This is a genomic window from Roseiflexus sp. (assembly GCF_057785375.1).
Window position 1 is genome coordinate 1 of sequence record NZ_JBYNRX010000104.1, and the last position, 56,573, is coordinate 56,573.

A 56,573-nucleotide genomic window follows, 5' to 3' on the forward strand; every position below is an offset into this window, starting at 1 on the left:
CGCTGATCAGCCCTGCCAAGGTATTCAGGTGGCGGGCAAGGTTGCCTTGCGGTTCGTGGGGGTAGAGCCGGTTCAAGGCTTGGCGGATGGCACGGTATCGGCGTACGTTGTCGCTCATGATTCCTCCTAGGGCTGGGACTCACCATGGAGTATACCATAAGTCAACCCCCAGAAAAAAAGTGTACGGTAGTGAACCAAAAATACGGGCTGACCGCTGAAGAAATCGCCTTCATTGAAAAGATGGTGCGCCCTATGCCCGCCGATGACAACGACGCAGCTGCCAAGACTGCCGCCGAAGACGAACCCAACGGAGAAAATGGCAATGAGTGAGTTCTTCCCACCGCGCCTAAACCATGCCTGGCATTTCGGCCGCCCGTCATTTCGAGCCTGCGGAGCAGGCGAGAAATCCTGTCCCCCAAGGCGCAAGATTTCTCGCGGCTGCGCCGCTCGAAATGACAACAGTCGCGGCTGCGCCGCTCGAAATGACAACAGTCGCGGCTTTGTCGCTCGAAATGACAGTGGCGGCTGCGCCGCTCGAAACGACGTTCGACCGCCTGTCATTTCGAGCCTGCGGAGCAGGCGAGAAATCCTGTCCCCCAAGGCGCAAGATTTCTCGCGGCTGCGCCGCTCGAAATGACAGTCGCGGCTGCGCCGCTCGAAATGACAGTGGCGCTGCGCCGCTCGAAATGACAGTGGCGCTGCGCCGCTCGAAATGACAGTGGCGGCTGCGCCGCTCGAAATGACAGTGGCGGCTGCGCCGCTCGAAATGACAACAGTCGCGGCTGCGCCGCTCGAAATGATGCGGTCAAGCCGCTTTGCGGCGAAGGAGAAACCTTATGAAAGACCGCAACTTCTACGTGTACATTCTTACTAATTGGAACAACAAGGTCATGTATGTTGGTATGACCAACAATCTTGAACGCAGGTTGTACGAACACAAGAACAAGTTGGTGGATGGCTTCACCAAAAAGTACAACGTAAACAAGCTGGTGTATTACGAGCACGTGACGGATGTCCGCGCTGCCATTGCCAGAGAAAAGGAAATCAAAAAGTGGCGTCGGGAAAAGAAAAACAGATTGGTCATGACCATGAATCCGGAATGGAAAGATTTGAGTTTGGAGTGGCATGTCATTTCGACGAGCGCCAGCGAGGAGAAATCTTAATCCTTGTTGGTGAGATTTCTCGCTTCGCTCGAAATGACAACAGGGGCCTGATGTGACAACAGGCATGAGGAATGATAAAGCCTTTTTAATGCCACAAGCATAGGAAAGAAAGGCACATGACAAACGACTTCTTCCCCCGCCGGCCCAAGGTCGCGCCTAAAATCTACGCCTACGAAGACACCAATCCGCAGTACGCGGGCTTGCTCAAGGTAGGCTACACCACCAAAAGCGTGCAGGAGCGGGTGGCGGCGCAGTATCCGACCCTGCGCCCCGGGCCGCTGCCCTACCGCATTGTGCTGGAAGAAGACGCTATTCGCAACGACGGCACAACCTTCACCGACCGCGATGTGCACCGCATGCTGCGCATCAACGGTATCAAGCAGGAAGGCGGCGAGTGGTTCCGCTGCACGGTGGAGCAGGTCAAGGCGGCGATCAACGCCTTGCGGCAAGGGCAGTTGCTGGAAGAGCAGCGCAGCCAGGACTTCGGCCTGCGTCCCGAGCAGGAAGCCGCCATCCAGAAGACCATGGCCTACTTCCAGAGCTACCGCCGCGAAAACGGCAAGCCGCCGCACTTCCTCTGGAACTGCAAGATGCGCTTCGGCAAGACCTTTGCCGCCTATCAACTGACCAAGCACATGGATTGGAAAAAGGTGCTCGTGCTGACCTTCAAGCCCGCCGTGCAGAGCGCCTGGGAAGAGGACCTGCGTACGCATGTGGATTTTGAGGGCTGGCAGTTCATCAAGCCTGGGGGTTTGACCTACGAAAAGGCCGATAAATCCAAGCCCATTGTCTGTTTCGGCTCGTTTCAAGATTACCTGGGCCGCAATCCCTCCACCGGCGGCATCAAGACCAAGAACGAATGGGTGCACACCACCCACTGGGACTGCGTCATCTTCGACGAATACCACTACGGCGCCTGGCGCGAGAAAGCCAAAGACCTGTTCGAGGCCGAGGACGAGCGCGAGCGCCAAGCCGCCGAAGGCGAAGCCATTGACTACTTCGAGGAAGACATCCTTCCCATCACGTCGAATCACTACCTGTATCTCTCCGGCACGCCCTTCCGCGCCATCGCCAGCGGCGAGTTCATTGAAGAGCAGATTTACAACTGGACTTACTCCGACGAGCAGCGCGCCAAGGCTGAGTGGGATGAGACGAAAGGCCCTAACCCCTACGCCGCCCTGCCGCGCATGGTGCTGATGACCTACCAGTTGCCGGAGGACATTCGGCAGGTGGCCCTGCAGGGCGAGTTCAACGAGTTCGACCTGAATGTGTTCTTCTCCGCCGAGGGCGTCGGCGACAAGGCGAAATTCAAATACGAGGCCGAGGTGCAAAAGTGGTTGGATTTGATTCGCGGCGTGTATCTTCCGGCCAGCATTGACGACCTAAAGTTGGGGCGCGATCGGCGTCCGCCTTTGCCGTTTTCGGACGTGCGTTTGCTTTCGGCGCTGACCCATACGCTGTGGTTCTTGCCCAGCGTGGCCGCCTGCTACGCCATGCGCGACCTGCTCGCGCAGCGGCAAAACCGTTTCTATCACGACTACAAGGTGATTGTCGCCGCCGGCGCGTCAGCCGGCATTGGCGCCGCTGCCCTGCCGCCCGTGCTGGAGGCGATGGGCAATCCGCTGGAGACGAAGACCATCACCCTCACCTGCGGCAAACTGACCACCGGCGTTACCGTGCGCCCCTGGACAGGCATCTTCATGCTGCGCAATTCCTCCAGCCCGGAGACCTACTTCCAAGCCGCCTTCCGCGTGCAAAGCCCCTGGACGCTCACCAACCCCGACGGGCTGTCGCCAAACGAGGAACTGATTCTCAAGTCGGAGTGCTACGTCTTCGACTTCGCGCCCGACCGCGCCCTGCGTCAGATTGCCGATTACAGCACCCGCCTCAACGTCAACGAAGACGACCCGGAGCAGAAGGTTGAAGAATTCATCCGTTTCTTGCCGGTGCTGGCCTATGACGGCACTTCGATGCGCCAGATTGATGCCGCCGGCGTGCTGGAGATGGCGATGAGCGGCACCACGGCCACCCTGTTAGCGCGGCGCTGGGAGAGCGCCCTGCTGGTCAACGTGGATAACGACACCCTGCGGCAACTGATGGCCAACGAGCAAGCCATGCGGGCGCTGATGAGTATCGAGGGCTTCCGCAACCTGAATCAGGACATCGAGACCATCATCAACAAATCTGAGGCGGTCAAAAAGGCCAAGCGCGAAACCAACGAACGCAAACTCTCCCGCGAGGAGAAGCGGCAACTCACGGAAGAGGAGAAAGAATTCAAGAGCAAGCGCAAGGAAATCCAAGAGAAGCTCATCAAGTTTGCCACGCGCATTCCCATCTTTCTCTATCTCACCGATTACCGCGAGCGCACGCTGCGTGATGTGATTACCCAACTGGAACCAGAGTTGTTCAAGCGTGTAACCGGCATTACCAAGCAAGACTTTGAGTTGTTGGTGAGTTTGGGTGTTTTTAACAGCGCTTTGATGAACGATGCAGTGTACAAGTTTAAGCGCTACGAAGACCCCAGCCTGGTCTATGTGGGCGTCAATCGGCACGAGGGAGAAGATATCGGTCTGTACGACACGGTGCTGCGGCGGCAGGAATACGGAGCGACATTCGTCAATGAGGCCGTTGAAAGTGAAAGTTACCAAAAACGGCCATGAAATGAAGATGAGAAGGGGCTAACAATGGGTTGCAGCCCACACGCTCCGCGTGCGGCTGAACCCGACCGTTAGCCAGCGCAAGGCAACGCAATGCACGACGAGAACTCAGGAAGGTGAATAAAATGCTCAAAGTCAATTTAGAAGAAGCGAAAGGTCGTTTGCTCGAATTGATTAACGCCGTGTTAAGAGGGGAAACGGTACTGATAATCAAAGACCTTCAAGAAGCCGTACAACTGGCGCCTGTGACCTCTGTCGTACACCGCCAATTCGGGAGTGCAAAAGGATTGATTGTTATGGCGGACAATTTTGATGCACCTCTCCCTGACCTTAACGCGTATATGCCATGAGACTACTCCTCGATACGCACGCTTTCCTTTGGTTTATCGGCGGGGATGAGCGCCTCAGCCCAAGTGCACGGGCATTGATTGAAGACATAAGCAACGATGTTTATCTCAGTGTTGCCAGTCTGTGGGAGATGGCGATCAAGATCAGTCTTGGCAGATTGCAATTGGCACAACCTTTTGAGACGTTCATTCCGCACCAATTGAGCGTGAATCGAATCGGGCTGCTTGGTATCACGCTTAGCCATACGGCAAAGGTCGTGACCTTGCCTTTTCATCATCGCGATCCATTTGATCGTTTACCGGTAGCACAAGCTCAAGTCGAGCAGATGTCCCTGGTGAGTAGTGATGCGGCATTTGATTCCTATGGCATTATGCGCTTGTGGTGAGCGAAAGACAAATGCGCTGGCTAACCAGCGTATGCACCCGACAGGCTTCGCCTCGCTGCGCTCGGTCGCAGCGGCTGATCTCGGTGCCGTTTGCCTGCCTCGTCTCTGTGTATGGCTCAGAAACCTGAATTTTGCGGTATGATAGCGGCGATAATGGCTTTCTGACGAGGAGAAAGACCTTATTACGGTCAATCGTAGCCAATGACCATTATCCGACGTATCGTTCAGTTCTTCGCCCTCCTCTGCACTATTCCCCTCCTGCTCATCCAGCTTCGGCTCTATCTGCCGCCGGCGGACGTGGCGGGACCGGGGCGGATTCCGCCGGATGTCGTGGCGCAACTGCGGTTTTTGCGCGGCGCGCTGGATCGCGGCGCTGGCGAGGAGATGCAGCAGCTCTTCCCTGAAGGGTTCTTCTTCAGCCACGTGTTGTATGGTCTCGCCTGGGTCGATGCCGGCGCTGCGGTCGCCGCCGACGACCCGCTGCGCGCGCAGGCGATCGCGGAGGCGTGGCGGGCTGCCGGCCAACTGGATTCGCCGGCGGCGCTCGCGCCGTTCACTCCTGCTCTCGATCCGCCATTCGGGGTGTTCGTCGTTGGCTGGGGGACGTGGCTGCGCACGGGAATCCTGGCGCTTGAGGCGCCCGATCAACGTGCGCCGGAACGGGTGGCGCGGGTTGCTGCCGATTGTGAGGCGTTGAGCGCCGCCTTTGCCCGCAGCGCCACGCCGTTTCTCACCTCCTACCCCAATCAGGCATGGCCCGTCGATAGCGTGGTTGGCATTGCTGCGCTGCGGCGCTGCAATGACCTGTTCGAGGCGCGTTACAGCGATGTGATTGCGCGCTGGATTGCAATGGCGCGGGAGCGGATCGACCCGGCGACCGGGCTGCTCTCGCACCGCGCCGATCCGCAGAGCGGGCAACCGATCAATGGCGCACGCGGTTCGTCGCAGAGCATCATCGCGCGTTTTCTTCCGGCAGTCGATCCAGAATGGGGATTGGATCAATACCGGCGTTTCCGGGCGCAGTTCGTCACGACCGTTGCAGGGTTGCCGGGGGTGCGCGAGTATCCGCACGGGCAGGAGGGCGCTGGTGATGTGGACTCCGGTCCACTGCTGGCGGGGGTCAGTCTGTCGGCAACGACCGTGACGCTGGGCGCGGCGCGCGCGTGGGGCGATGTCCGCCTGGCGGAACCGCTGCGGTTTGGCGGCGAGTTCCTGGGCATGGGGATCGAGATTGGCGGCGAGAAACGCTACGCGCTGGGGGTGTTGCCGGTCGGCGACGCATTTCTGGCATGGTCGAAAGCCGCGCCGCTCCGACCCGAAGTGCAACCGGTCGATGCGTTCGACGAAGTCGCCCCCTGGTGGTGGCGATTGCCGCTCCATGCCGTCAGCCTGGCGCTGATCGCCCTGATCTGGCTGCCATTGCGCCGGTCGTCCTCCCGTCCGCCCGGCGGCTGATGGACTTTGAATAATTATTCCGCTATCCGCCTTCCCGCCCGGCGACTGAAGTCGCGGGCTATGGAAAGCGAAGCCCGCCGGCGCGGGCTTGACCGCGCGATGCCAGCTTGCTTTCTCAAACCCCATAAGGTCGTCCGTCTCAACGAGGGCTTGATCCCTGGTACAATACGTGGTAGTCGTCCCCTTTTCTCCGCAACTGCGAAGGAGGCGCTATGAAACTGCGCGGCTTCAACCCCGCTACGTGGGTCAGCCTTGTTCCGAATGGGCTGGGCCACGTGAAGCCGAACCATTACTGGGAAATTGTGCGCACCTTCTGGGAGAACCGCGATAACCTCGGCGCTGCGTGGCGCATCCTGCGCGACGGCGTGTGTGATGGGTGCGCCCTCGGCACTGCCGGTCTGCGCGATTTTACGATGGATGGCATTCATCTCTGTACGGTGCGATTGAACCTGCTGCGGCTCAATACCATGCCGCCGCTCGACATCCGCCAGCTTGATGATGTCGCCGGGCTGCGCGCCCTGAATGGCAGGCAACTGCGCACCCTCGGTCGCCTCCCGTACCCGATGATCCGCCAGCGCGGCGATGCTGGCTTCCGGCGCATCACGTGGGATCAGGCGCTCGACCTGATCGCTGACCGCATACGCGCAACCGATCCGCGGCGCGTGGCGTTCTACCTGACCTCGCGCGGCATTACGAACGAAACGTACTATGTGGCGCAGAAGGCGGCGCGCTTTCTCGGCACGAACAATGTGGATAACGCCGCGCGGTTGTGCCACGCCCCCAGCACGACCGCCATGAAGCAGACGCTTGGCGTGGCGGCGTCGACGTGCAGTTACCGCGATTGGATCGGAACCGATGCCCTGGTCTTCATCGGCAGCGACGCGCCGAACAATCAACCGGTCACGACCAAGTATCTCTACTATGCGAAGCAGCAGGGTACGCGCATTTTTGTGGTGAACCCGTGCCGCGAGCCAGGGCTGGAACGCTATTGGGTGCCGAGCGTCTTCGAGAGCGCGCTGTTTGGCACCCGTCTCGCCGACCGTTTCTTCCAGATCCATACCGGCGGCGATATTGCATTCCTGAATGGAACGCTCAGGCATCTGATCGAAAACGACTGGATCGACCGCGCTTTCATTGAGGAGCATGCCAGCGGTTTTGCGCAGGTGAAAGCGCATCTTGAAACGCAATCGTGGGAACTGCTGGAGCGCGCCAGCGGCGCGAGCCGCGAGGAGATGCGCGCCTTTGCTGAGATACTGGCGCAGGCGAAGAGCGCTGTTTTCGTCTGGAGCATGGGCGTTACTCAGCATGAACACGGCGTCGAGAATGTCAAAGCAATCCTGAACCTGGCGCTGGCGCGCGGCTTTATCGGGCGCGAGTTCTGCGGCGTCATGCCGATCCGCGGGCACAGCGGCGTTCAGGGAGGCGGCGAAATGGGGTGCACCGCCGCCACCTTCCCCGGCGGACGACCGGTGAATGACGAGCAGGCGCGCTGGTTGAGCGCCCAGTGGGGGTTCGATGTGCCGGCATGGAAGGGGCTGACCTGCGGCGACATGCTCGATGCGGCGCACGCCGGCGCGATCGACGTGTTCTATGCGGCAGGTGGTAATTTTCTCGACACGCTACCCGACCCGGAGTACATTCGCGCGGCGCTGACACGCCCGACGCTGCGGGTGCATCAGGACATCATTCTAACCTCGCAGATGCTGGTCGATCCGGCGGACACGGTTATTCTGCTGCCCGCCGCCACGCGCTATGAGCAGTGCGACGGCGGTACCGAAACTAGCACCGAGCGTGAGGTCATCTTTTCACCGCAGATCGTGTCGCCGCCGGCAGAAGCGCGCAGTGAGTGGGAAATCTTCATGCAAGTGGCGGAACGGGTAACGCCGGAGCGCGCCCATCTCGTTCACTTTGACAGCGGGCAGCAGATTCGCGACGAGATTGCGCGCATCGTGCCGGAGTACGACGGCATTCAGCGGTTGCGGCGCACCGGCGACCATGTGCAATGGGGCGGGCGCATCCTGTGCCGTGATGGAGTCTTCGCCACTTCCGACGGTCGCGCAGTGATGACGCCGCTGACGCCGCCAGACACGTCGCTGCCCCATGGCGCCTTTCTGCTCCGAACCCGCCGTGGCAAGCAGTTTAACTCGCTCATCCACGGCGAGCGCGACCCGCTCAACGGCGCGCGGCGCGACGATATGCTCATCAACCCGGACGATGCCGCCGCACTGGGCGTGCGCGAAGGCGACATGGTGCTCATCCGGTCGGAAGCGGGCGAAATGCGGGCGCGGGTGAAGTACGCGCCGATGAAACCGCGCAACGTGCAGGTCCACTGGCCCGAAGGGAACGTCCTGATCGCATCCCATCGCCGCGATCCCGACTCCGGCGTGCCCGCGTACAAAGCGATTGTGACCGTGCAGCGGCTGGATCATGCGTGAGGGAGATCGCCATGCTCACCCAACCCAACGTGCAACGGCGCACCGTCATCCGGGTGCGCGACGGACGACCGACACGCGACCGGGATACGCTGGTCGTCGAAGAGCCGCTGGAGATCCGCCTGGCGCTTCACAGCGCTGACGGAACGCACATCATCCCACTGACGACAATCATGCGCACGCCGGGTGAAGATTTCGAGCTGGCTGCCGGATTCCTGTTCAGCGAAGGGATCGTGCGCGCGCGTGACGACATCGCAACCATTCGTTACTGCGCCGATCCAGACAGTGATGCAGAGTCGCGCTTCAATACCCTCACGGTTGACCTGCGCCCGGGGGTGCAACCCGATCTGACCCATGCCCGGCGTCTGTTCTATATCTCATCATCGTGCGGCGTCTGCGGCAAAGCGTCGCTCGAGGCGTTGCGTACTCGCGGTTGTGCGCCGCTGCCCGACGATGATGGACTGCGCGTCTCGCTTCCGGTCGTGGCCGGCATGGATGCTGCACTCCGCCGCGCGCAGGCGCTCTTCCAGAAAACCGGCGGGCTGCACGCCGCCGCGCTCTTTGACGCTGACGGCGATCTCCTTGCGCTTCACGAGGACATTGGACGGCACAATGCAGTGGATAAACTGATCGGCGTGCATCTGCTCCAGGGGCGTCTTGCCGCATTGAACCGGGCGATCCTGCTGGTCAGCGGGCGGGCGGGCTTCGAGATTCTGCAGAAAGCGCTGATGGCGCGCATCCCGGTGGTCGCAGCGGTCGGCGCGCCATCGACGCTGGCGGCGACCCTGGCGCAGCGGTTCAATATGACTCTGATCGGATTCCTGCGCGGCGCGGCGTTCAATGTGTACGCCGGCGCACAGCGAATCCCAATAGAGTGATTGAATTTCCTTATTGGACCGCCCTTTTTCCCCTCTTTTCGCCTGATCGTTCTCATAACGCAGTGCAACATAGGGTATACTGAAAGCACCGTCGCGCAGAGCACCGGTGTATTATGAAACATTACATTCGGTCTACCGAACGGCGTAGGCTGGTCTCCCTTCGCGCGACGCAAGATTGTAACCGGCGTCACTAATATAGAGAGTGCGCCTGGTTGTTTCAAGGAGGAAAACAGTGGACACACCGCAGCGTGTCGAAATCCTCGGTCCGACCAGACCAGAGTGGTCGGAGATCCTCTCGGTTGAAGCGCTCGATTTTGTGGCCGCCCTGGCGCGTCAGTTCGAGCATCGCCGGCGTGCTTTGCTTGCGGTGCGCGAACAGCGCTGGGCGAACATCAGAGCGGGCGCAATGCCTGATTTTTTGACCCAGACGGCAGAGATTCGCGGCGGCGACTGGAAGGTGGCGTCGATCCCCGCCGATTTTTCGAACCGGCGGGTGGAGATTACCGGTCCAACCGACCGGCGTATGGTGATCAACGCCCTCAACTCCGGCGCGCAGGTGTTCATGGCGGATTTTGAGGACGCGAATGCGCCAACGTGGGAGAATATGGTCGAGGGGCAGCGCAACCTGCGCGATGCCGTGCGCCGGACGATCACGTTCGTCAGTCCAGAGGGGCGTGAGTATCGTCTGAACGACGTCACCGCCACGCTGGCAGTGCGTCCGCGTGGCTGGCATCTCGTCGAGAAGCATCTGCACGTCGACGGCGAGCCGGTGGCCGGCGCGTTTTTCGATTTCGGCCTCTACTTCTTCCACAACGCACACGAGTTGATCCGGCGCGGCAGCGGTCCGTACTTCTATCTGCCGAAGATGCAGAGCCATCTGGAAGCCCGACTGTGGAACGATGTGTTCCATTTTGCGCAAGAGCGGCTTGGCATTCCGCACGGCACGATCCGCGCCACCGTGCTGATTGAACATATCCTGGCGGCGTTCGAGACGGAAGAAATCCTGTACGAATTGCGCGAACACAGCAGCGGGTTGAACCTGGGACGCTGGGACTATATCTACAGTTTCATCAAGACGTTCAATCATCGCAACGATTGGATCTTCCCGGATCGCGCGCAGGTGACCATGACGACGCATTTCCTGCGTTCGGCGGCGGAACTCGTGGTCTATTCCTGCCATAAGCACGGCGCCCACGCGCTGGGCGGCATGTCGGCATTCATTCCGAACCGGCGTGAGCCGGAGATTACCGGGCGTGCGCTGGCGCAGGTGCGCGCCGACAAAGAACGCGAGGCAAAGCAGGGGTTCGACGGCGCCTGGGTGGCGCATCCCGATCTGGTGCCAACCGTGCTCGAAGTCTTCGACACTGCGTATCAGGGCGACCATCAGATCCATTATGTGCCGGAGGTGCACGTGACCGCTGCCGATCTGCTGACGATCCCGCAGGGGACGATCACGGAAGCAGGGTTGCGCAACAATATCAACGTCGCCTTGCAGTATATCGAGGCATGGTTGGGTGGCCGCGGCGCAGTGGCAATTTTCAACCTGATGGAAGATGTGGCGACGGCTGAGATCGCACGCTCGCAGATCTGGCAGTGGGTGCGGTACAACGCCAGACTGGACGATGGGCGCGCCATCGATGCGGCTATGTACAAGACCCTGCGTGACGAAGAATTGCATTCGCTCGTCTCAGCGCGCACCGGCGATCACCACTTTGCGCTGGCGGCTGAGTTGCTCGACGAACTGACGCTGTCGCGCGAGTTCGTCGAGTTCCTGACCATCCCCGGCTACCGTCGTCTGGATTAGGGTGCACAAAGGAGTGTTGCTATGGCTACGTTCCATCGAGACCAGGAAATCGCCGATCTGGAGCGCAGGTGGGCGACCGATCCGCGCTGGCAGGGCATCCGCCGTGACTACAGCGCCGCCAATGTGGTGCGTTTGCGCGGTACGTTGAAGGTTGAGCATACTCTGGCGAGTGTGGGAGCGCGCCGGCTGTGGGACCTGTTGCAGACCGAGCCGTATGTCGCCACATTTGGCGCGCTCACCGGCGCGCAGGCGACGCAGATGGTGCGCGCCGGTCTCAAGGCGATCTACATGAGCGGCTGGCAGGTCGCCGCCGATGCAAACCTGGCGGGACAGACCTATCCCGACCAGAGTCTCTACCCGTCGAACAGTGTCCCGGCGCTGGTGCGCCGCATCAACAATGCGCTGATGCGCGCCGACCAGATCCATGCGATGGAAGGGAAAAATGACATCTACTGGTATGCGCCGATTGTTGCTGATGCTGAGGCGGGCTTTGGCGGTCCGCTGCACGCCTTTGAATTGACGAAGGCGCTGATCGAAGCGGGTGCGGCGGGGGTCCACTTTGAGGATCAACTGGCGTCGGAAAAGAAGTGCGGGCATCTGGGCGGCAAAGTGCTCGTGCCGACGGCGCAGTTCATCCGCACGCTGACGGCGGCGCGCCTGGCAGCCGATGTGCTCGACGTGCCGACAGTGCTCGTCGCGCGCACCGATGCGCAGGCGGCGACGCTGCTCCTCTCTGATGCCGATGAGTACGATCGGCCCTTCATCACCGGCGAACGCACGCCGGAAGGGTTCTATCGCGTGAAGAGCGGTCTGGACGCGGCGATTGCGCGCGGTCTGGCGTATGCGCCGTATGCCGACCTGATCTGGTGTGAGACGGCGCATCCCGATCTCGACGAAGCGCGCCGGTTCGCCGAAGGCATCCATGCAAAGTTCCCCGGCAAGATGCTGGCGTACAATTGCTCGCCATCGTTCAACTGGAAGCGGAACCTGGACGACGCGACGATTGCGAAGTTCCAGCGTGAATTGGCGGCGATGGGGTACAAGTTCCAGTTCATTACGCTGGCTGGCTGGCATATGATCAACTACCACGCCTTTGAGCTCGCCAAAGCCTATGTCGCCGAGGGAATGACCGCCTATGTGCGATTGCAGCAGGCGGAGTTTGCCGCCGAGCAGGAAGGGTATACGGCAACCCGGCATCAGCACGAGGTGGGAACAAGCTACTTCGATGAGGTCTCCACCATTATCTCTGGCGGTCTGTCCTCAACGACTGCGCTCGCCGGTTCGACGGAGGAAGAGCAGTTCCATTGATGGCGCCGTTGGGTCGGTTGGGTCCGGTCACGTCGGGGTTGGTCATGTCGGGGTCGGTTATGTCGGGGCAGGTCTGAGACCTGCCCCTACTGCGTGTTGTGTTGAAAAACGCCATGCAATACGGCACACCCGTGATTCGCTCCTTCACCGCTGGTGACCTCGATCCACTCTTGCCGCTGGTCGAGGCGCTCCACACCGGCGACGGCGATCCCTTCGATCCGCAATGCACCCGCGATGCCTTTCGTGCGTTGCTGGATCACCCGGAGTATGGCGTCGTTCACATCGCCGTCGTTGATGGCGACATCGCCGGGTATATTGTCGGGTCGCTGGGCCTGTCGATCGAAGCGGGCGGACGTTTCCTGCTGATCGATGAGTTATATGTGACGCCTGCGTGTCGCGGGCGCGGCCTGGCGCGTGCGCTGCTGGCGAGCCTGCTGCCCTATGCGCGCGCGCATGGCTGCCGCACAGTGGAACTCGAGGTCGGCTGGGAGAACGACCGCGCCCGCGCCTGGTACGAACGGCTCGGTTTTGAGCGGCATCGTCGCTTCTTCTGCTCCACTACAGTTGAAACGCTGAGCCTGCGCTTGCACGGCGGCAGCGGCTACTCCTTGCTTCAGTAAACGTGATGGGTTCGACTTCACACCTTCGTATGCGCTAGTCCGCTTTCCTCAATTTCTACTTGACGAATAGTATTTATTAGACTATACTAATCTCCGGCGTTAGCAATTCACATTGAGCATTTTCTATCCTGTCGAACACCATGCGAGGCTTTGCCACGCCTGGATCTGGGGGATTGTGTGTCTGCTCCGATCATCGAAGCGTGCGCACTCAGCTATCACACTGACGGTCGCTGCCTGATCGATGGGGTGTCCCTGGCGGTCAACGCTGGCGAGGTAGTGGCAATTGTCGGCCCCAATGGTGCAGGGAAGAGTACGCTGCTCGGCCTGCTTGCCGGAGATCTGCAACCAACTGCGGGTCAGGTGATGTTGAATGGCGTTTCGCTGGCACGGCTGCCAGCGTCCGCTCAGGCGTTGCAACGTGCAGTGTTGCGCCAGCGCATCAGTGTAACGTTTCCCTTTACCACCTTCGAGGTGGTGATGATGGGGCGCGCACCGCATCTGCGCGGAAGGGCGGAAGGGCAGGCAGATATCGCTATTGTGCAGGAGGCCCTTGCCCACACCGAAATGTTGCCATTTGCGCGACGGTTGTTTCCGACCCTCTCCGGCGGCGAACAGACCCGTGCCAGTATCGCGCGGATACTGGCGCAGCAGGCGCCGCTGCTGCTGCTTGATGAACCAACCGCTGCGCTCGATCTGCGCCACCAACACGCGGCGCTGTGCCTGGCGCGCGCAACCGCTCACAAGGGCGGGGCTGCGATCATCGTGCTCCATGACCTCAACCTGGCAGCTGCATATGCTGACCGGATCGGTCTCCTGCACCAGGGACGGCTTGTCGCCATTGGCGTTCCTTGGGAGGTGCTGCGTGCCGAGGTGTTGAGTGATGTCTACGGTATTCCGGTGACGGTCTGTCCGCATCCGCATACGGGCGTTCCATTGCTGCTGACATTCCCTGATCATCAGTCTTTACTCGCGTAAGGAGGCGTATATGACGCCCTGGAAATCGGGTCGCCATTCATCCGCAACAAGACGCCGACCGCGTCGGATGTTCCTTGGTTTCAGCCTGGCGTGTGCGGCGCTGCTTACCGCCTGTGGGACACCGTCGTCCTCTAGTGGGGCGCCGCCCGCCGAAACGATGTTGCCCGCGCCGGTGTCGCTTCCCGCTCCATCCGTGGGTCTATCTGTTGGCAGAGAGACTGTGCCAGGAGAGGCGGAACCGCAGCTTCCGGCAACCGTTGTCGATTATCAGGGGGAACAGGTCACCATTACGTCGATCGAGCGAATCGTCAGTCTGAATGGCGACATTGCCGAGATTATTTTTGCGCTTGGCATGGGAGATTACATCGTCGGCGTCGATAGCAGCGCCACCTATCCACCCGAACGGACAAAGACGCTGCCTAACATCGGCTATCAACGGCGGTTGAGCGCTGAAGGCATCCTGGCGCTCAATCCGACGCTCATTATCGGCGATGAGGCTGCCGGTCCGCCGGAGGCGCTGGCGCAGATCCGCGCCGCAGGCGTGCCGGTGGCGATCACTGCCGACCCGCCAACCCTCGATGCCCCAATGCAGAAGATTCGGTTCGTCGCGCAGGCGCTCGGCATCCCGCAGCGTGGTGAACGCCTTGCAGCGCAGGTCGAAGCCGAGATCGCCCGCGCACGCGACCTGGCAAACCGGATTTCAAACCCGCCGCATGTTCTCTTCCTCTACCTGCGCGGTACGGATGTGCAGCAGGTGGCTGGCAGTAGGACGCCGGTCGATGTGATGATTACCGCTGCTGGCGGGCTTAACGCGGGCGCTGAGGCGGGGATTGCGGAGTTTAAGCCGCTCAGCCCCGAAGTGGTTGTTGCGGCGCAACCTGACGTTATTCTGGTGCTGGAGAAAGGGTTGGAGTCGGTCGGCGGCGTCGATGGCCTGCTGACCATCCCGGGTCTTGCCGATACGCCGGCCGGGAAACAGCGCCACATTATTGCACTCGATGACCTCTACCTGCTTGGTATGGGTCCGCGCACCGGGCAGGCGCTTGCCGATCTCGCAATCGCGTTTTATGAGATTGCCTCACAGGAGAACCGACCGTGAGCGCAGCATCGACGGTTCAGCCACACGCAGCGTTGCGCTATCGGTCTGGATGGCGACGTATCGGGTTGCTGCCAGCGCTGTTCCTGCTGCTGCTGACGACCTTGCTCCTTGGCGCAGGTGTCGGACCCGTCGCTGTGCCACCGGATGTGATCGGCGCGGTTTTGCTCAAAAAGCTCGGCATTCTGATCGATGTTTCCGTCAGCCCGCAACAAGAGGCGATCTTCTGGACGATTCGCCTGCCGCGGGTGTTGCTTGGCATGCTGGTCGGCTCAGGGATGGCGGTGAGCGGCGCCCTGCTTCAGGGAGTGTTTCGCAACCCGCTGGCTGACCCTGGCTTGATCGGCGTCAGCAGCGGCGCGGCGCTCGGCGCTGTGACGGTGATCGTACTCGGCATATCGTCGTTCGGGTTGATGACCCTGCCGCTGGCGGCATTCCTTGCCGGCGCGGCAACGACGTTTTTCGTTTATCGGCTGGCGCAGCGTCACGGACGCACCGATGTAGCGACTCTGCTCCTCGTCGGGCTGGCGCTTAACGCGCTGGCTGGCGCAACGACCGGGTTGCTGACTTACCTGGCGGATGATGCGCAACTCCGTTCGATTGTCTTCTGGACGATGGGTGGGTTAGGGGGCGCGCTCTGGGAGACCCTGATCGTTGCAGCGCCATGGATTGGGCTGGCGTTGTTGCTGGCGCCGCGTCTGGGATGGGCGCTTAATCTGTTTGCGCTTGGTGAAAGCGAGGCGCGCCATCTAGGTATCGACGTCGAACAAGTAAAGCGTGCGGTCATTCTGCTGGCGGCGCTCGCCACCGGCACTGCCGTGGCACTTGCCGGCCCGATTGGCTTTATCGGCTTGATCGTTCCACATATTGTGCGCCTGATTGCCGGACCGGATCATCGGTTTTTGTTGCCTGCCTGCGCGCTTGGGGGCGCCAGCCTGCTGATCCTGGCAGATCTGCTGGCGCGCATAATGGCGGCGCCTGCCGAAATTCCGGTTGGGCTGATCACTGCCTTTGCAGGAGGACCGTTCTTTCTGGCGCTGATCCTGCGCGCCAGACGACAGTACGGCTGGGGATGATTGCGTGACCGGAGTATGCTATGAATTTTCGTCTCGCCCCGTATCGTGTGCTAGCGCACAATGGGCGCAACTGGCATGTTCTGCTCCTGAGCGATGGACGATTGCAATTGGATTTCGGTCCGTTGGCGGTGGCTGTGCATCAGGATGATTTCAGTCTGATGCATGGTCTGGCGGAGGCGGCAGTGCAGAACGACACAGTGGCTGCGGGGTGTGTTGCGCACGCCGGCGTCGAGCGCAGCATCTGGATTGACCAGAAGTATGGAGCGCTGCTTCTGGCGTTTGATAACGTCGTTCTGCGTTTTATGCCTCAAGAATTGCTCGTATTTGTGCAACTCTGCCGCGAGGCAAGCCAGAAACTGGATCTGACGCCTATCCCGCTACCACTGGCATTTGACAATAACTGAGGCGTGTCTGGCATTGTGCCCTACGAAAGGAAAGCATGGGTATGGCTCAACGACTCGGATCCATAGGGAAACTGCTCGTTGGTGTGTGGCTGGCAGGGGTGATGATTGCAACATTCGTCGTTATCCCGCCGTACCAGGGTCTGGGTGATGCCGGACGGATCGTCATCGTCCATGTTCCGACCGCGTGGGTGGCAGTCATTGCGTTTACGATTTCGGCGGTCTACAGCGCCCTGTATCTCCGCCGGCGGCGTCCCGATGATGATGCGAAGGCGACTGCCGCTGCCGAAGGCGGGTTGATCTTCACTCTGCTGTCGACCCTGACCGGCATGGTTTTCTCGCAGATCGCCTGGGGTGTCTTCTGGAACTGGGACCCGCGCCAGGTGACGATCCTGATTCTGCTGCTGATTTACGCTGCGCTCTTTGCGCTGCGCAGCGCCATCGATGACCCGGAACGGCGGCGGCGTCTGGCGGCGGTCTACAGTCTGTTTGCGTTTGTGACGATGCCGTTCCTGATGTTCGTTGCACCGCGTATGGCGGATAGTACGCTGCATCCAAACTGCGCATTTATCAAAGGCAGCGACTGTGATGGCATTACGCTGAAGATCGGGCACGTCGGACAACTAGGCGATCAGAAAGTGCAACTGCTGGGGCTTGAGCGACAGGGAGACATTGTTGTGGCACAGGTGAAAGTCAGTACGCCGGGATTGGCGAGTGAGGCGATCTTGCGGCCTGGATACGACCTTGCATCACGTAGCTATACCGACCGACCGACGTTCCCCGGACAGCGTTTCACGCTGGCTATCGAGTCGGTTGATCTGGAGCGCGGCGAGGCGCGTATCAATATGGAAGCGCCGGGGAGCGGGCTGCTGGCGAATCAGCGTACACTGTGGGTCTTTCTGGCATCGAACCTTGGCTTCACAATGATGTTCATCTGGATGTTCCTGGTTCGTTCACAGGTCTTGAGTCTCGAAGTGCAGATTGCACAGCGAAAGGTGGCGCTGGCATGAGCGAGAGTACATCCGCAATCTACGTCTCGATGGCGACGGTGTTGTTGGTCTGGGTGACTATTGCCATCTACCTGGCGCAAGTTAGTGCGCAACTGCGTTCTCTGCAGCGTGATCTGAAGAGCGACCCGCCAGGATCGGCACAGCGACCGGAAGAAATGACTCCTCAACCGACTGCGGCGACGGAGTCGCCATCCGTCGCTGCCGATCAGTGGTCGTGGATGGCATGGTATGCAGCCCTGACATATGGATGCGTCGAGGCGCTCGGAGGGTTGCAATGGCTACGATCAGTCCCAAAAGCAGTTGGACGATGGGCGAAATGATCCCCAGAGGAGGAATGTACATGATTACCACTGCCAATCGAATTTTCGTCAACCCGGACTATGCCGATCTGTTCGAGGAGAACTTTCGCAATCGCGCCGGTCTGGTCGATAAAATGCCGGGATTTGTCAGCAATCAGTTGCTGCGTCCGGTCAATCCCGGCGATCCGTATATCGTTCTGACGGTCTGGGAGAGTCGGGAGCATTTTGAGAACTGGGTACGCTCGGATGCGTTTCGTCTGGGTCATGCGCGCTCGAACACGTTGCCCCCCGAAACCTTCAGCGCCCCCAGCAAACTGGAGTTGCACGAGGTCGTGCTTGATACCAGTCGTCCCGACCTGGTTCCCGAGCCGCGTGGCGAGCCATTCCGGGCGCATGGATGACTGTCGCCTGGTGGAGGTGTTTGATGGAACAAACGTTAGACTTACCGTCGAGCGCTTCAGGGAAAGGGTTTGTTCGACTCGGAGCGCTCAGCGGCGTGTTGCTCTGTATCCTGTTTGGAATGAGCCTGGCGCTTGGCGTCGTCATGCTCTCGCCGGAACGCCTGCTGACCGCAATCGTGGTACCGGCGTCCGACCCGATCGCAACGGCTATTTTGTTCAACATACGGCTTCCCAGAACGCTCCTGGCTTGCTGCGCCGGCGCTCTGGCGGCGTTTGCGACGCTGATCCTGAGCCGGATCGCCGGAGACGGAGAGGTTCACGATCCTGGGTGGAGTGGTGTGATGTCGCTGAGTGCGTTGGGTTCGATTGCTGCGTTCACAGTTACGGGAAATATGCAGTGGGCTATGCCGGGAGCGCTGATCGGCAGTGGAGTCGGTGTTGCGGCCTGTATCGTTGTGCTGCGCTGGTTGCCGCGCACACGGCAACGTCGAATCGTCGGAGTAAGCATTGCGATGCTTGCGCCAGCATTGGCATTTGCTCTGCTGATAAGCGATGTTCGGGTTGCCACCTGGGTGCGCTGGTCCCTCGGCAGCCTGGAGCAGCGCGACTGGCAGACGTGGAGTGGCGTTTGGGTTCTCTTTCTTATGACCGTACCGGTTGTGACAGGAAGTGTAGCCAAGCCGGGGCTGTCCTGGATGCGCTACGCAGGTGCGACACTGGCAGTCGCCGCTGTTGTTGTTGCCGTCGGCGCTATTGGGTGGATCGGGCAGACCGCAGTGCGGTTGGCGGGCCCTGTCGCCACGTCTGGCATTCAACAGATGATTGTCGTCGGGCTGTTGGGTGCGGTCCTGTTGCTCGGTGTCGATCTCGCGGCTCGAGGAGCGACAATGCTGTTGCCCTCGCCCGGCCTGGTGAGCGAGATGCCCGCAGGCGCGCTTCTGGCTGTGTTGAGCGTTGGGTCGTTCCTGATTGCGCGCATCAGAAAGTGACGTTTCCGTAAAGAGCCATGCTATAATCGATCCACCGCTGTATGAGCCAAAGCCTGAAAGAGGCCTGGAAACGGAAACCGCTATGGCAGTTGCAGATGCTGTTGATCGTGTGATGGCGCGGATGCTCTTTGTCACGCTGCCGCCGCCTGTCGAAGAAGAGGTGATGCCGGAAGAAGCGAAGGAAGGACGCACGATCGGGCTGGCGCTCGTCATCTCCGGGGTGCGCTGTACGTTGCAGTACCTGGTTCTGCCGGTTGTGCTGCCGCTCATCGGGCTGGCCGGCAGTTTTTCGCTGGTCGTCGCCATGGCGCTGGACCTGGTGGCGCTCTGGTTGCTCGTTTCGGGGTTGCGCTACCTCTGGCGCACGCGCCATCCGCACCGCTTCGACATGCTGCCGCTATCTGCCGCTATTCTGGCGATTATCGTCGGCTCGTTCGGCTATGATGTCTGGCGATTGATCTCATGATCGCACTCTTTCTCGCTTCCTTTGCCCTTCTGACAACGCTGTTGACGCTGCTGCGCCTGCATCTGGGGATTGCCAATGAGAACGGTTCACACGACCCCGCAACGCCGTTCGTCATTGATGATCCCACGCTCGCTCAGGCGATCTATGGTCGCCTCAGCGCAGCAGCGCCATCTGCGTACTACGCTTGGTCAGTCGCCGAAGCTGTTGGTGTCCGTGCGATGCTCCTCATTCCCGAAAACGAGTATCAATCCGGCTTCCGGGCGCATATCGTTCTCTTCGGTCCGGGTTTTCCTCCCGAAGGAGTGACGCCAGCAATGCACCTGGCGCCGCTGACCATCGCCGGGCGTACATATCGCCTGATTCAGACCCACGTGCCGCCACTGCCGGCTCCCGGCGCCTATCGGATTGAAGTTCGTTGCGATGCGGGGAGCGGTGTGTACTGTCTCTGTGTCGGCACGCGTGAAGCCGAGCATGCCGATGCCGCCATGCGCGCGCGGATCGCGCGTATGCTCGAGGGGACGTGATAGATCAGCAGCCTGATCGTCGCCGGCGACTGTGCATAGCGCAGAAACAGGACGTGCAATGACACTGAGGATCATGCATCTGAGCGGCTTCGATGGGACGAATATCAATCATAACGGAACGGACGGACTCGAACGCACCTGTCTGGAAGTCATTGCTGTGCTGAGTGAACGGCATGAGCCGGTTGCGATCCCGCAGATCGTTCACTGGATGCGTGCGCGAGCGCTGGCGCCGTCGGTAGTTCTTGCGCTGCAACGTCTCGAACAGAAACGCCTGATTCTATGCAGCGATGCGAACACCGTTCATTTGACGGATGAAGGCGAAGTTGCTGGCGCGCAGATCCTTCGCCGCCGCCGCTTGCTCGAACGTTTCCTCAACGATACGCTCAAAGTGCCCTGGCACGAAGTGTATCGTGAGGCGAAACACCTGGAACCGATCCTCTCGCCGGTTATGGAGGCGCGGATTGAAGCGCTTACCGCTCAGGCGACGACCTGCCCATATGGGAACCCCATTCCCGGACGCAGCGACGTGCATCCCGATGAACAATTGCTCATTACTGCGCCGGTCGACTCCTGGTTCGTCATTTCCCGCATTGACGAGGAAGCTGGAGAGGACAGTTGTGCGCTCCAGTTTCTCTGGACGCGCGGCTTGCGCTCTGGAACGCCGCTGATTCGGCGCCCCGACACGCACGACGGCATGGTGGTCCAGCGCGCCGACCGGCGGATTGTGCTTTCGCGCCGCATCGCGCGTTTTCTGTGGGGGCGAAGCAAACTGTAACAGCGTGTCTGAAAAAGTGAATTGGGTAGGCGAAGGCACTGCCTCCGCCTACCCAACTGCGCCTCAGAAAGCGAGTTTTCAGCCACACGCCAGATCACACGTGGATAGGCAGGCGCCTCAGCCCGCGCAGCCAGGTGACCGGTTTCCACTCCGGTTGATCGGTCGCAAGGCGGATCTGCGGCAGATGTTCCAGTATCTGCCTGAACGCAATCTGCGCCTCAATCCGCGCCAGCGGCGCGCCCAGGCAGTAGTGAATCCCTGATCCGAACCCCAGATGCGGGTTGGGATGGCGCGTGATGTCGAAGCGGTCCGGATCGGAAAAATGCGCCGGATCGCGGTTGGCGGCGCCAAACATCAGACTGATCTGCTGCCCCTGTTCGATCCGCTGCCCCGCGATCTCGAATGTCTCGGCGGCAAACCGCGGGGTCGAACGCTGCACCGGGCTTTCGTAGCGCAGCATCTCCTCGATGGCGGATGTCAGGTATTCCGGGTGTTGGCGCAGCAATGCCAGTTGTTCCGGGTGGCGCAGTAGGGTTAGCAACCCGTTGCCGATCAGGTTGACCGTCGTCTCGTGACCGGCGATCAGGAGCAGGACGCACATCCCCAGCAGTTCATCCTCACTCAGTTGGTCTCCGGCGTCGCGTGCGGCGATCAGGGCGCTGATCAGATCATCACGCGGCTGCCGGCGCCGCTGTGCAATCAGCGCCGTAAAGTAGGCGACCAGCGACGCCATCGCTTCCTGCGACCTGCGCGCCGCCTCCTCGCCGCCAAGCACCGAATCGCTCCCGATCATGACTTGATCCGACCATGCGCTGAATCGGTCGTGATCCTCGAACGGCACGCCAAGGAGTTCCGCAATGACCATAATCGGCAGGGGTCGGGCATAGTCTGCAATAAAATCCACCGTTCCGCGTTCACGAATACGCTTGAGCAGGTCCAGGCTCATCTGTTCGATACGCGGTTCGAGACTCTGGACGCGGCGCGGCGTAAAGGCATGACTCGCCAACCGCCGCAGCCGCGTGTGGTCGGGCGGGTCACGCTGCAACATCGCCCGGTCGAGCGGGGTCAGACTATCGGGTGGAGCAATGCGACTCGTATCTTTGAAGACCGGCGCATCGTGCAGCATGAACGTCACGTGGTCGTAGCGCGCAACGCACCACATGCCGCCGGGCGCATTGCTATGCGGCAGCCAGAAGACCGGCGTCTGCTCGATTAACCGCCGGTACATCGGGTAGGGATCGGCAAGAAACGTGGGGCTTGCCAGATCTGCGGCGATAGCATCGGTCATATCTCCGGGTTCTCCATCAGAAGGGCGTGAATACACTCACACAAGGGCGCAAAGGAATAGAGATGCTCCATCGTGACTTCGTGCCTTTGTATGATTACAACGTCCAATATTCAACGCTCTTTCCACAACGACGCCAGCAATGGCGGGTCGATATTGCCGCCGCACACGATAATTCCAACGCGCTGTGCCGCGTCCGGCAGGAGGCCGGCAAGTGCTGCGGCGATTCCAGCCGCGCCGCTCGGCTCGACGACCAGTTTCATGCGCAGCATCACAAAACGTATCGCCTCCCGGATCTCATCGTCGCTTACGGTGACAATCTGCGCAACGTGGCGCTGCACGATCGGAAACGTCAATACGCCGGGCGTCGTGACGCGCAGCCCATCGGCAATTGTGGCGGGCGGCGGGATGGTGATGCGCTCGCCTGCCTCCAGCGAGCGGCGCGTATCGTCGGCGTCGTCCGGTTCGACGCCAATGACCCGGAGGGCGGGGTTCACGCCGTGAGCGGCGATGGCGCAGCCGGAAATCAATCCGCCGCCGCCGATTGGCACAACCAGCGTGTCGATGCTATCGACCTGTTCGAGCAGTTCGAGCGCCGCTGTTCCCTGACCTGCCATGATGTGCGGGTGATCGTAGGGCGGCACGAGCGTTGCGCCACGCTCCTCGGCGATACGCTGCGCCAGCGCCGCGCGGTCGTCGCGCATGCGGTCGTAGAACACAATGTCAGCGCCATAGCTGCGGGTGGCGTCCACCTTGACCGCAGGCGCATCGGAGGGCATGCAGATGATGGCAGGCGTGTCGAGCAAGCGCGCAGCAAGGGCAACCCCCTGCGCATGGTTTCCCGACGAGTAGGCGACGACGCCACGCCGCCGCGCGTCGTCCGGCAGGCGGCTGATCATATTGTAGGCGCCGCGAAACTTGAATGCGCCGCCGCGTTGGAGATTTTCGCACTTGAGGAAGATGGCGCGCTTCGTCATCGCGTCGAGGGTGCGCGAGGTCGCCACCGGCGTCAGGTGAGCAATGCCGCGCAGACGATCGCGGGCGGCAAGAATGTCGGCAAACGAAATGGCATCTGGCATGGTTATGACTCCGCGCAGTCATCGTGTGTTGGCACAGCACTGACGACCGCCGCACTACATGGCGTCAGGAAGACGCAAACTCGACCCCGGACGACCACGACCAGTGTATCGGAGCAGATGAGCGGGACGACGCGCGCGCCGGTTCCGGTATCGACTCATCAAAACCGCGTACCACAATATGTGCTATTATAACATTTCCTTCAGATGCTCAATGAGGAGTTCACTGCTGTGCCGTGTTCCCCGTTCGTCCCGCCGCTGCATCGCCGCCTTCGCATGCCGCACGCGCTGCGTGCATTGCATCATCGCAACTATCGCCTGTTGTTCTTCGGACAACTCATCGCGCATATCGGCTTCTGGATGCAGGCGACAGGGCAGGGATGGCTGGTGCTGCGCCTGACGGATGCGCCGTTCTGGTTGGGCGCGATTGCCGCAGCACAGTCGTTGCCGGTGCTGATTCTCTCCGCCCCCGCCGGCGCCCTGGCGGATCGCGTCTCCAAGCGCACCTTGCTGCTGGCGACCCAGGGAACGGCAATGGCGATGGCGCTGCTTCTGGCACTGCTCATCTTCAGCGAATCGGTACAGGTATGGCACGTCCTGATCGCCGCGCTGATGGTCGGCATTGCGTCTGCGTTCGAGAACCCGGCGCGCCAGGCGTTCACAATCGAACTCGTCGGGCGCGACGACCTGATGAACGCCATTGCGCTCGACTCAACCGTCATGAACGGCGCGCGGATCATTGGACCGGCGGTTGCCGGGGCGCTGGTCGCCGCCACCGGTGAAGGTCCGGCGTTTCTGTTCAACGGTTTGAGCGTCCTGGCAGTGATCGGCGGGCTGCTCATGATGCGGTTGCGCCCGTTCGTCGCGCCGCCGCGTCGGAGCAACGTGCAGCAGATGCGCGAGGGGTTCGCCTATATGCGCAAGGATGCGCGGGTGCGGCTGCTGTTGTTGCAGATTATCGCGCACTGCGTCTTCGGACTGGCGTACTTCCCGCTCATGCCCTACTTTGCGCGCAACGTACTCGGCGCTGACGCGCAGGGTTTCGGCATTCTGGCATCGACCAACGCTGCGGGCGCGCTGGCGGCGGCGCTCATGATCACCCTCCTCGGCGACCGGTTGCCGCAGGGTGGCGTCCGTTCAGTCGCCTTGCTCAGTTACATGCTGCTCCTCGGCGCATTCACCCTCACTCGATCATTTGTGCTGGCGATGGCGCTGCTGGCGGCGATCGGCTGGGCAGGAATTATGGTGCTGACCCTGACGAACACCCTGCTGCAAATGACCGTACCGGACGACATGCGCGGACGGGTGATGGGGGTCTACATGCTCGTCGTCATGGGAGTCAGCCAGGTGAGCGGGCTGCTCCTCAGCAGCGTTGCGGACGTTCTTGGCGATGTGCCGCTGGTCGTCGGGCGCTGGGCGCTCGTCGGATGGGTGGTACAGGTCTATCTCTTCGTGCTGTGGCGACGTGCGCCGCACGACGCTGTGCAGACCGCGCCGCTGCCGCGCGTGTAGTCTGGAGAAGGGTATAATAGAGAGTGTCGGGGAGATCAGACATGCAGTCATTACCCGTTTTTACGGTTTCAGCCGGAGCGAACACGGTGTTCCGCACTTCCACGCGCTTTATGGCGAGTAAAATGCCGTTTTCGATATCCAGACCCTCGACATGCTCGAAGGCGACCTTCCCATGCGTGTGCAGCGGTTAGTCATGGAATGGACGGAGCAATACCAGCAAGAACTGTTGCACATATGGCAGACGAACGAGTTCAAACGTCTACCGGGACTGGAATGAAGATTCCAAGAATACAATCGGTTTCTCCTCTCGAAGGAAAACGGTTATTAGTGACATTTGCCGACGGAACGCAAAAATCTATGATTGCCGTCAGATTTTGCATCTCGAACGTTTTCGTCTGCTGAACCAGGAGTCCTTTTTTTAAGGCGATTACTGTTGATCCAGGCGGATATGGCGTATCCTGGAATGATGACATGGATCTGAGTGAATACGAATTGTGGCATAACGGCGTCACAGTTGACTCCAAAGATATTTCTGGCAGAGAAGGCCTTGAGTCTCGTCTGGCATCGAATTGTGCCTGATGGCTGCAATTGACGGATAGCATATGAACTACCGCTCCTTCCTTCCCCGCGTCACGCTCTTCCTCCTGCTGATCGCACTGCTCGCCGCCTGTGGCGGTGCGACGGCGCAGACGGCGCCGACCCCCACGCCGCGTCCGGTCCAGAATGTGCTGGAGAAACCGACATACGTCGTCCAGCGCGGCGTGGTCGTCGATGAGATCAAGGTCAGCGGGTTCGTCGCCGCGACCAAACAGGTGGAACTGTCATTCACCCAGAATGGTTTTCTCAAAGTGTTGTACGTCGACCGCAACGATCCGGTCACGAAGGGACAGTTGCTCGCCGAACTGGAAATGGGTGATCTGCCGAACCAGTTGCGGCAGGCGGAAGTGGCGCTGGAACAGGCGCAACTGGTGCTGAACCGCGCGAAGGCGCAGCGCGACGCGGCAATTCGCCGTGCCGAACTCGACCTGGAAGAAGCGCAGGCGCAACTGCGCCACCTGCAAGAGCCGCCGGATCCGCTCGAACTGGCGCGGGCGCAGGCAGATCTGGCGCAGGCGCAGGCGAATCTCGAACAGGTGCGCACCAATGCTTCTGCCGAAAAGACGCGCGCCGAAATGGCGCTCGCACAGGCGTCCAATGCGCTGCCCGCAATCCAGACCGCCTACCTGCGCGCGTTGACGGAATGGAACGACGTCAGGGATAAACCGCAGGACTGGCGCTACAACGCGGTGAAAGAAGCCTTCGAGCGTGCCGAAGCCGAACTGCGCAACGCGGAGATGGCGGTTCGCCAGGCGCAACTGGCGTATGACCAGGCGCGTCAGAACGAAGGACCGGCAATCGCGCGCGCCGAGGCGCTGCTGGCCGAGGCGCAGACAGCATTTGACACGTTGACGCGTGGACCAAAGCCCGAAGACCTGGCGCGCGCGCGGCGCAATGTCGAGCGCGCGCAGATTGCAGTCGATGAAGCGAAGCAGATCGGAGATAGCGAACTCGAAGGTCGGGTCGCCGCCGCGCAACTGGAGGTCGAGCGCCTGAAGACGCAAATGGAAGCAATGCGCCTCTACGCCCCCTTCGACGGCAAGGTGGCGACGGTCGGCAATAAACCCGGCGATCAGATTACCGCCTATCGCGCCGTCATCACTGTGATGGACGACACCGAAAAAGAATTGCTGGTCGAAAACGTCGCATCACAGGACGCTTCGCGCATTGGGTTGGGTCAGCAGGTGCAGATCACCTTTTCGCGCGCGCCGGGCAGGGTGTTCGACGGCGTAGTGACGAAATTGCCCACCACGCTCACCAGCAGCGCGGCGACGATCAACCCCGATCGCGCCTACCACATCGACTTTCAGGCGTCCGGCGTCGATCTCGAAGTCGGCGATCTGGCGCAGGTGGTCATTACACTGAAGCGGGTCGAGGATGCGCTCTGGCTGCCGCCGCAGGCGGTGCGCGCCTTCGAGGGCCGTCGGTTCGTCGTCGTCAAAGAGGGCGATCGCCAGCGCCGCCAGGACGTGCGGGTCGGCATCGTCAGCCTGGAACGGATCGAAATCCTCGAAGGGGTGCAAGAGGGCGACATCGTCGTCGGTCAGTAAAGACGGTGCATCGCACCGTCTCTCTGGCATCACATCACACGGTGATTCGATATGGCCACAACATCTACCCCTGGCTCGTCGCATCCCGCCGCTTCCCGTCTCTCGCTGAAGCGCTGGCGCCGATGGTGGTCGCCGGGATCGTTGATCGGCGTCCTGCGCATCGTCAGTCGGCGGCTGTGGAGCCACCTGGGGTTGATGCTCGCCATCGCCGTCGGGTTCATCGTCGCTATCGGGTTGACGGTCAGCATTCCCGTGTATGCCGAGGCGGTCGGCTATCGCATTCTGCGCGATGAACTGGCGCAGGGAGAGGCAGGCTCGAAACGACCGCCATTCGCCTTTATGTTCCGCTACCTCGGCTCGCAGACCGGGGTCATCTCCTGGCGCGACTATGCTCCGCTCGATGAGTATATGCGCACCCAACTGGCGGAACGCCTTGGTCTGCCGATCACAACTGCGGTGCGCTACGTCGCCACCGATAAAGCGCCGCTCATGCCCGCCGGCGGCGTCGGAAGACCGCTGATCTTCGTCAATACCGCTTTCGCCACGGACTTTGAGCAGCATATCGACATCATCGACGGCGCGCTGCCGCAATCGGCGTCTGCCGATGGACCGGTCGAAGTGCTGATCTCGGAAGATCTGTCGGGACGCCTCGGCTTTCAGGTTGGCGAGGAGTATCTCATTCTTGGTCCGCAGGAACAGCGCGTCGAACAGAGTTATCCCATTCGCATCGCCGGGGTCTGGCGTGTGCGCGATCCGGGCAGCGACTACTGGTTCTATGATCCAACAACTCTCTACGACACGCTCTTTGTGCCGGAGCAGAGTTTCCGCGAACGCCTGACGTCGGTCAATCCAAAGCCGATCTACGTTGCGACATGGTACGCGATTGCGGATGGCAGCAGCGTGCGTTCCTCGGATGTCGCCGGGGTGCGCGCGCGCATCAGTCGCATCGCCACCGACATAACCACGATCCTGCCGGGATCGCGTATCGACATCTCACCGGCGCAGGCGCTGGCGGAGCATCAGCGCCAGGTGCAACGGCTGACCCTGATCCTGACGATCTTCAGCATTCCGGTGCTCGGATTGATTGCCTATTTCATTCTGCTGGTCGCCGGGCTAGTGGTGCAGCGCCAGAGCAATGAGATCGCCGTGCTGCGCAGTCGCGGCGCTTCGCGCGCGCAGGTGCTCGTGATGTATCTGATTGAAGGCTTGCTGCTCGGCATCGTCGCGCTGGCGGCGGGAATCGCTCTGGGGCAGGGCGCCGGCTTGTTCATGACCTGGACGCGCTCGTTCCTCGATGTGCAGCCGGGTGAACTGCTGCCGATTGAGTTGACCCCTGACGCCTGGCAGCGCGCCTGGCAGATGCTGGGATTGATGGTGATGGCGAGCCTGTTGCCTGCATTTGGCATTGCGCGGTACACCATCGTGTCGTTCAAGAGCGAACGCGCGCGTGCCACACGCAAACCGTTCTGGCAGCGGATGTATCTCGATCTGCTGCTGTTGGCGCCGGTCTACTACGGCTATACGCTCCTGGAGCAGCGCGGTACGGTGGCATTCCTCGGCGCCGCCGACGATCCCTTCGGCAATCCGCTGATCCTGCTGGCGCCCACGCTCTACATGTTCACGCTGGCGCTGGTGGCGACGCGCGTCTTCCCGCTGGCGATGAGCGCCCTGGAATGGCTGGCGCGGCATATGAGCGGCGTGGCAACCGTGATGGCGCTGCGCTACCTGGCGCGCACTCCCGGCGCCTATACCGGTCCGGTGCTGCTGCTCACCCTTACGCTCAGTCTGGCAACCTTCACCGCATCCATGGCGCAGACGCTCGACCGTCACCTGATCGATCAGGTGTACTATGAAAATGGCAGCGACATGCGCCTGTACGACCTGGGGCAGAGTGGCGGCTTTTCCGGTCCAATGGCGGGAATGCAACCACAGCAACCGCTGGCGTCCGACGGGATGCAGGAGGCGCGCTTTATGTTCCTGCCGGTCACCGATTACCTGACCATCCCCGGCGTCGAAGCCGCAACGCGCGTGTCGCTCAGTCAGGTTGAGATCAGCCTCGCCAATCGCGCCATCCCTGCCCGTTTCATCGGCGTTGATCGGGTAGACCTGACCGGCGTCATTCACTGGCGCGCCGATTATGCCGGCGAGTCGCTCGGCGCACTGATGAATCGCCTGGCGGATGACCCGTCCGCCGTTCTGGTCAACAGCGGGTTCGCTGCCCAGAATCGCCTGCGCCCCGGTGATCGCTTCGAGGTGATCATGAACGATCTCGACCGGAAGGTGCGCGTGCCTGTCACAGTTGCGGGATATGTGAACCTCTTCCCGACCGTGTATCCGGGGGATGGACCGTTCCTGATCGGAAACCTCGATTATGCCTTCGATATGCAGGGCGGGCAGTATCCCTACGACGTCTGGCTGCGGCTGGCGCCAGGCGTCGATCGGCGGACGATTGATGAAGGCATCCGCGAATTGGGGTTGCGCACCTTCGAGCGCGGGTTTGCGCCAACCACAATTGTTGCCGAACACGCGCGCCCTGAACGACAGGGGTTCTACGGGTTGCTGTCGGTCGGGTTCATTGCCTCGGCTTTTCTGACGGTGCTTGGATTTCTGTTCTACTCGGCGCTCTCGTTTCAGCGCCGGTTCGTCGAATTGGGCATGCTGCGCGCTATCGGGCTTTCGACCCGGCAACTCGGCGCGCTGTTGGCGTGGGAACAGGCGCTGATCATTGGCGCCGGCATGATCGGCGGCACCCTGATCGGCGTCACCGCCAGCCAACTGTTCATTCCGTTTTTGCAGGTCCGACGCGGCGCTAACGCGCAGATTCCGCCGTTTATCGTGCAGATCGCCTGGGAGCAGATCACGATCATCTACGTGGTCTTCGGCGCCATGCTGATTGCAGCAGTGCTGATCACCATCGCCCTGTTGCGGCGCATGAAACTGTTCCAGGCGGTCAAACTGGGAGAAGCCATATGATGCCGGATGCCCGGCGTTCGAGGCGAGTGGCATGAGCGAACCACTGATTCTCTGCGAAAATCTGGTCAAGATCTACAAACTCGACGAGGTCGAAATCGTTGCGCTCCAGGGTCTCGACCTGATGGTGCAACCCGGCGAGGTGATGGCGCTGGTCGGCGCAAGCGGCAGCGGTAAAACGACGCTGCTCAACGTGCTGGGCGGGCTGGATCGCCCCTCTGCCGGCAAAGTCATCGTTGCCGGCAATGACCTGTTGAAACTCAACAATGCTCAGCTCGACCGCTACCGTCGTCAGTATGTCGGCTTTGTGTGGCAGCAGAAAGCGCGCAATCTGATTCCCTACCTGAACGTCGAGCAGAATGTCGAACTGCCGATGATCATGGCGGGAGTTGGCACGCGTGAGCGGCGGGAATGGGCTGGTGAGTTGATCGATGCGGTCGGGCTGTCCCACCGGCGCAACCATCGTCTGGCGCAACTCTCCGGCGGTGAACAGCAGCGGGTTGCGATTGCCATCGCCCTCGCCAACCGTCCGGCGCTCCTCCTCGGCGATGAACCGACCGGCGAACTCGACTCCCATACCGCTGAGACCATCTTTGAAATCTTTCATCAACTGAACCGCGCCTACGGCTTGACGGTCGTAATCGTCTCGCACGATCCGAATATTGCGCGCTTCGTTGATCGTGTGGTGGCGATCCGCGATGGGAAGACCAGCAGCGAAACCCGGCGTGTGGAGACTGAAGCCGCCGACCAGGTCAATGGCGACGGCGCAGCACGCGAACACGTCTTTGAGGAACTGGTGATGCTCGACTCTGCCGGGCGACTGCAAATCCCGAAGGAAATCCGTGAACGCTACAACATCGGCGATCGCATTCGGATGGAAGAGACGCCCGAAGGTCTGGTCTTGCGTCCGGTTGCCCAGGCGACGCCGTCGGTCAAACGCCTGACCGAACCAGACGAGCCGCCGCCCGAAAAACCGCGCGGCATCAAAAAGTGGATGAGCCTCTTGCAACGCCGACGGTCGTAACTGTCTTCTGATGCTGCTATGTCAACCGCTGCTGTGATCCCGGCTGTGCGTGTCGCCAATGTCACACGCGCTTATACGGTCAATAATGAACGGGTGCTCGCGCTGCGCAATGTCAGCCTGACGGTCGAAGAAGGCGCGTTTGTCGCGCTCATGGGACGTTCCGGTTCCGGCAAAACGACGCTCCTCAACATGATCGGCGGGCTTGACCAGCCGACCGAAGGGGAGGTGGCGCTCTTCGGGCAGGCGTTGAACGGCTTGAGCCAGGATCAGTTGACGCTGTTGCGGCGCGAGAAAATCGGGTTTATCTTCCAATCGTTCGCCTTGCTGCCGATCCTGTCGGCATGGGAGAATGTCGAGATGCCGCTGCGGATCGCCGGGATGCGTTCCGGGCGCGAACGGCGGCAGCGCGCCGAAGCAGCCCTGGCGCTGGTCGGACTCGAACGGTGGGCGACGCACCGTCCCGCCGAAATGTCGGGCGGGCAGCAACAGCGGGTTGCTATTGCCCGCGCGCTCGTGTCACGCCCCCGGCTGCTGCTGGCGGACGAGCCGACTGGCGAACTCGACTCGACGACCGGACGGAATCTGCTGACCCTGCTGCGCACTATCGTTCGCACCGAAGGCGTGACTCTGATCATGGCAACTCACGACCGGGCGATCTTCGATTTCGCCGACATCGTCTACCAGTTGCGCGACGGGCAGATCGTAGAATGAGAGGGATGGAGTATGAACCACAGAGACACAGAGAGCACAGAGATAGAGACATGTCAAGAACTTCCTGCCCTTTGTGTGCTCTGTGTCGCTGTGGTGACATTTCCGGTTTACAGCACCATCCGACGGATGCCTTTTTTGAGCACTGGTACGTTGAAGTTAATCAGCAACCCGACTCGACATCCTGAAAGTTTGAGGGATGGAGTATGAACCACAGAGACACAGAGAGCGCAGAGACAGAGACATGTCAGGAACTTCCGGCCCTCTGTGTGCTCTGTGTCGCTGTGGTGACATTTCCGGTTTACAGCACCATCCGACGGATGCCTTTTTTGAGCACTGGTACATTGAAGTTAATCAGCAACCCGACTCGACATCCTGAAAGTTTGAGATATGATAGCAACTGCGCTTCGTGAATGGGTAACAGGTGCTCAACCGTCTTGAGTTCGACAATGACTGCCTCGTTCACTACAATATCCAGGCGATAGCCGCAATTCAGACGGATGCCTTTGTACACGACCGGCAGAGGCTTTTGTTGTTCGACATGCAGACCGAGTTGCAATAATTCATGAACCAGACAGGTCTCATAGGCGGACTCCAGCAGACCGGGACCGAGAGCACGATGAACATTGATAGCCGCACCGATGATAGCCTCAGTAATCGGGTTCAGGTCTTGCACGTCTGGCATGATAACTCCTTTGCCATGCAGCGGCTTAACTGCCAGAGGCGAAGAGCCCAGCGGCATCGCACGAATGAAGCCCCTCTGCGTCCTCTGTGTCTCTGTGGTAACCCTTCAGCGTTTTCGCAACCGGGCAACCACAGAGGCGCAGAGAGCATGGCGACATCGCACGAATGAAGCCCCTCTGTGTGCTCTGTGTCTCCGTGGTGACGCCTCAACGTCGTTCGTCGGTGCGGCGCGGTATGGCGCGTGGTCCACGAGCGCCGAGCGGACCGGTGGAGTATTCCATAGTATGCCCGCGGTCGGTCGTCAGACCAACGCTCGGTTGCTGTGGTCCATCGCTTGTTGAGCGTCCCACTTCTGCGGCGCGCAGTTCCTGCGCCTGTACGAGCAGTTCTGGCGCCGGTTCGTGGTAGAACTCGAGCGCTTCGCCGTGGCGATCCACCCCTGTGGCGACGACGAACACCCGGCTACCTGCCGAAATGCCGCCGGACGCCATCAGATCGGCAAGCGGGGCCTCGATCAGCTTGAGGAGTTGCTGCCGCAGCGGGCGAGCGCCAAAGCGTGGCTCGAACCCCTTGCGCAATACATACTCACGCGCTTCCTCGGTCAATGTCACGTGGATGCCGTGGCGCATGTACTGATCATTCGCTTCCTTCACCATCCGATCAAGCACCTGGCGCAGCACCTCGCTCGACAGCGGACGAAACGCAACAATCTCGTCGATGCGATTGATCCACTCCGGCTGGAAGACTTTCTGCAACGCTTCGAACCCGATCTGATAGATCTGCCGTCCGGTCGCCTCTACGTCCTGCCGCGACGTGCGAAAGCCAATCGTGCGCTGGTCGAGAAAATCAACCATCTCCTTAGCGCCGACGTTCGTGGTCAGAACAATAATGCTGTTACTGAACGATACGCGCCGTCCGCCGTTGAGCAGCAGGATTTCGCCATCTTCCATGATCTGGAGCAGCAGATTCCATAATTCCGGTTGACCCTTTTCGATCTCATCGAACAAAACCACACTATTTTCCTGTTCGATAATATCGGGGTTCAACAACGGCTTCTGGTCACGCCCGACATACGACGGCGGTGCGCCGACCAGCGCCGACACCTCGTGCCCCTGCGAGAAGAGCGAACAATCGATCTTGAGAAATGCCTCGCCATCGGGCCGCAACAACTGTGCCAGACGCCGCGCCGTCTCGGTTTTGCCGACGCCGGTGGGACCCAGGAAGAGCAACGTGGCGCGCGGACGGCGCGAGTTGCCGGCTGCGAAGCCGAAACGCGCCCGATTGAGCACCCGAATGATCGCCTCGATTGCGCGTTCCTGTCCAAAAATGGTATTGCGCAGGCTCTGTTCGATCACATCGAGCGGATTTTTGTCGCCACGAACCGCACGTTGCAGGGTGGGAGGTATCTGGGTCATACGACAGCCTCTTTCGCCAAACCATGTCCTGTCATTCCTGTGGATGATTATAGGCAACGGACCGGGTGTGTTTATAAGCAATATTGCATCAGGTATGTTACGAAGATGTGATCATTATGAAGACACGTAAAACTCCGCATGAGTTTAACTGTGGCATAACAGAACGTTAATGCTCATTTGTTAGAGTAGAAGTATGGCGACAATACTCCTGATTGAAGATGATAGCGTTCTGCTCGAAACGCTCTCCTACAATTTTGAGCGGGCTGGCTTTCAGGTAACCACCGCTGCCGATGGTCTGACGGGGATGGAAATGGTGCGTCGTGTGCACCCCGATCTCATCATTCTCGATGTAATGTTGCCAGGGCTGGATGGGTTTTCCGTCTGTCGCGCAGTCGCAAAAGAGACTGCCGTTCCGATTGTGCTGCTGACCGCGCTGCACGACGAAGCGCATCGCATTGCTGGACTGGAACTCGGCGCCATTGACTATGTGGTGAAGCCGTTCAGCATGGGCGAACTGCTGGCGCGAGTACGGGCGATTCTGCGCTGGAACGAGCGTCAACGGCAGACGCCGGCTTCCAGTGTGCTCAGCGTCGGTCCAGTGCAACTGGATCGCAACAGCCGGCGGGTCTGGTACCAGGAGCGTGAGATCGAACTCTCGCATAAAGAATTCGACCTGCTCGCCTGTCTGATGCACAATGCCGGCGTCGCCTTATCGCGCGATCTGCTGCTGGAGCGTGTCTGGGGCAGCGATTTCCTCGGGTCGAACCGGACGATTGACGTCCATGTGCGCTGGTTGCGCGAGAAACTGGAACCCGATCCCGCCAATCCGATGTTGATTCGAACCGTGCGCGGCATCGGATACTGCTTCCAGGACCCGTCGTTCGATCCGCCGGGACGGCAAAGCCTGAAGGAAACCGAACAAGAGCCGCTCTCATAGAGCGAACAACCGGATGTTGCACTGACCGTCTGCGGCTGACGCTGGCTGAGCCTGTCGAAGCGAAGCCTGTCGAAGCCGGCGTTAGTCGAGCCGGTCGCCGCTGCCGGTGGCTGAGCGTGTCGAAGCCGGCGTGAACCGCTCCCCATCCTTGATTGTCCAGGTTTTGCTTGATCGCTCCATAAACAACGCCAGGGCAGGTTTGGCGACCCCATCAGCGTCGTGTTCGTTCCTTGAGTGCGCGATCAATATCGCGGCGCGCCTCACGGCGTGCAATATCTTCACGCTTATCGTATGTCTTCTTCCCGCGCGCCAGGCCGATCTCGACTTTCGCGCGCCCTCCGCGCAGGTACAGGCGAAGCGGCACGAGCGTGTACCCCTGCCGCTCGACCTGCCCGGCAATGCGCGAGATTTCGCGTCGATGCAACAGCAACTTGCGCGGTCGGGTCGGCTCGTGATTGAAATATTTCCCCGACTGCTCATAGGGCGCGATATGGACATCGTACAACCACGCCTCGCCATTGACGATGCGCACATATCCGCCGCGCAGGTTCACCTGACCGGCGCGGATCGATTTGATCTCGCTGCCGGTCAGCGCTACCCCGGCTTCGTAGGTTTCTTCGATGAAATAATCGTGGCGCGCCTTGCGATTATCGGCGACCAAGCGCTCTATATCATGCCCCCGCGCCATAGCGGGTCCTCTCTAGTAGGGGTTAGGGTTTAAGGGTTAGGAGTTAGGACGCGCTATGCTGCACGTTCCCACCTGCAACCTTCCCGCCTTCAATACCCTGAGTCTTCCATAATGATGCACCTCCCGCCATTATACAACACGAGCATCGTCGCTTACGGCTCACCGCCGGGACCAACGGCTCTGCTGTCCACGCAACACGGGGGGGCGGGGGCAGTCCTCGAAATGGAACATCGGCAGCGAAATGGTTTCCACAAGCGCCAAAGGACAGGCAGGCGATCGTCACTTGTTACGCTTCAGTTGAGACGCCCGCGCGTCCAGGAGAAATGCGAGCATGGAACGTCGCCTGCAACGGTTTACAGAGCGGCATTAATGGCGTCGCGCAGCCGACGCGCCGCTGCGCGCGCCGCCGCAGCGAAGTTCGCGCCCCGATCCGCATACAGGACGGCGCGCGACACATTGACAATCAACTGCGGATCACCGCCTGCTGCGGCGGCGCGCACGGTCGCCTCCAGATCACCGCCCTGCGCCCCGACTCCTGGCGCCAGGATCAGCATGTCCGGGCAAATGCGCCGGATGTCTGCCAGCGCCGCAGGGTGCGTGGCGCCGACGACCAGCCCTGCGTTGCCATGCCTATTCCAGTGATCACGCGCCATCTCAGCAACCGCTATGTACAATGGGCGTCCATCCGCCAGCCGCGCATCCTGCACATCGTTGCTGCCAGGATTGGACGTTTTGCAGAGAATAAAACATCCGCGATCGGCGTGCCGCAGAAATGGTTCGAGCGCGTCGCTGCCAAGATACGGATTCAATGTCACCGCATCGGCGCCGAGCGCCGTGAACACCGAATGTGCATATGCTTCAGCCGTGGAACCAATATCGCCGCGCTTGGCATCGAGGATGATAGGCGGTCCCGGACGGCGCCGGATAAGACGTTCGAGCGCCGACCAGCCGGCTGCGCCATGCGCCTCGAAGAAGGCGACGTTCGGCTTGAATGCGCAAACCAGGTCGGCAGTGGCGTCCATAATGGCGGCGCAAAACGCATAGATGCCATCGGCATCTTTCGGCAGATGATCCGGCATGCGAGTTGGTTCCGGGTCTAACCCCACGCACAACCGGCTCTGATTCCGCCGCGCGGCGGCTTCCAACGACTCGCGAAAATGCATGATGTGACTCCAGTGTTGTAACTCGCTCCAATTATAATAACTGCATCGTCCTGCTCCTCGTTGCGGTGAGCCTGCCGAACTGCATCTACGCGCTACTGTATGCTGTCATGGCGAGCGCACGAGACTGTTCAGGCGACGCCTGAATTCGCTCCAGCACCCCGATGACCCAATCCGGCGCGTCGTGATAGTCATAGCTGTGAACATTGTGGACAAAGTGTTTATAACATCCGTGGATAAGGGGGTTGACTTTAACCACTTGCTAATGTATAGTAGCGCAAGAAACAACAGAGCGCCAGGCTTGCGCTTTGGTCAGGGAATGAAGTTGGGGGCTTAGAGTCGTTTACTCTTAGCCCCGTCTTGTTGCCAGATAACCCTTTCATACAGTTGTTATTCGCAAGGTCTGCAAGGGGAGGTCCTTTGCATGGCCGCTAGTGAAGTCAACACGAGAAGGCAAATCCATGACCACCGAGATCGTGGAACAGACACAACAGGCGTGGGCGCCGGCGATTGAGTATCTGCTCGACATTGGGCGCACACGTGGATACCTCACCTATAACGAAATCCTCGAAGCCCTCCCGCAGCCCGAGCATCACGTCGCCGATGTTGATCAACTGTACGCATCACTCCAGGCAGAAGGCATTCGGGTAGTCGAAACCCCGCTCGATATGAGCGACCATGGTGCGGCCGGCGATGATGAACTGCTGACGGAAATGCCGGACCTGACCGATGTGGCGCTCGATGATCCGGTTCGAATGTACCTGCAGGAGATCGGACAGGTTCCATTGTTGTCGGCAGAGCAGGAAGTGATGCTGGCAAAAGCGATGGAGGCCGGACATCGCGCCCGGCGAGCGCTCGAATGCGAGGAGTACAGCTCCTGGCAGGAGCGCTTGATGTACGAACAGCAGGTTGCGCAGGGGAACGAAGCGCGTCAGCACCTGATCCAGGCCAATCTGCGTCTGGTCGTCTCGATTGCCAAAAAATATACATCGTATGGGCTGACGATGATGGACCTGGTGCAGGAAGGAAATATCGGCCTCATGCGCGCAGTCGAAAAATTCGACTACACCAAAGGGCACAAGTTCTCCACCTACGCAACATGGTGGATCCGCCAGGCGATCACGCGCGCTATCGCCGACCAGAGCCGCACCATTCGCCTGCCGGTGCATATGGGCGAAGCGATCAGTCAGGTCAAGCGCGCCTCGCATAAACTCCAGCAGATGATGCAGCGCGAACCGACCCCGGAAGAGATTGCCGATGCGATGGGCATCAGTTCGACGAAAGTGCGCCGCACCCTGGAAGCGTCGATGCACCCGCTTTCGCTGGAAATGCCGGTGGGTCAGGAAGGCGAAGGCCGTATGGGCGACTTTATCGAGGATGATCGTATCTCGACCCCTGCCGAGGCTGCTGCTTCGTCGATGCTGCGTGAGCAACTCGAAGAGGTGCTTCAAAAACTCCCTGAGCGTGAACGGAAGATTATCCAGTTGCGCTATGGGCTGAAGGATGGTCGTTACCGCACACTCGAGGAAGTGGGCACGGAGTTCGGCATTACCCGTGAGCGAATTCGTCAGATCGAAGCCGTGGCGCTGCGGAAATTGCGCCATCCCCACCTCGGCAAGAAGTTGCGCGGTTATCTCGATTGATGCAGATTCCCCGGTCTATACGTCCCTCTGTTGCCCAACAGAGGGCGTTGTGTTCAATGCACAGATCAGGATCGCGCAGGCTTGGCAACCGCAGCCCGCGGCTTCAGCCGCCGGGCGGACTGACCGCACGTTCGTGTGAGAACTTGGAGCGGCAGACGGCGGCTGAGCCTGTCGAAGCCAACGTCCGCCGCAAGACGGTCACCAGGGGCAAGTATTGTGCAACATCTCGTTGAATCAGGACTTGACTCTGTTCTGTGCAACTCCTGGTATACTGTGAGTGGGCACGTGGCGTCATCCATCGCCATCTGCTGTTTCGGGGAGTGTCTCGCAAAACGTGTGTCCTGAAAATGAAAGATGCGATAGGATCGAACCGGTCGTTTCGCATCGTTCGTGGATGTAAGGAGAGTATTCATGGCAGACCTGCTGAATGACGCCGAGATCGAAGAGCGTCTCGGCGACCTGACCGGATGGACTCGTCAGGGGAACGAAATTCGCAAGACCTTTCAACTCCCCTCATTTCCATCCGCTATTGCATTCGTCGTCAATGTTGCGTTCCTCGCCGAAGCCGCAGGGCATCATCCCGATATCGACGTTCGCTGGCGAAAAGTAACACTCAGCCTGAGCACGCATGACGCAGGCGGTTTGACCCGCAAGGATTTCGACCTGGCAGCGCAGATCGATGAGATCATATAGGCCAGAGATGAACGGTCGGGAGTACATCCATTGTTGTCACGACAACGGTGGTTCTACCGGATCCGGCAGTTCATCTCAGCCCTGATCGCTATCATTCATCTTGAAGAACGAGTGCTGCTGGTGCGTGTACTGAGCGACCCGCAATTGCTCCTCTTTGAGCGGATGCCGCGGTTCGTTCAGCGTCATAGCCTCAATGTTTATCACGCGCTGATGCGCGCAGGTCACGCTGACCCATATCTCCTGCAGGCGGCATTGCTCCACGATTGCGGCAAGGTCGATGAGGAGGGCCGCACGATCCCTCTGCTCTACTACGGATTGATTGTGGTGATGCAACACTACGCGCCTGACCTGTATGAGCGCGCAGCGCGTGATGGGCGCGGTTTGCTCTATCCATTTGCGCTCCATGCCTCTCACGAAAGGCGCAGTGTGGCCTACGCCGAAGCTGCCGGCAGTCATCCGGCAGTCGTGCAGATCCTGCGCGACTATGCAGAGCGACGTGTTACGCCATTTACAAATGCGCTACATGCAGCAGACGATGCAAACTGAATGGCGATGTTCATCGGGTCGATCGATTACACCGTGACGCTGCCGGTCTTCGAAGGTCCTCTCGATCTGCTGTTGCGCTTGATCGAACGCGAGGAACTTGATGTGACCAGCGTCGCGCTGGCGCACGTCGCCGATCAGTACCTTGCCCACGTGCGTGCGATAGACGCGCCGGATCCGGCGTCGCTCTCGGCATTTCTGGTTGTGGCGGCGCGCCTGCTGCTGTTGAAGTCGCGGGCGTTGCTGCCGCGTCTCTCAGTCGTCAGCGACCAGGAACCCGACGATGAAGGCAATGCGCTGGTGCGTCAGTTGCAGGAGTATCAGCGTTTCCGGCAACTGGCGTCGCTGCTGCGTCTCGCCGAGGGCCGACGCATGTATGCACGGCTTGCTCCGCCGCCGGCGCCCCGCCTTGCACGGCTCGACCATACCATCGCCGATCTGATTGCCGCTATGCAACGTCGCAGGCAGTTGATGCTGCCGCTCGATCCGCCGCCTGTCGCGCTGCCGGCGCCAAAACTCATCACCGTCGGCGAGATGATCGACCGCATTCGCTCCCGCTTACAGGCGCGTCCGTGGATTGCATTCGAGGAAATCATCCCACTTGCCGCACAGCGCGTCGAGATCGTCGTGGCGTTCTGGGCTGTGCTGGAATTGTGGAAGCGCCACGCCATTGTGGTCGAACAAACCGGAGTGTTCGGGGTCATTGTGATCCGGCGGGGAGTGTTGTTTGGGAAAGAAGAACCAGGAAGTGAGACCCGAGAACCGGGAGAAGGGTTAGGGGTTAGGGGTTAGAAGAGCCTTCCCACCTGTAACCTGCAACCCTCTCGCCTCTCGCCTCTCGCCTCTCGCCTCTCGCCTCTCGCCTCTCGCCTCTCGCCTCGCACCTCTCGCCTCTCACCTCTCACCTCTCGCCTCGCACCTCTCGCCTCGCACCTCGCACCTCTCGCCTCGCACCTCTCGCCTCTCGCCTCGCACCTCTCGCCTCTCGCCTCGCACCTCTCGCCTCTCGCCTCTCACCTCTCGCCTCTCGCCTCTCGCCTCGCACCTCTCGCCTCTCACCTCGCACCTCTCGCCTCTCGCCTCTCACCTCTCGCCTCTCGCCTCTCGCCTCGCACCTCTCACCTCTCACCTCTCGCCTCTCACCTCTCACCTCTCACCTCGCACCTCTCGCCTCTCGCCTCGCACCTCTCACCTCTCGCCTCTCGCCTCTCGCCTCATCCGTGCCCCTCGCGCTTGAAATCGACAAAACGGTACCCGATGCCGCGTTCTGTCAGGATGTACTTCGGATTTGCCGGGTCTTCCTCGATCTTCTGACGCAGATAGGTGATATAGAGCCTCAGATAGTGCGTCTCATCGCGATATTCCGGTCCCCACACCTTGCTCAGAAGTTGCTCGTGGGTCATAACATACCCCGCATTCTGCACCAGATGGTACAGGAGCCGATACTCCGTCGGACGCAGGTTGACCCGTTCGCCATTGACCAGCACCTCGCGTCGGGCAAAATCGATCTGGAGCCGATCATCGACCCTGACCAGCGTCTGTGGCGCCGGCGGCGGGGTGTAATGACGTCGCAGCACCGCGCGAATGCGACTGACCAGTTCCCGATGACTGAAGGGTTTGCCAATATAGTCATCGGCGCCCAGTTCTAACCCTTTGATGCGGTCCTCTTCGTCATCTTTCGCAGTCAGCACCAGCACCGGCACTGATGATGCCTGTCGCAAGCGGCGCAGCGTCTCGAAGCCATCCATCACCGGCATCATGATATCGAGCAGCACCACGTCCGGCATTTCGTCGCGCACCTTTTCCAGCGCCTCACGACCGTTCGATGCGCTGATTACCCGGCATCCTTCGAGTTCCAGGTTCATGCGCATGAAGTTGACCATGCGCGGCTCGTCATCGACGACGAGGATCAACTTGTCTTTCAGTTCTGACATATGCGCTCTTTCCTTAACGCTCATGATCCTCGAGCAACGGCGGTTCCTCGCGGGGAAGCGCCTCTACGACCGGTTCGGGATGCGCGCCGGATATGGCAGTGTCTGTTTCGTCCAGCGTTGCCTGATCGCTCAGAACCGGCGTCGCCAGCGGTATCGTGAACGAAAAACGCGCCCCGCGCCCTGGACGGCTATCGACCCAGATTCGCCCACCCTGCGCTTCGACGATGACCCGCGAGAGGAACAATCCCAACCCTGCTCCCTGTGTTTCACGGCGCAGCCGGTTATCAACGCGATAGAAGCGGCGGAAGAGTTTTTTCTGCTCTTCGAGCGGTATGCCGATCCCCTGATCGCTCACCGAGATGATCGCAAAATCGCCGCTCACCCGCGCTGTAATCCGCACCAACCCGCCATTCGGGCTGTACTTGATCGCATTGCTGACCAGATTCTCCAGGACGGTGCGCGTGCGTTCGTAATCGGCATGCACCGGCGGAAAATCGGCGGGGATGTCGATCTTGAAGGTAAACCGGTCGCCGGCCTGTGGCGCGAAGCGTTCGACGACTCGCTCTGCGAGTGGGAGCACCGACCAGTCGCTCAACTCAAGGCGCATACTGTCCGTCTGGAGACGGGAGGCTTCCAGCAGCGTGTTGATCTGCTGCGCCAGGCGATCCGCCTCTTCGATGATGATGGTCAATCCCTCGCGGAGGGTCGCTGCATCCCATGTCGCGTCCTGGCGCGCCAGCGTCTCGGCATATCCTTTGATGATGCTGACCGGCGTGCGCAGTTCGTGCGAGATGACCGAGATGAATGTGTTCTGCATCTCGGCTTCGATCTTCTGTTCGGTAATATCACGAACATTCGCAATTGCGCCAAGAAAAGCGCCCTGTGGGCTGCGCTGCGCTGCATAGCGACTCTGGATATAGAGACGCCGTCCATCCCGGGTTGTGATCCACCCTTCGGCGACCGGGTTCGGCTCGAATGGTTGCCGCTGCAGCGGGCAATCGGTCAGACAGAGATTGGCGCCTTGCGGCGTGTGGATGGCCAGCACCTCGGCGCACGGGCGACCGATCGCCTCCTCGCGGCTCCAGCCGGTCAGCAGTTCCATCGCGCGGTTGAAGGTGGCAATGCGCCAGCGTTCATCGAGGATCATCACGCCATCGGCGCTGTTCTCGATCAGCGCATCGAGATGCTGTTTCTCGCGCAGAACGCTCTGGAACAGGCGCGCATTGGAGACGGCAATCGCCGCCTGATCGGCGAATGCGGTCAGGAGTTGATGTTCTTCGGCGGTAAACTCGACGTTCAGGGCGGCACGGAAGACATAGATCACCCCGACGGTCGCGCCGCGGAACACGAGCGGCAAGGCGCTGACGTGGCGTAATGGCAACCCGATCCCGGCGCCTGCTTCGCGCAGGTGGTGCACCAGCGCCTGCTGATCGCTCAGCGGCGTCGCCAGCAGGTCGTCGAATGCGGGCCAGGTGTCACGTGCCAGACCATATGCCGCATAAATGCGCGTCGTTCCGTCATCGTCGCGCAGAGCAATCAATCCCGAACTGCCGGCGAGCAGATCGACGGCCGCCTCGATCACCAGATTGAGCACACTGGTGAGATCGAGTTGTGCCGTGATCGCACGACTCACGCGCAACAGCGACTCCAGCTGCCGCAAACGTTGATCATACCGGTCTAACATCGTTCTAACGCTCCGTAGATGGCATTCTAACACACATCGCATATACTGCTCAACGGAAGCAAGCAAACAACGACGCTCACAGCAACGTCCAGCAACATATGGACCTGACAAAGGAGGATAAAGCCATGACGAACCTGACTCGCTGGGATCCCTTCCAGGAAATGATGACCCTGCGTGAGGCGATGAATCAGTTGTTCGAGGAAAGCTTTGTGCGGCCGGACCTGGCGCGGGGCGGCTTCGTTCCGGCGCTTGACCTGAGCGAGACCGAGGACGCCTATCTGGTCGAGGCGGCGGTGCCTGGGTTGAAGCCCGAAGACCTGGAAGTGATGGTCGAGAACAACCTGCTGACGATCAAGGGCGAGATCAAGCAGGAGTCGCAGGAGAGCAAGCGCAACTATCATCGCATCGAGCGGCGCTATGGCGCCTTCCAGCGCCAGGTTGCCCTGCCGCGCTCGGTCAAGGCTGATGCCATCAAAGCAACGCTGAACAATGGCGTGTTGCGGCTGGAGATCCCCAAGGCTGAGGAAGTCAAGCCGCGCCGGATTCTGATCAACCCGACGAGCAACTGATCGTTTTGCGCAGGATCGGCTGACCCCCTGCCTGTCGGCATCCACATGCCGGCAGGCAGGGTTTTTTAAGGGCGACGGACTGTTAATACTTACATGTCGTCACGTTTCGGAAAGGTTTTCGGCGTGAAGCGGTGTGGCATGAGCCGCTACCTGATCGGCTTTCCCGAATTGCACGCGCCATGCTGCTGGGTGATTACTGTTTACAAATAGCACTGGACAACTGGTTATCCTCATGCTATGATCACACTGTACAAACCATCCGTCACGAGCCTGCCCGCCAGCATATGGATACAGGGCGCGAGCGTAAAGGTGCGCATCTATGCGACTCGATCTGAGCAGCAAGCGAGCCAGGAAACTTATCCGCGAACACGACCTGAGTGAGGAAGAGATTTTACAGATCGTAGCATCGGCGCGCATCAACCTGGCGACGTTCGATCCGGAATATCGCACCAACGTCACTCAGATCGCCGAAGATCTGCGCAAGAGTCGGCCGACGATCTACGGGTGGGCGGATCGGGCGCTGGCAGCCACCATCCAATCGCTGCGCAACATTCGCACGGGGCGTCCTCCTAAAGAACGCGAGCGCAATGATAATGAGGGATAACGCGCAAAGTGTAGCGATGTTGCAATCACATTATTATCCGAAATCGACATAGGTATCGGGCAGCATAGCGCAAGCGCAAAATGTAGCGATGCTGCAATCACGTTGTTATCGCTTCGATCACGTTCTGGTTCGAGACAGTGTAGTATAATGGGGAGTAGACTGCAGCAGACGCGCCACACGTCCGCGCATCGCAGCAGGCGCAGTGGTCCGTCTGCGGCACGAGCGGTATGCTATAATAGCGGAAGATAGGGCGGGTGCACAGTCTGCACATGCCTGTCCCGGTGCAGGCCGCCGCACGCAGAGTGGAGAGCCGCATGGATCCACAACTTACGAGTCAGATAGTTCCGGCTGAAGAGATCAAAGTCATCGAAGAATGCCTGGTGCGCCTTGCCGAAGACACGGGTGGCAATTACGTCCTGCTTCTTGACAAGAGCGGCCAGGTGATCACGGCACAGGGCGACGCTGCACGCCAGGATATTACCGCCCTGGGAGCGCTGATCGCCGGTACGTTCGCCTCCTCGCGCGAGGTTGCCAAACTGTTGCGCGAGAAAGACTTCCGCCAGTTGTTTACGCAGGGTGTGCGCGAGAATATTTTCATTTCGCTGATCGAAGATCAGTGGATACTGTGCATTATTTTCAACAAAGGGACGCACATCGGTCTGGTGAAGGTGCTGACGAAGAAAGCCACTGATGATCTGAGTGTGGTTCTCGAGCGTGTGCGTGAGCAACAAAAGGCGCGCGACGATGTGCTCGGCTCGTCGTTCCGCACTTCGATGGAAGATACGATTGACCTCCTGTTCCGCGACTAGACGGCCACTGCCGCGCGTTCGCGCCATATGGCATGGCCGCCGGCATGCAGGCGAGAGGACCTATGGCTCTGATCAACGTTGCTGCACGTGAGATCCACTGCAAAATCGTGTATTATGGGCCTGGCATGAGCGGGAAAACCAGCAACCTGCAGTACATCCACAGCCAGGTTCCAAAAGAAACCAAAGGGGAGTTGCTGTCTATTGCGACAGAGACGGAGCGCACCCTCTTCTTCGACTTCCTGCCGCTCGATCTGGGGAAGGTGCGCGGGTTCCAGACGCGCTTTCACCTCTATACGGTACCCGGTCAGGTGTTGTATGAGCGCACACGCGTCGCGGTGCTCAGCGGCGCCGATGGGGTGGTCTTCGTCGCTGACTCGCAGAAGCACAAACTCGAGGAGAATATCCGCAGCCTGCGCGAACTTGCCGTCAATATCACACGGCAGAATAAGCGCTTCCAGGACTTTCCGGTCGTCTTGCAGTACAACAAACGCGATGTCCCTGGCGCGCTTCCGGTCGCAACCCTCGATAAGTACCTGAATACGCTGGGGTGGCAACGGTTCGAGGCAACGGCAACCAACGGCGCCGGGGTGTTCGATACCCTGAAGGCGATCAGTAAACTGGTGATCAGCAAACTGTAGTGGGCACAGATTCTTGAACGTGATACGCCTTCCAATCTGTGCGCCCGGGATGTGAGCCATGGCACTCGCAGGCGATCTGAGCGAGTTTTCGCTCACCGATATCATTCAATTGATCGAGTTGAGCAATAAGTCGGGCGCCGTGCATCTCCAGGGCAGACGCGGCTCTCAGGAGATCGATGGCTGGCTCTATTTCCGCGATGGTCGCATTATTGGCGCCCGCCTGGGATCGTTGCCCCCGCTCGAAGCGGCGTATACGTTCTTCACGCTCACCGCCGGTCCCTTCCGCTTCCACGAAGATGTGACGCTCGATAAGCCGACCATCACCCAGAGCAATAATATGATCATCATGGAAGGCATTATGCGTCAGGAGGCGATGGCGCATGCGCCGGAACCAGCGCTTTCCATGAATACGATCCTGCGCCTCGTGCCTAACCCGTCGTCTACCGGCAGCGAGATTAGCCTTGAAGCCGATGAGTGGCGCGTGCTGACGATGGTGAATGGCAAGAATACCGTTGGGTATATCGCACAGCGCAGCGGCCTCGGCGAGGCGCGCACGTGCGAGATCCTGAACCGCCTGCTCGAGAGCGGCCTGGTCGAAAAACGTGACTCGAACCTGACCGATTCGCTGTTCCCTGAACTTGAACGGATCGTCCTGGATGCGCTTGGTCCCCCCGCTCGCGCTCTGCTGGTCGAGGCGTATGTGCGCGCCAGCATCCACGACCAGGATACGGCGACCTATGAACAGGTCGTCTTGGCGCTTAATCTCTTTGAGGCATCAGCAATCCGCACGTTTGGCGAAGCGCGTGTCCGTGAGCCTCTTGCCCACATGCGTTCGTTTGCTGAGCAGGTCTTCAGGGGTTAAGGCTCAGGAAGCCGCCTTTCATCGGCAACTCTCCTGCCTGTATCCGTCCGATTGTTCACCGGCGCCCGGTCGTCTCCGCGCCCGTCCGAAACTGTGCCCGCCTCGTGTTGCAGCGGTGACCGCCAATGTTCCACCTTAAGGCGAGGCGTGCGCCCATGCCAGGTGCGACGGATTCATGGGCAAGATCGATCTTGCTTGTCCGCCGCAGATCAGGTTGTTGCTGGAAGGCGCCGAAGTCTGGCAACTGCGCTGAAGCGGCGCCAGGAAACCTGCACGTAGTGCTCTGTGGTACAATGAAAACTAAAGAGTGCGCCGGCTTTCGCTTGAAAAAGCAGGCGGCGTTTGTACGTATGGAGGCGCAGAGTGCGTGCGCTTGTAAGTGTCTCTGATAAACGCGGCATCGACACGTTTGCCGCTGGCCTTGCCGAACTTGGCTATGAGATCATTTCGACCGGCAACACGGCGCGAACGCTGGCTGCGGCCGGCATTCCGGTCCGGCCGGTCAGCGAGGTCACCGGTTTTCCCGAAATCCTCGATGGGCGGGTGAAAACGCTTCACCCCGCTATTCACGCCGGCATTCTGGCGCGCCGCAATGATCCAGACCATATGGCGGCGCTCGATGTTCATGGCATTGTGCCGGTCGATCTTGTGGCGGTCAATCTCTATCCTTTCGGTGCGACAATTGCCCGCCCTGATGTCACCCCGGCTGAAGCAATCGAACAGATTGACATCGGTGGTCCCGCTATGGTTCGCGCCGCCGCCAAAAACCACGAGTCGGTGCTGGTGGTCGTCAGCCCGGACGATTACGACACGGTGCTCACGGCGCTGCGCACCGAAACGGTGACGCCTGATCTGCGGCGGCGCCTGGCGGCGCGCGCGTTTGCTCATACAGCCGCGTATGATGCCGCCATCGCCGGGTATCTGTCCGATGAACGTTTCCCCGACACGCTGCCGCTGGCGTTTCGCAAGGCGCAGGACCTGCGCTACGGCGAAAATCCGCATCAGCGCGCGGCGCTCTACGGCGATTTCCATACGTTCTTCGAGCAACTGCACGGGCGTGAGTTGTCGTATATCAATATCCTCGATATTGCTGCGGTCCAGTCCTTGATCGAGGAGTTCGACCCGGCGGAAGGTGCGGCGCTGGCGATTGTCAAGCACACAAACCCGTGCGGCGTCGGGGTTGGCGCCACGCCGCTCGAAGCCTGGGAGAAAGCGTTCGCCACTGACCGGGAAGCGCCGTTTGGCGGCATCATCGCCGTGAACCAGATGCTCGATCTGCCGCTGGCGCAGGCGATTGATGAGATTTTCTCCGAGATTGTCATTGCGCCGGCCTTCGCTGATGATGCACTGGCTCTGTTGCGCAAGAAGAAAAACCGGCGTCTGATGCGCGTGCTGCGCTCCGTCAATCAGGCGCATGGGCTGGCGTATCACAGCGTCCCCGGCGGTCTCCTGGCGCAAGAGCCGGACCTTGCGCCGCTCGATGAGGAACCGTTCGAGGTGGCGACGCAACGCGCGCCGACGGATGCCGAACGCGCTGCGCTCCGGTTCGCCTGGCGCGTCGTGAAGCACGTCAAGTCGAATGCGATCGTGTTTGCTGCCGCCGATCGCACGCTGGGGATCGGCGCCGGGCAGATGAGCCGCGTCGATAGCACCCGAGTGGCGATGTGGAAGGCGCAGAACGCTGGTCTTTCGCTCGCCGGATCGGCCATCGCCAGTGATGCGTTGTTCCCGTTCGCCGATAGCGTCGAGATTGCGGCGGCGGCTGGCGCAACGGCGGTCATTCAGCCGGGTGGGTCGGTGCGCGATGACGAGGTGATCGCTGCCGCCAACCGGTTAGGCATGGCGATGGTGTTTACTGGAAGACGACACTTTCTCCACTAGAGCAATACGCGCCACACGTGAGGCGCCTGTTGCCTTGCAGTTGGCGTTGGCTTCGACAGGCTCAGCCAACGCTTGCGGTACAGGGTAAAGGGTGGGCGACAAGGTGGAGATGGAGACGCTGTCCGTATGCAGTTCAATGAAGCAGGTCTGATCCCGGTTGTCGTACAGCACGCACGGAGCGGCGAGGTGCTGATGCTGGGATATATGAACGAGGAGGCATTGCAGCAAACGCTGGTCTCGGGCATGGTGACATTCTGGAGCCGGAGCCGGCAGGCGCTCTGGCGCAAGGGCGAAACCTCTGGCAACGTCTTGCGTCTGGTCGAAATCCGGCAGGACTGTGATGGCGATGCGTTGCTGGCGCTTGCAGAACCGGCTGGTCCCACGTGCCACACCGGTCGGGTGAGTTGCTTTCATCGCACCCTCGATGGCGATCCGACCGAAACGCGCATGCCATCCTCCGTTATCCTCACTGACCTCGCCAACGTTGTTGCACAGCGTGCATCCGCTCCGAAAGAGGGTTCGTACACCACGAAGCTGCTCATGGGAGGCGTTGATCGGATTGGCAAAAAGATCGGCGAGGAAGCAGCGGAAGTTATTATTGCGGCAAAAAACGGCGCACCCGCCGAGATAGCCTGGGAAGTCGCGGATCTGGTGTACCATACGCTGGTGCTGTTGCAACACCAGGGCATGACGCTCGAGGATGTCTGGGCTGAACTGCGACGACGCTATGGTGGTTGAACGTGACGCAACAGGATACAACCGGAGTCGCACTCTCCAAACAGCACGAAAGCCTGCAGAGTAGCCGTGTGGAAGGCATCACCTTGCCGCAGCGCGCCGGGCATCTGGCGTGGGTCGCGCAGACCGGACTGGCGCTGGCGCAGTGTCGTACAGCTGCCGAGGCTCCTAATGTGATTGCGGCGCGGCTCGATGCAGCGCCGTTTTTGTTGCGCGGCTACGTGATGCTGGTAGACGACGATATGTTGCGTGTCAGGCGAGCGGCGTCGTTTGGAAGAGCGCCAGCGCTGCCGGTGGCGCTGTCGCTGTCTGGCAGCCTCTGCGGTGCAGCCATTGCACAAGGGTGTGCGATTACGTCTTCGACGAGTGAAGTTGTTCCCGCTTCCTGGGAGCGAACCCTGGCGACCGACGCTGCGCTGATCTGTGCGCCCTTCGCCGGCGGTGAAGCGAAGGGAGTTATCTTTGCGGCATTGCCTGATGGCGCAATCAACGACACTGACGTCGTTGCGTGCCTGAATGCGGCAGCCACGCTCATCGGCGCCACACTCAATCGCGCCGCCGAGTGCGAGGCGCAATTGCAGCAGCGGATGCGGCAGATCGATCAGGCGCATGCTGAGCGCCTGGCGCTGGTAGGACGCCTGACCGCTGCGCTTGCCCACGAGATCAACAATCCGCTCCAGGCAATTGCCAACACGCTCTATCTGTTGCAGCATCGCCCGCTCAACGACGAAAAGCGCCAGCGCTATCTGACAATGGCGCAGCAGGAAACGGAGCACGTCATTGCCAGCGTGCGGCGTATCCTCGATCTGTACCGTTCGTCAGGGCAGGAGAAGCGACCGGTGGCGTTGCATCGGGTTCTTGATCAGGCGCTGCAACAGGCGGATGATATTCTGCGCGAACGCGCTATCGATCTGCGTCGTGAATTTACGCCCGACGATCTGCGTGTGCCGGGATTCGCCAGTCATTTGCGCTATGCCTGTTACAACCTGATCCTCAATGCTGTCTATGCCATGCCTCGCGGGGGACGGTTGACGATTCGCACCTACCGTCAGGTTGACGATACAGCGCATCTGGCAGTGACGGAGTTTGCCGATACCGGCGTTTTTATTGAGGAGTCTGATCTGACCCGGCTGTTCGATCCAGATGGTCCCGTGCGCGGTGAAGCGAATGGCATCGAACTACCGTTGAGTTACAGTATTGTTGAGCAACACAACGGCATGCTGACTGCTCATCACAGTGGGGACGAGATGGTCTTCCGCATGCTTCTGCCCGCAGTCAATAATCCCTAACCCCTACCTCTTGAGCGAGAACCATTGCCGTCCGCTGCGCAGCGCCTGGAGAATCACCAGCAGCAGCGTCGATCCCAGAACGGTGTACAGCAGGTTAAGGCGCGTATTGCCGACCCGAACCTCCGTTATTGGCGGCAGACCAAGTATTTCGGCCATCCATCCGCCGATCCAACTGCCAATGAATGCGCCAATGACTCCGACGATGATTGACACCAGCATCACGTGTAACCCTGGTGGGCTGAAACCGACAATCAATTCGGCGACGGCGCCGCAGATTCCGGCGATGACCAGTAGTATCAGCAACTGTAATGGATCCATGGGATTCTCCTGGTTGAGAACCAAGAACCGAGAACCGAGAACCAAGAACCGAGAACCAAGAACCGAGAACCAAGAACCGAGAACCAAGAACCGAGAACCAAGAACCGAGAACTAAGCGCCTGGCAAACGATTTCTGGTCCATCTCCACATGAGCGCTGTGATGAGCGGCAACACGAGCAGCAGCGTGAGCGTCGCATATTCGAGTGATGCGCCGTACTGCGGTTGCCCTGCATCGAGCGCTTGCAGCGGTGCGATCACTGGTTGTGTGACAGTGTACAGCGCCTGAACCGCGGGATTATCAGGACGAGCGGCGAAGAGGCGCAGGACGAATCGTGCGATCAACGCGCCTTCTGCTATCCCCAGCACGATGGTTGTTGCCACAAGAATACGATGGTTCTGCATGGAATGCGTGAATGAGAACATTCTCAGCTATGTTTCAGCCAGTGACCATCGTGTTTCTGCACGCGCCAATATACACTCATGTTATCGTTGATTATAACAGGATGAGCACGCTGCATGAACGCCTGAGGAGGCATTCTATGATCCAGGCGCCGTATTCGCCGGCTGCGGTCGTTCGTGAGACGCCTGCTGTTCCATCGCGCAGCATACGCTTCTACCAGGTGTTGTTTGCTGTCAATATGCTGGCGTTCAGCACGCTACTCGTCGCTCTGGCAGCGCTGCTGCTCACGCCGTACACCTCGCTCACGCCGCTCGAGGCGGAGACCATTCGTGCAGCAGTTCAGTCTCGTCTCGATGAAACCATCGATGATCCGCTGGTCGAAGCGGCGCCTGGCATCGTTGTGCGCTCCAGCAACATCCGTGGTTTCCGTCTGAATGGCGAGGTGTACTACTACTACATCGAAGGCGAGCGCAACTTCGATCCATTGAGCCGCGGCATCGTGGGTCACGGCGACATCGACGTGGTGCTGCGCGATCCGGTCGGTTCCAGTCCGCTGGTTGTCTATCGTCTGCGAGGTTGAATTAGCGGGCGCGTTCGATGTGTGCTCCCAGGGTGCGCAGGCGTTCATCGATCCGCTCGTAGCCGCGATCGATCTGACCGATGTTGTAGATGACGCTGCGCCCCTGCGCGCAGAGCGCCGCCAGCAGCAGCGCCATGCCTGCCCGAATATCCGGGCTTGGCAACCCGTCGGGTTCGCCAAACAACTGGCTCGGACCGACGACTACCACGCGGTGGGGATCGCACAGCACAATGCGCGCCCCCATCCCGATGAGCCGGTCAACGAAAAAGAGCCGGCTCTCGAACATTTTTTCCCAGATCAGAATCGTACCGCGCGCCTGCGTGGCGACCACAATCGCAATACTGATCAGATCGGGGTTGAAACCGGGCCAGGGGGATGAATCGATCTTCGGAATTGCGTTGTGCACATCGTTGCGGATGCATAATTCCTGCTCGGCGGGCACGACGATATCATCCCCTTCGTCGCGCCAGGCGACTCCCAACCGCCCGAATGCGATGCGCGTCATGCGGTGCTCGGACGGGCGTGCGCCGGTGATGCGCAACGCGCTACGGGTCACCGCCGCCAGTCCAATGAACGACGCCACTTCCATGAAGTCGGGTCCGATCGTGTACTCACCGCCGCCGAGCGACGATACGCCCTGAATGAACAGGCGGTTGGTGCCGATCCCTTCAATGCGCGCCCCAAGGCGGTTGAGAAAATGGCAGAGGTCCTGGACGTGCGGTTCTGAGGCGGCATTGCTGATCACGGTGTCGCCCTCGGCAAGCACAGCGGCCATGATGGCCTGCTCGGTGCCAGTGACGCTCGTTTCGTCGAGAAAGATGTCGGCGCCGCGCAATCGTTCCGCACGGAGAATGTACGCCGTCGGCGTCACCTCAACCGCCGCGCCGAGATCGCGGAGTGCGTTGAGGTGTGTGTCGAGCCGGCGTCGCCCGATCATGTCACCGCCAGGTCGGGGAATGGTCACATACCCGCGCCGCGCGAGCAGTGGACCGGCGAGCAGCGCCGAGGCGCGGATTTTGCGCGCCAGCGCCGGATCGGGTTCAGCCGTGCCTACTCCGGCGGCTTGCACCGCCCAGCTATGCGCGCTGCGCCGTTCGACACGAGCGCCGAGCCGCTCCAGCAAGCCTATCATGGCGGCGACATCGCCGATCTGCGGAAAGTTGTGCAGCACAACGTCGTGATTGGTCAACAGGGTTGCGGCAAGCAAGGGAAGTGCAGCATTCTTGTTGCCAGACGGTCGGATGCTGCCGCTGAGACGGTGACCGCCTTCGATGATAAAACGTTCCACAGTCAATGCTCCTTTGGCGGTTGATCTGATTCATCGGCTTGCGGCGCAGAGCGGAAGCGCGCCGGCAGGTGATGGCGCACGCGCCGCATCGTGTGCCGACCATGCGCTCGAATCCGATCGCCCAGGCTGGTGACGCGGTTTGCTGCTTCCTTGACCGCATTGCCCGTCGATTCCCTGGTTGCCTGCGCCTGCGCGATCACCTCGCGGGCTTTCTCCTGACCGATTGCCTGCGCTTCGCGGGCAATGCGCTTGAGTTCCTCACGCGGAACCAGTTCACCCTTTTCGTACCAGCGCCAGGCGGCCACGCCGGTTGCATACGTACCAGCGTAAGCGATGCCGACTTTCGGCACAATCCCCCACACCGGCGCCAGACCGACCAGCGTGCGGGCGATTTCGCGCCAGACGAAGGCGCCGCCGACGACGGGCATCACTTCGGCGATGCGTCGGCGAAAATCGGGCGGCGCGCCATACGCCAGCGCCAGGCGGTAGACCATGATCGCCTGATTTTTGGTGAGCACCAGAATGTCGGCCACAGCAAACGGGATGCCCAGGATCGGTATCTGTTCCGGCAGACTTGATGCCAGCGCATAGGTGGCATTCGTCATCGACGTTGAGTCGATCAGGCGACGCGCATAGATGGAGCGGATGCCCGGTAACCGCCGCGCCGCCGCAAGGTGATGCGTTGGCCGGCAGACGTTCAAGCAGCGCATTGGTCAAACGCTGCGCAGCATCAGTATGGTTGATGTCCGGGATGGTCACGGCGCGTGCGGCGGCGGGCGCCGGGAGCGGCGCGCTCCCTGGCGCAAGGCGTGTTCCAAAAAGAAGTATCAGCAGAGTGGGGCGCGGCAGGCGGTCAATCTGACTCAGCGCGGCGGCATCTCTCTCCGTCACCCCAACCCGGCTGTCAACCGCCAGAATGAGTGCATCGGCGGCGCTCAGGCGATCAGGAAATCGAGCGGCGTCGTGCAATGAGAGGAGCGTCAGGGATGTGACGCCTGACGGGGGATAGCGGTTGGAGCCACGGTGCGCCAGCGTGTCTATCGCCGTCAATGCCGCATCGTGCCCGACAGCGACAATATTGAGCGGCTGTTCCGCTTCGTCCCGGATCGCGTTGACATCGATCTCCCGCAGGGTCGACCACAGATTCCCGAGGGCGCTCCAGCGCGACATGCGCATCTCCTCAGAAGGCTGCTGAATACGGGCATCAGACGTGCAGCCCGACGACTCGCACCGAATCAATCGACGCCTTTCGATTATAGCACGCAGCGGACAGGGGGTATGCTGATAAGCAACTGAGAAGCGGCATCGAACGTTGAATGTTGAACGTGGGAAGGGGTAGCAGGCGGGAACGTTGCACGTTTCACGATGCCCGTGGCACGGCGGCAGGTAGGGGCGCGGCGGTGTCGCGCCCAGGGTGCAGGGCGGCGGGTAGGGGCGCGGCGGTGTCGCGCCCAGGGTGCAGGGCGGCAGGTAGAGGCGTGCCGGTGGCATGCCCGCGCCGGGTGGAGGTTGCAGGGCGCACAGCGGAAGGCGGCGGAAGACGATCCGTAGAGGCGTGCCGGTGGCGTGCCCGCGCCCGGTGCCGGTGGCGTGCCCGTGCGCCGGGTGCAGGGATGTGACGGAAGGGCGCCAGGACGAGCCTTGGTCAAGATGGAACCTTCTCTGTTCTGACAGCCACGTTTTCGCCGCTATCACGCGGACGATCCTCCAGATCACGCACGGCAGGGATTCCGATCACAAGAAGAGTCATTAGCAGACAGATGCTGCCGCCGAGCAGATACCAGACTTGCACGCCCAACGCATCGGCGACCGGACCGGCAATGATCAATCCCAGCGGTGTCATCGCCATCGACACGCTCCCCAGTGCCGTGAAGACGCGCCCCTGCATTTCTGGCGCCACAACCGACTGCACAATCGCCATGAGTGGAGCGTTGACCACGGGTGACATCGCGCCGGCCACAGCCACTGCAGCAAGGGCAGGTAGCAATGCCGCCGCAGGCGCAGCGCCAATCACCAGAATGCTGACGCCCAGACCAGCCAATCCAACGACCACGGTATGCATGCGACGCTCGAATCCGCCCCACACACCGATCATTAGACCTCCAAGCACGATGCCTGCGCCTTCGGCAGCGTTCATCCAAGCCAGCTGGAGCGCACCGCCGCCGAAATGCTTCGTCACCAGAATCGGCAACAGTGAAAATGCCGGGGTCAGGAGCAGGTTGATCAACGCTGCCATTGTCATAACAATAATCAGCCCGGGCCAGCGCCCGATATACTGCATCCCGGCGATCATCTCCGCCAACACCCCATTCGATGTGCCGTCGCTGGAATGAGCAGGATGCAGCGGACGGGGGAACTGTACCAGACCGACGCCTGCTACGGCGATCAGCGCCGTTACAACATCGATCAGCATCAGCGCGTGCAGGGGCCAGATGGCAATCAGCAGCGCGCCGAGCGGTGGCGCGGCAATGTTCGTTGCCCCGTACAGCATCTGATTCAACCCGCCAATGCGTGCCAGATGACGTTCAGGCGCCATGAGCGATATCGATGCCTGCATAGCAGGCCAGTGAAACGCGCCAGCCAGCGACCGCAGCGCCATAATGAGGTAGACGTGCCAAATAGCGAGCGCATCAGCCCAGAAGAGCACGGCGAGCACAGCCGCTCCCAGCGCGCCAGTCAGATCGGCGACTATGATCACTGTGCGGCGATCCCAGCGGTCGATCAACGGTCCGGCGAGCGGTCCAATCAGAATGCCAGGCAACAGGGCGACCAACGTTGCTGTGGCCAGCACAGTTGCCGAGCCGGTGGTGGCCGTTAGCCACCAGATAATGGCAAAGCCGGCCAGCCCGCTGCCAAAGAGCGAGAATGCCTGACCGATCCAGATGAGCGCGAATGGATATTTCCATGAAGTGTGTGAGCGATCAATGGTGAACATGCACAAACTCCTCTGTGACCGCTATCGCCTGCCCAACAGTTCCACCGGAGCGTCTCTACCGCGCGCATGCCGTCAGGCGTGCAGGCAGTCCTCTTCCATCCCGGGCATCCCAGGCGAGGGTCAGTTCTACCTGCGACGATTCTGCCATCACATCCCGCAGCGTGCGTCCTTCAAATAGATGAAACGCGGTGGGGAAATCCGCATCAATTGAGGATGCCCAGGTCGCGGGCGCGCGCAGCGGCCTGGGTGCGATTACGTGCGTTGATTTTGGCGTAAATGCGTTTGATATGCGATCGCACGGTACTGACGGCAATGACCAGGCTTGCGGCGATGTCCTGATCGGTACGCCCGGCAGCGAGCAGGCGCAGCACCTGAAGTTCACGTGCGGTAAGCGGTTCTGCCAGAGGTGCTGCCGAAGAAGAGGAGGCGGAGAATCCCGCCGGTGTATCGCGGAAGAGCCTCATCAGATAATCCACATACCCCAGCAGTCGGCGAGCGTC

The 56,573-nt window shown here is 60.4% G+C and carries 58 protein-coding genes (1 of these 58 running past the window's edge); 44 read left to right on the plus strand and 14 right to left on the minus strand.

Annotation, left to right across the window (positions count from 1 at the left end):
- Positions 1-189: 189 nt before the first annotated feature.
- The 23 genes from AC3EA7_RS20915 to AC3EA7_RS21025 all read left to right on the plus strand — a co-directional run bounded on the left by AC3EA7_RS20915 (position 190) and on the right by AC3EA7_RS21025 (position 21,062).
- On the plus strand, positions 190-330 hold the full coding sequence (locus AC3EA7_RS20915) for a hypothetical protein (protein WP_488616016.1): 141 nt from the start codon (positions 190-192) through the stop codon (positions 328-330).
- Positions 331-452: 122 nt separating this feature from the next.
- On the plus strand, positions 453-716 hold the full coding sequence (locus AC3EA7_RS20920; protein ID WP_488616017.1) for a hypothetical protein: 264 nt from the start codon (positions 453-455) through the stop codon (positions 714-716).
- Between the two features lie 120 nt (positions 717-836).
- Positions 837-1,163, plus strand: a complete 327-nt coding sequence (locus tag AC3EA7_RS20925; RefSeq protein ID WP_488616018.1) for a GIY-YIG nuclease family protein — start codon at positions 837-839, stop codon at positions 1,161-1,163.
- A gap of 116 nt (positions 1,164-1,279) precedes the next feature.
- Positions 1,280-3,823 carry a GIY-YIG nuclease family protein gene (locus AC3EA7_RS20930; protein WP_488616019.1) on the plus strand — a complete coding sequence of 848 codons (2,544 nt, stop codon included), beginning with the start codon at positions 1,280-1,282 and terminating at the stop codon, positions 3,821-3,823.
- Between the two features lie 122 nt (positions 3,824-3,945).
- Entirely contained in the window at positions 3,946-4,170 is a 225-nt protein-coding gene (locus tag AC3EA7_RS20935) for a type II toxin-antitoxin system Phd/YefM family antitoxin (RefSeq protein ID WP_488616020.1), read from the plus strand.
- Positions 4,167-4,553, plus strand: coding sequence for a type II toxin-antitoxin system VapC family toxin (locus tag AC3EA7_RS20940; RefSeq protein ID WP_488616021.1), 387 nt, complete (start codon positions 4,167-4,169; stop codon positions 4,551-4,553). The genes AC3EA7_RS20935 and AC3EA7_RS20940 overlap by 4 nt, the downstream gene beginning before the upstream one ends.
- Positions 4,554-4,754: 201 nt before the next feature.
- On the plus strand, positions 4,755-6,008 hold the full coding sequence (locus AC3EA7_RS20945; protein ID WP_488616022.1) for a hypothetical protein: 1,254 nt from the start codon (positions 4,755-4,757) through the stop codon (positions 6,006-6,008).
- Positions 6,009-6,220: 212 nt separating this feature from the next.
- On the plus strand, positions 6,221-8,443 hold the full coding sequence (locus tag AC3EA7_RS20950) for an FdhF/YdeP family oxidoreductase (protein ID WP_488616023.1): 2,223 nt from the start codon (positions 6,221-6,223) through the stop codon (positions 8,441-8,443).
- Positions 8,444-8,454: 11 nt separating this feature from the next.
- Positions 8,455-9,318, plus strand: coding sequence for a formate dehydrogenase accessory sulfurtransferase FdhD (gene fdhD, locus AC3EA7_RS20955; protein ID WP_488616024.1), 864 nt, complete (start codon positions 8,455-8,457; stop codon positions 9,316-9,318).
- 232 nt (positions 9,319-9,550) lie between these two features.
- On the plus strand, positions 9,551-11,122 hold the full coding sequence (gene aceB, locus AC3EA7_RS20960) for a malate synthase A (RefSeq protein WP_488616025.1): 1,572 nt from the start codon (positions 9,551-9,553) through the stop codon (positions 11,120-11,122).
- Positions 11,123-11,143: 21 nt separating this feature from the next.
- Positions 11,144-12,430 (plus strand): isocitrate lyase, encoded by a 1,287-nt coding sequence (gene aceA, locus AC3EA7_RS20965; RefSeq protein ID WP_488616026.1) that lies wholly within the window; start codon positions 11,144-11,146, stop codon positions 12,428-12,430.
- 113 nt (positions 12,431-12,543) lie between these two features.
- Positions 12,544-13,050 carry a GNAT family N-acetyltransferase gene (locus tag AC3EA7_RS20970; RefSeq protein WP_488616027.1) on the plus strand — a complete coding sequence of 169 codons (507 nt, stop codon included), beginning with the start codon at positions 12,544-12,546 and terminating at the stop codon, positions 13,048-13,050.
- A gap of 177 nt (positions 13,051-13,227) precedes the next feature.
- Positions 13,228-14,025: a heme ABC transporter ATP-binding protein gene (locus AC3EA7_RS20975; RefSeq protein ID WP_488616028.1), complete on the plus strand. Its 798-nt coding sequence runs from the start codon at positions 13,228-13,230 to the stop codon at positions 14,023-14,025.
- Positions 14,026-14,035: 10 nt separating this feature from the next.
- The gene (locus AC3EA7_RS20980; protein ID WP_488616029.1) at positions 14,036-15,124 is read left to right on the plus strand and encodes a heme/hemin ABC transporter substrate-binding protein; all 1,089 of its coding nucleotides are present in this window, start codon (positions 14,036-14,038) and stop codon (positions 15,122-15,124) included.
- Entirely contained in the window at positions 15,121-16,197 is a 1,077-nt protein-coding gene (locus tag AC3EA7_RS20985) for a FecCD family ABC transporter permease (protein ID WP_488616030.1), read from the plus strand. Before AC3EA7_RS20980 ends, AC3EA7_RS20985 begins: the two co-directional genes overlap by 4 nt.
- Positions 16,198-16,217: 20 nt before the next feature.
- A complete protein-coding gene (locus tag AC3EA7_RS20990) occupies positions 16,218-16,601 on the plus strand; it encodes a hypothetical protein (RefSeq protein ID WP_488616031.1) in 384 nt (127 codons plus the stop codon).
- Positions 16,602-16,642: 41 nt separating this feature from the next.
- Complete coding sequence (locus AC3EA7_RS20995; RefSeq protein ID WP_488616032.1) at positions 16,643-17,608, plus strand: cytochrome c biogenesis protein; 966 nt, start codon at positions 16,643-16,645, stop codon at positions 17,606-17,608.
- Positions 17,605-17,928, plus strand: coding sequence for a hypothetical protein (locus AC3EA7_RS21000; RefSeq protein WP_488616033.1), 324 nt, complete (start codon positions 17,605-17,607; stop codon positions 17,926-17,928). Before AC3EA7_RS20995 ends, AC3EA7_RS21000 begins: the two co-directional genes overlap by 4 nt.
- A gap of 20 nt (positions 17,929-17,948) precedes the next feature.
- A complete protein-coding gene (locus tag AC3EA7_RS21005) occupies positions 17,949-18,308 on the plus strand; it encodes an antibiotic biosynthesis monooxygenase family protein (RefSeq protein ID WP_488616034.1) in 360 nt (119 codons plus the stop codon).
- Between the two features lie 23 nt (positions 18,309-18,331).
- Entirely contained in the window at positions 18,332-19,297 is a 966-nt protein-coding gene (locus AC3EA7_RS21010) for an iron chelate uptake ABC transporter family permease subunit (RefSeq protein WP_488616035.1), read from the plus strand.
- An 82-nt stretch (positions 19,298-19,379) separates the two neighbouring features.
- Positions 19,380-19,763, plus strand: coding sequence for a hypothetical protein (locus AC3EA7_RS21015; RefSeq protein ID WP_488616036.1), 384 nt, complete (start codon positions 19,380-19,382; stop codon positions 19,761-19,763).
- Complete coding sequence (locus tag AC3EA7_RS21020; protein ID WP_488616037.1) at positions 19,760-20,287, plus strand: hypothetical protein; 528 nt, start codon at positions 19,760-19,762, stop codon at positions 20,285-20,287. Before AC3EA7_RS21015 ends, AC3EA7_RS21020 begins: the two co-directional genes overlap by 4 nt.
- Positions 20,288-20,345: 58 nt before the next feature.
- Positions 20,346-21,062: a metal-dependent transcriptional regulator gene (locus tag AC3EA7_RS21025; RefSeq protein WP_488616038.1), complete on the plus strand. Its 717-nt coding sequence runs from the start codon at positions 20,346-20,348 to the stop codon at positions 21,060-21,062.
- A 94-nt stretch (positions 21,063-21,156) separates the two neighbouring features.
- On the opposite strand, the gene AC3EA7_RS21030 is transcribed toward AC3EA7_RS21025, so the two are convergent.
- Complete coding sequence (locus AC3EA7_RS21030; RefSeq protein WP_488616039.1) at positions 21,157-22,350, minus strand: cytochrome P450; 1,194 nt, start codon at positions 22,348-22,350, stop codon at positions 21,157-21,159.
- Positions 22,351-22,460: 110 nt separating this feature from the next.
- Positions 22,461-23,426 (minus strand): threonine/serine dehydratase family protein, encoded by a 966-nt coding sequence (locus AC3EA7_RS21035; RefSeq protein WP_488616040.1) that lies wholly within the window; start codon positions 23,424-23,426, stop codon positions 22,461-22,463.
- Between the two features lie 228 nt (positions 23,427-23,654).
- On the opposite strand from AC3EA7_RS21035, the gene AC3EA7_RS21040 reads away from it, so the two are divergent.
- The 6 genes from AC3EA7_RS21040 (at position 23,655) to AC3EA7_RS21065 (ending at position 31,787) form a co-directional block, all read left to right on the plus strand.
- Positions 23,655-24,935: an MFS transporter gene (locus tag AC3EA7_RS21040; protein ID WP_488616041.1), complete on the plus strand. Its 1,281-nt coding sequence runs from the start codon at positions 23,655-23,657 to the stop codon at positions 24,933-24,935.
- Between the two features lie 136 nt (positions 24,936-25,071).
- On the plus strand, positions 25,072-25,212 hold the full coding sequence (locus tag AC3EA7_RS21045) for a DUF4160 domain-containing protein (protein ID WP_488616074.1): 141 nt from the start codon (positions 25,072-25,074) through the stop codon (positions 25,210-25,212).
- A 325-nt stretch (positions 25,213-25,537) separates the two neighbouring features.
- The gene (locus tag AC3EA7_RS21050) at positions 25,538-27,082 is read left to right on the plus strand and encodes an efflux RND transporter periplasmic adaptor subunit (RefSeq protein ID WP_488616042.1); all 1,545 of its coding nucleotides are present in this window, start codon (positions 25,538-25,540) and stop codon (positions 27,080-27,082) included.
- Between the two features lie 51 nt (positions 27,083-27,133).
- Positions 27,134-30,055, plus strand: a complete 2,922-nt coding sequence (locus AC3EA7_RS21055; protein WP_488616043.1) for an ABC transporter permease — start codon at positions 27,134-27,136, stop codon at positions 30,053-30,055.
- A 31-nt stretch (positions 30,056-30,086) separates the two neighbouring features.
- Positions 30,087-31,076, plus strand: a complete 990-nt coding sequence (locus AC3EA7_RS21060) for an ATP-binding cassette domain-containing protein (protein WP_488616044.1) — start codon at positions 30,087-30,089, stop codon at positions 31,074-31,076.
- An 18-nt stretch (positions 31,077-31,094) separates the two neighbouring features.
- Positions 31,095-31,787 (plus strand): ABC transporter ATP-binding protein, encoded by a 693-nt coding sequence (locus AC3EA7_RS21065; RefSeq protein ID WP_488616045.1) that lies wholly within the window; start codon positions 31,095-31,097, stop codon positions 31,785-31,787.
- A gap of 298 nt (positions 31,788-32,085) precedes the next feature.
- Here AC3EA7_RS21065 and AC3EA7_RS21070 read toward each other — a convergent pair whose 3' ends face one another.
- On the minus strand, positions 32,086-32,469 hold the full coding sequence (locus AC3EA7_RS21070) for a GxxExxY protein (protein ID WP_488616046.1): 384 nt from the start codon (positions 32,467-32,469) through the stop codon (positions 32,086-32,088).
- Positions 32,470-32,674: 205 nt separating this feature from the next.
- Positions 32,675-33,883 (minus strand): AAA family ATPase, encoded by a 1,209-nt coding sequence (locus AC3EA7_RS21075; protein ID WP_488616047.1) that lies wholly within the window; start codon positions 33,881-33,883, stop codon positions 32,675-32,677.
- Between the two features lie 193 nt (positions 33,884-34,076).
- Here AC3EA7_RS21075 and AC3EA7_RS21080 point away from each other — a divergent pair, with 193 nt between their 5' ends.
- Positions 34,077-34,820: a response regulator transcription factor gene (locus tag AC3EA7_RS21080; RefSeq protein WP_488616048.1), complete on the plus strand. Its 744-nt coding sequence runs from the start codon at positions 34,077-34,079 to the stop codon at positions 34,818-34,820.
- A gap of 211 nt (positions 34,821-35,031) precedes the next feature.
- Here AC3EA7_RS21080 and smpB read toward each other — a convergent pair whose 3' ends face one another.
- Entirely contained in the window at positions 35,032-35,508 is a 477-nt protein-coding gene (gene smpB, locus AC3EA7_RS21085; protein WP_488616049.1) for an SsrA-binding protein SmpB, read from the minus strand.
- Between the two features lie 353 nt (positions 35,509-35,861).
- Positions 35,862-36,671 (minus strand): orotidine-5'-phosphate decarboxylase, encoded by an 810-nt coding sequence (gene pyrF / locus AC3EA7_RS21090; protein WP_488616050.1) that lies wholly within the window; start codon positions 36,669-36,671, stop codon positions 35,862-35,864.
- A gap of 458 nt (positions 36,672-37,129) precedes the next feature.
- Between pyrF and rpoD the strand changes: the two genes are divergently transcribed.
- From rpoD to AC3EA7_RS21110, 4 genes are all read left to right on the plus strand, one after another.
- Positions 37,130-38,311, plus strand: coding sequence for an RNA polymerase sigma factor RpoD (gene rpoD / locus AC3EA7_RS21095; protein WP_488616051.1), 1,182 nt, complete (start codon positions 37,130-37,132; stop codon positions 38,309-38,311).
- A 411-nt stretch (positions 38,312-38,722) separates the two neighbouring features.
- Complete coding sequence (locus AC3EA7_RS21100) at positions 38,723-39,004, plus strand: 4a-hydroxytetrahydrobiopterin dehydratase (RefSeq protein WP_488616052.1); 282 nt, start codon at positions 38,723-38,725, stop codon at positions 39,002-39,004.
- Positions 39,005-39,037: 33 nt separating this feature from the next.
- Positions 39,038-39,550, plus strand: coding sequence for a hypothetical protein (locus AC3EA7_RS21105; RefSeq protein WP_488616053.1), 513 nt, complete (start codon positions 39,038-39,040; stop codon positions 39,548-39,550).
- On the plus strand, positions 39,551-40,339 hold the full coding sequence (locus AC3EA7_RS21110) for a segregation and condensation protein A (RefSeq protein ID WP_488616054.1): 789 nt from the start codon (positions 39,551-39,553) through the stop codon (positions 40,337-40,339).
- Between the two features lie 422 nt (positions 40,340-40,761).
- On the opposite strand, the gene AC3EA7_RS21115 is transcribed toward AC3EA7_RS21110, so the two are convergent.
- Both AC3EA7_RS21115 and AC3EA7_RS21120 read right to left on the minus strand, forming a co-directional pair.
- Positions 40,762-41,481 carry a response regulator transcription factor gene (locus AC3EA7_RS21115; RefSeq protein WP_488616055.1) on the minus strand — a complete coding sequence of 240 codons (720 nt, stop codon included), beginning with the start codon at positions 41,479-41,481 and terminating at the stop codon, positions 40,762-40,764.
- Between the two features lie 13 nt (positions 41,482-41,494).
- On the minus strand, positions 41,495-43,165 hold the full coding sequence (locus AC3EA7_RS21120; protein WP_488616056.1) for an ATP-binding protein: 1,671 nt from the start codon (positions 43,163-43,165) through the stop codon (positions 41,495-41,497).
- A gap of 125 nt (positions 43,166-43,290) precedes the next feature.
- On the opposite strand from AC3EA7_RS21120, the gene AC3EA7_RS21125 reads away from it, so the two are divergent.
- The 8 genes from AC3EA7_RS21125 to AC3EA7_RS21160 all read left to right on the plus strand — a co-directional run bounded on the left by AC3EA7_RS21125 (position 43,291) and on the right by AC3EA7_RS21160 (position 50,552).
- Positions 43,291-43,734, plus strand: a complete 444-nt coding sequence (locus AC3EA7_RS21125; protein WP_488616057.1) for an Hsp20/alpha crystallin family protein — start codon at positions 43,291-43,293, stop codon at positions 43,732-43,734.
- A gap of 319 nt (positions 43,735-44,053) precedes the next feature.
- The gene (locus tag AC3EA7_RS21130; protein WP_488616058.1) at positions 44,054-44,338 is read left to right on the plus strand and encodes a hypothetical protein; all 285 of its coding nucleotides are present in this window, start codon (positions 44,054-44,056) and stop codon (positions 44,336-44,338) included.
- A gap of 314 nt (positions 44,339-44,652) precedes the next feature.
- Complete coding sequence (locus tag AC3EA7_RS21135; RefSeq protein WP_041331273.1) at positions 44,653-45,147, plus strand: roadblock/LC7 domain-containing protein; 495 nt, start codon at positions 44,653-44,655, stop codon at positions 45,145-45,147.
- A gap of 62 nt (positions 45,148-45,209) precedes the next feature.
- A complete protein-coding gene (locus AC3EA7_RS21140) occupies positions 45,210-45,785 on the plus strand; it encodes a GTP-binding protein (protein WP_411856854.1) in 576 nt (191 codons plus the stop codon).
- A 58-nt stretch (positions 45,786-45,843) separates the two neighbouring features.
- Positions 45,844-46,647 (plus strand): DUF4388 domain-containing protein, encoded by an 804-nt coding sequence (locus AC3EA7_RS21145; RefSeq protein WP_488616059.1) that lies wholly within the window; start codon positions 45,844-45,846, stop codon positions 46,645-46,647.
- A gap of 363 nt (positions 46,648-47,010) precedes the next feature.
- Positions 47,011-48,528 (plus strand): bifunctional phosphoribosylaminoimidazolecarboxamide formyltransferase/IMP cyclohydrolase, encoded by a 1,518-nt coding sequence (gene purH, locus AC3EA7_RS21150; protein ID WP_488616060.1) that lies wholly within the window; start codon positions 47,011-47,013, stop codon positions 48,526-48,528.
- A gap of 126 nt (positions 48,529-48,654) precedes the next feature.
- Complete coding sequence (gene hisIE, locus AC3EA7_RS21155) at positions 48,655-49,266, plus strand: bifunctional phosphoribosyl-AMP cyclohydrolase/phosphoribosyl-ATP diphosphatase HisIE (protein ID WP_488616061.1); 612 nt, start codon at positions 48,655-48,657, stop codon at positions 49,264-49,266.
- A gap of 2 nt (positions 49,267-49,268) precedes the next feature.
- Positions 49,269-50,552: a sensor histidine kinase gene (locus AC3EA7_RS21160; RefSeq protein WP_488616062.1), complete on the plus strand. Its 1,284-nt coding sequence runs from the start codon at positions 49,269-49,271 to the stop codon at positions 50,550-50,552.
- A 3-nt stretch (positions 50,553-50,555) separates the two neighbouring features.
- Here AC3EA7_RS21160 and AC3EA7_RS21165 read toward each other — a convergent pair whose 3' ends face one another.
- Complete coding sequence (locus tag AC3EA7_RS21165; RefSeq protein WP_488616063.1) at positions 50,556-50,870, minus strand: GlsB/YeaQ/YmgE family stress response membrane protein; 315 nt, start codon at positions 50,868-50,870, stop codon at positions 50,556-50,558.
- Between the two features lie 111 nt (positions 50,871-50,981).
- The gene (locus tag AC3EA7_RS21170; RefSeq protein WP_488616064.1) at positions 50,982-51,272 is read right to left on the minus strand and encodes a YggT family protein; all 291 of its coding nucleotides are present in this window, start codon (positions 51,270-51,272) and stop codon (positions 50,982-50,984) included.
- A 137-nt stretch (positions 51,273-51,409) separates the two neighbouring features.
- Here AC3EA7_RS21170 and AC3EA7_RS21175 point away from each other — a divergent pair, with 137 nt between their 5' ends.
- Positions 51,410-51,850, plus strand: coding sequence for a hypothetical protein (locus tag AC3EA7_RS21175; RefSeq protein ID WP_488616065.1), 441 nt, complete (start codon positions 51,410-51,412; stop codon positions 51,848-51,850).
- 1 nt (position 51,851) lies between these two features.
- On the opposite strand, the gene murA is transcribed toward AC3EA7_RS21175, so the two are convergent.
- Positions 51,852-53,138: a UDP-N-acetylglucosamine 1-carboxyvinyltransferase gene (murA, locus tag AC3EA7_RS21180; RefSeq protein WP_488616066.1), complete on the minus strand. Its 1,287-nt coding sequence runs from the start codon at positions 53,136-53,138 to the stop codon at positions 51,852-51,854.
- Between the two features lie 2 nt (positions 53,139-53,140).
- Complete coding sequence (locus AC3EA7_RS21185; RefSeq protein WP_488616067.1) at positions 53,141-53,848, minus strand: hypothetical protein; 708 nt, start codon at positions 53,846-53,848, stop codon at positions 53,141-53,143.
- Between the two features lie 25 nt (positions 53,849-53,873).
- Here AC3EA7_RS21185 and AC3EA7_RS21190 point away from each other — a divergent pair, with 25 nt between their 5' ends.
- On the plus strand, positions 53,874-54,110 hold the full coding sequence (locus tag AC3EA7_RS21190) for a hypothetical protein (RefSeq protein ID WP_488616068.1): 237 nt from the start codon (positions 53,874-53,876) through the stop codon (positions 54,108-54,110).
- A gap of 673 nt (positions 54,111-54,783) precedes the next feature.
- Here AC3EA7_RS21190 and AC3EA7_RS21195 read toward each other — a convergent pair.
- On the minus strand, positions 54,784-56,073 hold the full coding sequence (locus tag AC3EA7_RS21195) for an MFS transporter (RefSeq protein ID WP_488616069.1): 1,290 nt from the start codon (positions 56,071-56,073) through the stop codon (positions 54,784-54,786).
- A 203-nt stretch (positions 56,074-56,276) separates the two neighbouring features.
- On the minus strand, positions 56,277-56,573 hold the end of the coding sequence (locus AC3EA7_RS21200; RefSeq protein WP_488616070.1) for a winged helix-turn-helix domain-containing protein. Its footprint extends 2,772 nt past the window's final position; only the last 297 of its 3,069 coding nucleotides appear in the window; its start codon lies off the right edge, out of view; the stop codon is at positions 56,277-56,279.

What these genes read in the sequence shown, in the direction of transcription:
- AC3EA7_RS20935 (WP_488616020.1), top strand. Translation starts at nt 3,946, where the DNA reads ATGCTCAAAGTCAATTTAGAAGAAGCGAAAGGTCGTTTGCTCGAATTG.
- hisIE (WP_488616061.1), top strand. Translation starts at nt 48,655, where the DNA reads ATGCAGTTCAATGAAGCAGGTCTGATCCCGGTTGTCGTACAGCACGCA.
- AC3EA7_RS20990 (WP_488616031.1), top strand. Translation starts at nt 16,218, where the DNA reads ATGAATTTTCGTCTCGCCCCGTATCGTGTGCTAGCGCACAATGGGCGC.
- AC3EA7_RS20950 (WP_488616023.1), top strand. Translation starts at nt 6,221, where the DNA reads ATGAAACTGCGCGGCTTCAACCCCGCTACGTGGGTCAGCCTTGTTCCG.
- AC3EA7_RS21170 (WP_488616064.1), bottom strand. Translation starts at nt 51,272, where the DNA reads ATGCAGAACCATCGTATTCTTGTGGCAACAACCATCGTGCTGGGGATA.
- AC3EA7_RS21135 (WP_041331273.1), top strand. Translation starts at nt 44,653, where the DNA reads ATGGATCCACAACTTACGAGTCAGATAGTTCCGGCTGAAGAGATCAAA.
- AC3EA7_RS21075 (WP_488616047.1), bottom strand. Translation starts at nt 33,883, where the DNA reads ATGACCCAGATACCTCCCACCCTGCAACGTGCGGTTCGTGGCGACAAA.
- AC3EA7_RS20945 (WP_488616022.1), top strand. Translation starts at nt 4,755, where the DNA reads ATGACCATTATCCGACGTATCGTTCAGTTCTTCGCCCTCCTCTGCACT.
- AC3EA7_RS21060 (WP_488616044.1), top strand. Translation starts at nt 30,087, where the DNA reads ATGAGCGAACCACTGATTCTCTGCGAAAATCTGGTCAAGATCTACAAA.
- AC3EA7_RS21010 (WP_488616035.1), top strand. Translation starts at nt 18,332, where the DNA reads ATGGAACAAACGTTAGACTTACCGTCGAGCGCTTCAGGGAAAGGGTTT.
- AC3EA7_RS21000 (WP_488616033.1), top strand. Translation starts at nt 17,605, where the DNA reads ATGAGCGAGAGTACATCCGCAATCTACGTCTCGATGGCGACGGTGTTG.
- smpB (WP_488616049.1), bottom strand. Translation starts at nt 35,508, where the DNA reads ATGGCGCGGGGGCATGATATAGAGCGCTTGGTCGCCGATAATCGCAAG.
- pyrF (WP_488616050.1), bottom strand. Translation starts at nt 36,671, where the DNA reads ATGCATTTTCGCGAGTCGTTGGAAGCCGCCGCGCGGCGGAATCAGAGC.
- AC3EA7_RS21025 (WP_488616038.1), top strand. Translation starts at nt 20,346, where the DNA reads ATGACACTGAGGATCATGCATCTGAGCGGCTTCGATGGGACGAATATC.
- AC3EA7_RS21110 (WP_488616054.1), top strand. Translation starts at nt 39,551, where the DNA reads ATGGCGATGTTCATCGGGTCGATCGATTACACCGTGACGCTGCCGGTC.
- AC3EA7_RS21100 (WP_488616052.1), top strand. Translation starts at nt 38,723, where the DNA reads ATGGCAGACCTGCTGAATGACGCCGAGATCGAAGAGCGTCTCGGCGAC.
- AC3EA7_RS21175 (WP_488616065.1), top strand. Translation starts at nt 51,410, where the DNA reads ATGATCCAGGCGCCGTATTCGCCGGCTGCGGTCGTTCGTGAGACGCCT.
- AC3EA7_RS21030 (WP_488616039.1), bottom strand. Translation starts at nt 22,350, where the DNA reads ATGACCGATGCTATCGCCGCAGATCTGGCAAGCCCCACGTTTCTTGCC.
- AC3EA7_RS21065 (WP_488616045.1), top strand. Translation starts at nt 31,095, where the DNA reads ATGTCAACCGCTGCTGTGATCCCGGCTGTGCGTGTCGCCAATGTCACA.
- fdhD (WP_488616024.1), top strand. Translation starts at nt 8,455, where the DNA reads ATGCTCACCCAACCCAACGTGCAACGGCGCACCGTCATCCGGGTGCGC.
- AC3EA7_RS21055 (WP_488616043.1), top strand. Translation starts at nt 27,134, where the DNA reads ATGGCCACAACATCTACCCCTGGCTCGTCGCATCCCGCCGCTTCCCGT.
- AC3EA7_RS21165 (WP_488616063.1), bottom strand. Translation starts at nt 50,870, where the DNA reads ATGGATCCATTACAGTTGCTGATACTACTGGTCATCGCCGGAATCTGC.
- AC3EA7_RS21195 (WP_488616069.1), bottom strand. Translation starts at nt 56,073, where the DNA reads ATGTTCACCATTGATCGCTCACACACTTCATGGAAATATCCATTCGCG.
- AC3EA7_RS21120 (WP_488616056.1), bottom strand. Translation starts at nt 43,165, where the DNA reads ATGTTAGACCGGTATGATCAACGTTTGCGGCAGCTGGAGTCGCTGTTG.
- AC3EA7_RS20970 (WP_488616027.1), top strand. Translation starts at nt 12,544, where the DNA reads ATGCAATACGGCACACCCGTGATTCGCTCCTTCACCGCTGGTGACCTC.
- AC3EA7_RS21020 (WP_488616037.1), top strand. Translation starts at nt 19,760, where the DNA reads ATGATCGCACTCTTTCTCGCTTCCTTTGCCCTTCTGACAACGCTGTTG.
- AC3EA7_RS20930 (WP_488616019.1), top strand. Translation starts at nt 1,280, where the DNA reads ATGACAAACGACTTCTTCCCCCGCCGGCCCAAGGTCGCGCCTAAAATC.
- AC3EA7_RS21190 (WP_488616068.1), top strand. Translation starts at nt 53,874, where the DNA reads ATGGTTGATGTCCGGGATGGTCACGGCGCGTGCGGCGGCGGGCGCCGG.
- rpoD (WP_488616051.1), top strand. Translation starts at nt 37,130, where the DNA reads ATGACCACCGAGATCGTGGAACAGACACAACAGGCGTGGGCGCCGGCG.
- AC3EA7_RS20995 (WP_488616032.1), top strand. Translation starts at nt 16,643, where the DNA reads ATGGCTCAACGACTCGGATCCATAGGGAAACTGCTCGTTGGTGTGTGG.
- AC3EA7_RS21145 (WP_488616059.1), top strand. Translation starts at nt 45,844, where the DNA reads ATGGCACTCGCAGGCGATCTGAGCGAGTTTTCGCTCACCGATATCATT.
- AC3EA7_RS21005 (WP_488616034.1), top strand. Translation starts at nt 17,949, where the DNA reads ATGATTACCACTGCCAATCGAATTTTCGTCAACCCGGACTATGCCGAT.
- AC3EA7_RS20980 (WP_488616029.1), top strand. Translation starts at nt 14,036, where the DNA reads ATGACGCCCTGGAAATCGGGTCGCCATTCATCCGCAACAAGACGCCGA.
- AC3EA7_RS20925 (WP_488616018.1), top strand. Translation starts at nt 837, where the DNA reads ATGAAAGACCGCAACTTCTACGTGTACATTCTTACTAATTGGAACAAC.
- AC3EA7_RS21035 (WP_488616040.1), bottom strand. Translation starts at nt 23,426, where the DNA reads ATGCCAGATGCCATTTCGTTTGCCGACATTCTTGCCGCCCGCGATCGT.
- AC3EA7_RS21125 (WP_488616057.1), top strand. Translation starts at nt 43,291, where the DNA reads ATGACGAACCTGACTCGCTGGGATCCCTTCCAGGAAATGATGACCCTG.
- AC3EA7_RS20920 (WP_488616017.1), top strand. Translation starts at nt 453, where the DNA reads ATGACAACAGTCGCGGCTGCGCCGCTCGAAATGACAACAGTCGCGGCT.
- AC3EA7_RS21070 (WP_488616046.1), bottom strand. Translation starts at nt 32,469, where the DNA reads ATGCCAGACGTGCAAGACCTGAACCCGATTACTGAGGCTATCATCGGT.
- AC3EA7_RS21130 (WP_488616058.1), top strand. Translation starts at nt 44,054, where the DNA reads ATGCGACTCGATCTGAGCAGCAAGCGAGCCAGGAAACTTATCCGCGAA.
- AC3EA7_RS21185 (WP_488616067.1), bottom strand. Translation starts at nt 53,848, where the DNA reads ATGCGCTGCTTGAACGTCTGCCGGCCAACGCATCACCTTGCGGCGGCG.
- AC3EA7_RS21140 (WP_411856854.1), top strand. Translation starts at nt 45,210, where the DNA reads ATGGCTCTGATCAACGTTGCTGCACGTGAGATCCACTGCAAAATCGTG.
- AC3EA7_RS21080 (WP_488616048.1), top strand. Translation starts at nt 34,077, where the DNA reads ATGGCGACAATACTCCTGATTGAAGATGATAGCGTTCTGCTCGAAACG.
- AC3EA7_RS20940 (WP_488616021.1), top strand. Translation starts at nt 4,167, where the DNA reads ATGAGACTACTCCTCGATACGCACGCTTTCCTTTGGTTTATCGGCGGG.
- AC3EA7_RS21115 (WP_488616055.1), bottom strand. Translation starts at nt 41,481, where the DNA reads ATGTCAGAACTGAAAGACAAGTTGATCCTCGTCGTCGATGACGAGCCG.
- aceA (WP_488616026.1), top strand. Translation starts at nt 11,144, where the DNA reads ATGGCTACGTTCCATCGAGACCAGGAAATCGCCGATCTGGAGCGCAGG.
- AC3EA7_RS21015 (WP_488616036.1), top strand. Translation starts at nt 19,380, where the DNA reads ATGGCAGTTGCAGATGCTGTTGATCGTGTGATGGCGCGGATGCTCTTT.
- AC3EA7_RS21050 (WP_488616042.1), top strand. Translation starts at nt 25,538, where the DNA reads ATGAACTACCGCTCCTTCCTTCCCCGCGTCACGCTCTTCCTCCTGCTG.